We start from the raw sequence: 49,650 nt of genomic DNA, 5'->3' as shown, positions 1-49,650 counted from the left end.
GGCTCAGGTGAAGGGGGCCACGCGTCCGCCGCCTGGGGGCGGGTCCGGCTCGCGCAAGCCGTGTGGGCGTGGGCCCGTGGCCAGGTCGGATGGGTCGCCGCCCCCGCTTGCGGGACCGGGGTCCGGTCCGGGCCGTGCGGGGGCGTGGGCCGGGCTCAGGTGAAGGGGGCCACCGCATCCGCCGTGGGTAGCCCGGGGCCGTCCCGTGGTGTCCGCCCGTGCTCAGGCCAGGTGGGCCATCACCTCCGTCGTATGGGGGAGCGGGTCCTCCTCGGGCAGGCCGTGCGGCCAGCCGGGGCGGTACACCGTGTCGAGGTAGCGCTCGCCGAGGTCCGGGGCGATCGCGACCGCGGTGAGGCCGTGGCGGCCGTGCGCGGACAGCCACTGGTGGGCGCCGCTGACGACCGTGCCCGTGGAGCCGCCGAACAGGAAACCCCGGGCGGCCAGCCGGCGGCAGACCTGGAGGGTGTCCGGTTCCTCGACGAGGACCACGTCGTCGATGTACGACTTGTCGAGCAGCTGCGGCGGCACGCTCGTGCCGAGACCCGGGATCAGACGGACTCCGGGCGGCCCGCCGAAGGTGACCGAGCCGACGCTGTCGACGGCGACGATCCGTACCGGGCGCCGCCACTGCCAGAACCAGCGGGCGCAGCCCATCAGCGTCCCGGTGGTGCCGGCCCCGACGAACAGCACGTCCAGGTCCGGGAAGCGGCGCGCGATGTCCGGCGCCGTGGTGCGGTAGTGCGCCCGCCAGTTCCCCTGGTTGCTGTACTGGTTGAGCCACACGTACCGCTCGTCCGAGGCGCACAGCGCCCGCACGTAGTTGAGCCGGGCCCCCAGGTACCCGTCGTGCAGGTCCGGCTCCCTGACCACGTGCACGCGGGTGCCGAGGGCCTCCATCAGCCGGATCGTGACCAGGTTGCACCGCGAGTCGGTCACGCACAGGAACCGGTAGCCCCGGCTCGCGGCGATCACGCTCAGGGCCACCCCCAGGTTCCCCGACGACGACTCGACCAGGACCGACCCGGGCCGCAGGGTGCCGTCGCGCTCGGCGGCGTTCACCATCTCGCGGGCCGCCTTCAGCTTGATCGACCCGGCGAAGTTGAAGCCCTCGCACTTCAGGTACAGCGGAAGCTCCAGCGCCGCCCGCAGGTCGACGTAGAGGTCTGACTCGTTGAACTCCGAAGGATCGGATATGACGGGCATGACGCCCCCCTCCTCATGCGCCACTGATCGATCAGCCGTACCGGCGCAGCTCGTTGAAGAACCCGTCGACGACGTGCAGTTCGCCGCGCCGGGCCAGTTCGTCGTGGACGTACCGGCCGACGGCGAGGTCGAGCACCCCCAGGCCGAAGGGGGAGAACACCACCGTCCGGTCCGTCGGGACGGTCACCCGTCCGCTCAGCACGTCGTCCAGCGTGCCGTCGATGAAGTCCCTGCTCCCCGTGAGTCGTTCGGCCAGGTGCGGGGAGGTCTCGGCCTTGAGGCAGTGCTCGACGTCGTCGACGAAGTTGGCCGACGCGAGCAGGATCTCCGGGGCGAGATCGCGCAGGGACACATGCAGGACCAGGGGGTGATGGCCGAACCACGACGGGTCGTGGACGTGCGGTGTGCCGGCGACCGTGGCGAAGACGACCAGGTCGCTGGAGCGGATGAGGGATGCGGCGGTGTCGTGCACCACGGCCTTCCCCGGTGCCCCGGACCGCTCCAGGTACCCGCGGAACCCGGCGGCGCTCTCGGCGGACAGGTCGTGCACGCCCGTCTCCTCGAACTCCCAGCCGGTGGCGAGGAGATGGGTGTGGATGTAGCGGGCGATCAGCCCGGTGCCGATGAACCCGACCCGGGCCGGACGGACCCGGCCCGCACTGAGCTTCCCGGCCGCCAGCGCCGCCGACGACGCGGTGCGCGTCGCGCTGATGACCGAACTCTCCAGACAGGCGAACGGATAGCCGGTCTCCGGGTCGTTGAGGATCAGCACCGCCGACGCGCGCGGCAGCCCGGAACGGATGTTCTCCGGGAAACTGGAGACCCACTTCAGACCGTCCACCCTCAGCGGTCCGCCCAGCGAGGCGGGCAGTGCGATGATCCGGGACGACGGGCGGTCCGGGAACCTCAGGAAGTACGACGGCGGGTTCACCGAGTCGCCCGCGCCGTGCAGCCGGAACACGGCCTCGACGAGGTCCGCGATCTCGGATTCCCGTCCGTGCAGGGCCTGTTGGACCTGGGCGCCGGTGACCAGCGCGAAGGAGGGGGCGTCCAGGGTGCTCATGTGCCGCTCACCTCGCCGTCGCCGCGTCGCACCGGGTCGCCGAGCGCGGCCAGCACCTCGCGCGGTCCCTCGAAGGGCTCGCGGCTGTGCGCCGTACGGATGTTGTCGACGAGCAGGAGGTCGCCGTCCTGCCACGGCTCGCGCACGGTGTGGGCGTCGTACACCTCGTTGATCGTGCGGACGACGTCCGCCTCGACCGGACTCCCGTCCCCGTAAAGGGTGTTGAAGGGCAGCCCGTCGGCGCCGTACAGGTCCACCAGGTATTCGTGCACTTCGGGCTCCATGGTCCACTCGTTGAGGAACGCGATCTGGTTGAACCAGCAGGGCAGGCCGGAGGACGGGTGCCGCAGCACCGCCTCGCGCCGCTGCCGGGTGTGCAGGGAGCCGTCGCCCTGCCAGGCGAACTCGATGGCGTGTCGGCGGCAGTAACGCTCGACTGCGTCACGGTCACCGGTGCCGAAGGCCTCCTCGACCGACGCGCCGATCTCCTCGTGGTAGGCCCGGGTCAGCAGCCAGCCCTCCCGTTCGAAGCGGGAGACCAGGTCGCGGGGCAGGGCTCGCAGCACCGCCGACGCGTCGGCGAGCGCGGTCGCGCCCCCGGACCCGGGCGCCTCCAGACACGCGAACAGCAGCAGGCTCGGGAACTCCAGGCCGTAGCTGACCTCGTGGTGCATGCACATCTGCTGGTTCGGCGGCCATTTGGTGGACGAGTACACGCCGTCCGCGTAGCGCCGCCGGGGCGCGAAGGGCTCGCGGTCGGCCATCAGGCCGTCGGTCAGCCGCCGGAAGACCGCCTCGCTCGTCCCGGGGTCGGCGAGGCCCAGGCCGCGCACCAGGACACAGCCGTGTTCGAGGACGAGGGCGCGCAGCGGGTCGCGGTGCTCGGCGGCCCAACTCGCCGGTTCGTCCGCTGATTTGGCGTGCAGGACCGGCGGGGATCCCGGGGCCGGATCCAGGTACGGAAGCAGACTCGTGGATGACATCTCGGGTTCCTTTCAGCTGTGCCGGTCGAGCAGGTCCGCCAGGTCCGCGAGGACCGGGTGACGGACGACGTCCTGGAGGGTGATCGCCCGGTCCAGGGCGATCGCGAGACGCACGGCGGACAGCGAGCTGCCGCCGCGGTCGAAGAAGTGGTCGAGCCGGCCGATCCGGTCGGCGGGCACGCCGAGCACCTCGGCCCAGGCGTCCGCCATTCGCCGCTCGCCGTCCGTCACGGGCCCGCCCGCCGTACCGGCGTCGAGGTCCTCGGCGAGCGCGGTGAGCGTCCGGCGGTCGGTCTTGCCGTTGGCGGTCAGCGGCAGGTGCTCCCGCCAGTGCACGACGGCGGGGACCATGTACGACGGCAGCGACACGGCCAGCCGTTCCCGTACCGTCTCCGCGGGCACCGGCTCGGGCCCGGCGCAGAACGCGGCGAGCTGGCTGCCCCGGACGATCACGACGGCCCCGTCGCGCACCCCGTCCACCCGCAGCAGCGCGTTCTCGATCTCGCCGATCTCCACGCGGAACCCGCGGATCTTGACCTGGGTGTCCCGGCGGCCGAGGAACTCCAGTTTGCCGTCGGCCCGCCAGCGCCCCACGTCACCGCTGCGGTACAGCCGCTCGCCGGGCCGGTACGGGTCCTCGGTGAAGGCGGCCGCGGTGCGCTCGGGGTCGTTGACGTAGCCGCGCCCCACGCACACCCCGGAGAAGACGATCTCGCCCGGCGCGCCCAGCGGCACCGGGACCAGGTCCTCGTCGACGACGTACACCCGCACATTGCGCACCGGCCGGCCGAGCGGGACCCGGTCACCGTCCGGCACCCGGTCCATGACCTCGTGGTTGGTGTCGTCGGACGTCTCGGTCAGGCCGTAGGCGTTGGCCAGAAGGATGCCGGGCGCGGTGGCGAACCAGCGCTGCACCAGCTCCCGCTTCACCGCCTCGCCGGTCACCGACACACAGCGCAGGTCCGCCAGTTCGCGCGGCCGCTGCCCCAACTCCGCGAGCACGGCCTCCAGATACGACGGCACGACCTGGAGCACGTCGACCCGCCCCCGGACCACCGTGTCCACGAACCGGGGCACGTCCAGGACGGTCTCCTGGCCGATGATCAGCGTCCGTCCGCCGACGACCGGCCCGGCGAGCAGCTGCCACAGGGAGATGTCGAAGCACTGCGGCGCGGTCTGCGCGACCACGTCGTCCTCGCCGATCCCCAGGTCCTCCACCTTGGCGAGCACATGGTTGAGGAACCCGGCGTGCTCGCACATCGCGCCCTTGGGCTCGCCGGTCGAGCCGGACGTGAAGTAGATGTAGGCCAGTTGATCCGCCGCGACCGGGATCCCGAGGTCGGCGTCAGGGTGGCCCTCGGCGTACGCGGTGTCCACGAACAGCGTCCCGGCCGCCGTACCGGAGAGCGATGCGGTGCTGCCCGTCTCGGTGACGACGAGCGCGCAGCCCGCCCTGGACAGCGTCCTCGCGACCCGTTCGGGCGGGAAGTGCGGCTCGACGGGCAGATACACCCCGCCCGCCTTGAGCACGCCCAGCACGGCCGCCATCCAGTCCAGGTTCCGCTCCATGACGACGGCGACGACACCCTCGGCCTCGAGACCGCGGGCCAGCAGCGCCCGGCCGACCCGGTTGGCACGGGAGTTGAGCTCGGCGTACGTCCACCGCCGCCCGCCCTGTACGGCGGCCACGGCGTCCGGGTGCTTCTCGACCCGCTCCTCGAACAGCTCGTGCACCCGCCGGTCCGGCAGTTCGCGCACCGGGCCCGCCAACTCCTCCAGCTGGAAGCGGAGTTCGCCCTCGGACAGCAGGCTCGCGCGGTCCGGGTGGGTGAGCGCGGTGAGGTGGTAGCCGGCGACGCGGGCGGCGGCGTCGGCGTCGAGAGCGCCGGCGCGGTAACGCAGCCGCAGCTCCCCGTCGGTGACGGTGACGCGCAGGTCGTCGCCGGGAGCGCCGTCCGCCTCGCCCGACAGGGCGGCCAGCACCCTGGTGTGGGCCGCCAGCAGCGCGGCGGGATCGGTCGGCGTGCCCTGGGGCAGCCGGACCGCGTACTCCGTGACGTCCGGTATCGGACCGGATGCCGTCGGGTGCGGAACTGTGTGCATGACTTTCTTCCCCCTGTTTTGCTTGCTCAGGTCGTGCCTGTTCAGGCGGTTCGGACAGATCAGGCGCCGCGCAGCGCCACCGCCGGATTCCCGCCCCAGTGCGCCCCCGCCGGCATCTCCTCGCCCTTCATCAGGAAGGCGTCGGTGCCGAGCACGGCGCTGTCGCCCATCGAGACGCCGTAGTGGACCAGTGCGCCCGCTCCGAGGGTGCAGCCGTCGCCGATGACGATGTGGTCGGACTTGAAGGTGCCGTCCTCCTGGGAGTGGGCCTGCACCTTGGAGTGGTGGCCGAGCGTGGTGTCGTCGCCGATCGCGACCAGGGTCCGCTCGGTGAGGTAGCAGCCGTCGTCGAAGACCCGCCGGCCGATCCGCACGCCCAGCAGTCGCCAGATCAGGCTCTTGAACGGGGTGCCGTCGAACACGGCGAGGTGCTCGTCCGGCACCTTCCACAGCCGCTCGTGCCACCAGAAGTACGGGTCGTAGATGGAGCACAGCCGCGGTCGCAGCGGCCGGAACCGGGTGATCACGCGTTCCACCAGCGCCCAGTAGCCGACGGTCACGGCGAGGCCGGCCATCAGGTAGCCGCCGATGAGCGCTCCGCCGAGGGCGCCCCGGCCGCCGTGGAGGCCGACGGCGGCGAAGCCGAGCAGCGTCAGCAGGAACCAGTGCAGCCAGCGCAGGAACAGGAACAGGGCCATCGTGCGGGCGTTGGAGCGGTTCTTGGCCGACAGCCGGCGGCGCAGCTCGTCGCCCTCGCGCAGGTGGTCGAAGCGGGTGTCGCGCTCCACCGTGCGCGGGATCTCGAAGGGCGGCGAGCCCAGCAGGCCCACCCCTTCGCGGAGTTCGCCGTCGAGGGGTACCAACACCTTGGTCGCGAGCAGGCAGTTGTCGCCGGTACGGCCGCCGACCGGGTAGGCGATGTGGTTGCCGAGGAAGTTGTGCCCGCCGATCGCGACCCGCGAGACGCGGAACGAGGTGCTGGAGTACTCGGCGTTGAGGATCGACAGACCGTCGGCGACCATCGTGCCGCTGCCGACGGTGGCCAGGTACGGCGTCTCGTGCGCGACCTCGGTGCCGAAGTTGGAGCCGGTCTGCTCGACCTGCGAGAGGTCGTAGCCGATGGACCGCAGGTAGGGGACGATGTACGAGCTGTCGCCGCACAGCCACTTGAAGAACCGGATGTTGGTCATGCGGGCGATCGCGCGCTGCACCGAGTAGTGGAAGCCGTAGAGCGGATAGACCCGGTCGGCCTTGAGGGTCAGGTTCAGCAGCCGTGGCAGCACGGTCACGGTGACCAGGCCGAGGAGCAGGAAACCGGCGAAGAGGGCGACGGACAGGGCGAGCGCCTCGGCGTAGAAGGACCCCGACGCCAGTTCCCCGGCGTTCGGCTCCAGCAGTGGGTCGAGCGCCGGTACGACGTCCATCAGCAGGAACGTGCCGCCGATGCCGAGCGGGACGTACACCAGCAGCGTCTGGAGCAGTGTCACCAGGGCGTAGCCGGCCCGGCGCCAGGTGGTGCGGTGGGCGGCCGGGACCCGGACGTGGTCCACCGTGGTGGGACGGGCCGGGGAGCCGTGCCAGCGTTCGCCCGCGGGGACCGCCGCGCCGCCGTACAGCGCGGAGGAGTGGCCCAGCTGGCCGCCGTCACCGATCGAGGTGCCGATGTCGAGGACGGTCTTCTCGCCGACGAAGACGTCCCGGCCGAGGGTGACGGGGCCGGTGCGGATCCGGCCCGCGTGCGCCCGGTAGCCGAGGAACAGGGCGTCCTTGCGGATGACCGTGCCCGCGCCGACGGTCAGCAGGTCGGTGGCCACCGGCACCGAGTGGGACAGGATCGTCACGCCCGGGCCGATGCGGGCGCCGAGGGCCCGCAGGTAGAGGACGTACAGCGGGTTGCCCGTGAACAGGACCATCGGGTTGGCGCGCAGGAGTGTCCTGACGAGCCAGAAGCGGACGTAGGCGAGGCCCCACACCGGGAACTCCGTCTCCTTCCACCGGCCGACCAGCACCCACTTCGCGACCACGGGCAGCGTGCACAGCGCGAGGAACAGGGCGCCGCCGAAGACCAGTGAGCGCAGGTAGACCGAGAGCGGGCCGTCGCCGCCGGATATCCAGGAGTACCCCTCGGCCATGGCCAGACCGGCACCGAAGCAGTACGCGGCGAAGACGAGGAACTGCAGGATCCCGCACAGGACGTAGCGGGCGGTGCTGCCCGGCGGCGGGGGTGGCTCGGCCGGCCGTGCGGGGACCGGCTCGGCGGCCGGGGCCTCGGCGAGGGCCGTCGCCAGCGTGCGGATCGTCGGGTGGCCGTAGACGTCCCTCATCGACACCTGCGGCAGATCGTCCCGCTTGCGCACCCGGGCGCAGAACTGCGCCATGACCAGGGAGTTCGCGCCCAGGTCGTCGAAGAAGTGGCTGTCGAGGGGGACTTGATCCGTCTTCACGACCCCGGCCAGCACCTCGGCGAGGACCTGGGCGGTGCCGACCACCGGGGCGACTGTCGTGATCTCGCCAGGATTTACCACCACTTGAGCTCCTAGATCATTACTTTTGGCCTTATGGGCTATTCCGTGTGCTTGCTAAGTCGGGCCGGGCGCTCCACCGGTTCCGGGGGCCGCGGCGGTGTTACGGCCTCGCGACACCGCCGGGCCGCTCCTGCGACGACCGTTTCCAGCGGGCCACGCCCGACGTGCCGCCACGAGAGGGCGAACAGGAGCGCACCGGTGGTCATGACGGCGTAGAGGAGTCCGGGGGAGCCGGAGAGCGCGCCGGTGGCGAGCAGGAGCACATGGGCGGCGTACAGGGTCAGCGGCATGCTCCCGGCCGCCGCGAGCGGCGTGAGGGTCCGCGTGAGAAGGGCGCTCCTGGTCAGCAGCAGGGCACCGCCGAGGATCGCCGCCGCCGAGCCCAGGGTGAGGAGCAGGTCGAAGGGTGTGGTCGAGTGGGGCGCCCGCGAGAGCATCGCCCACCAGGTCGCGCCGTCGGGGCTGTCCCACAGGGCCTCGGCGCGGGAGGCGCCGGGGAACTCCGCGCGCCACAGGTACCGGAGCCCGTCGTAGCGGAACAGGACCAGGGACGACACCAGCCACACCCCGGCCACCAGCGCGAGGCCGCCGCCGAGGAGCCGGGGCGCCGCCTTCCGCGACGTCAGGTCCAGGCGGCCGACGGCGAGTCCGGCGCACAGATAGGCGGTCCAGGCGAGCACCGGGTAGTCGCCGTGCACCAGCAGGTCCGAGACCAGGCCGAGCGGATCGGTGACCACGTCCTGGAGGGTCGGGTCGCCGTCGAACGCGGGCTCGGGCAGGACGCCCCGCAGCGCGTGCACGGCGAACGGCGCACTCACGGCCAGGGTCAGGGACAGGCCCGCCAGGGTCCGGGGGCCGAGGCCCAGCAGCGGAATCGCGATCAGGAACAACAGGGCGTAGAACGCCAGGATCACGTCCACGTCCAGGTCCGCCGCGCGCGAGGCGTAGCCGAGCAGCAGTCCGATCAGCGCGATGACGGCGGCCCGCGCCGCCACCGCGGCGGCCGCGGGCCGCCCGGTCGCCGGCCGTCGCCCGCCGGTCGTGAAGGCCAGTCCGATCCCGGCCGTCACGGCGAACGTCGCCGAGGAACGCCCGCCCGCGAACATCCAGGCGGGCGTGGGCGATCCGGCCTCGTCGAACGCGCCGAACACGTGAACGGAGAACATTCCGAGCAGGGCCAGGCCGCGTGCCACATCGACCCCCACGATGCGCGGCACGCCATGCTTCGGCGTGTACGGAACAGACATGAGAATTCTCCCGAGTGGGATACGGCGGAATAGCACCCGCTGTTCACCGCGCAGCGGAAAATCATGAGGAAGAACCCCCGTGGTTCCGGTGTTCCGGAAGAAAGAGAAGTGTCATGAGACACGGAATGAAAGAGGAGAAGGAGCGGTTCGGTATGCGCCTGGAGTGACCACGCGGTGGGGACGGTGTGGCCAGGCTCGGGCCTAGGTCAGGGCCCTGAGAATGCAATCCGAATTTTTTCGACGGGCTCATGAACGGGTCAAGCGCGTTTCAGTCAATGGCGGTTTCTTGCTGGTCGGCCGTTCGTCGGCGGTATGACCTGTTCCAGCCTTCAGGTGGCGCCACCGGGGAACTCACTCAATGGCCGGTGCATATGTCGTCCGGCATTCCGGTTCACCGGTCCGCGAAATCCGGCCACCGGGTTCATGACAGAAAAGGGGTTCATTTCCTTGACGATTTCCGCGGGGTTGCCCGGGGTTTTCCGCGCCATGACGGAACCGAACGCGAGCGGGCGTTCCCCGCACGGGCGTGCCCAGGACCCGGGCCGGGGGATGAGTGCACGCTCCCCTGGCGGATACCTTTAGGTCGTGCAGGCAGCAAGCGAATCCCCTCAACAGCCCTCCGGCCGGCTCCACCGGGCCCGTGCCCTCTACCGGAACGTGTCGAAGCGCAGGACCGCCTGGCTGCTGGTCAAGGACACCGTCAACTCGTGCATCGAGTACCGCATCCTGGGGCTGGCCGCCGAGGCCGCCTTCTTCTCGCTGCTGTCCGTACCGCCCCTGCTGCTCAGCCTCATCGGACTGCTCGGCTACGTCGACGACTGGACCGGCACCGACAGCATCAGCAGCCTGGAGGCCAACCTCCTGGACGCCGCGCGCACGGTCCTGTCCGACAAGGGGGTACGGCAGATCGCCCAGCCGATCCTCGACGACGTGATGAAGGGCGGCCGCCCCGACGTCATCTCCGTCGGCTTCCTGTTCGCCCTGTGGTCCGGCTCGCGCGCGGTCAACGTCTTCATCGACACCATCACCGTGATGTACGGCCTCGACGGGGTCCGCGGCATCGTCAAGACGCGGCTCGTGGCGTTCGCGCTGTTCGTCGCGGCCCTGCTGATCGGCTCGGTGGCGCTGCCGCTGATGGTGGCGGGTCCGGACGCGGTGGTGCGGATCGTGCCCTGGTCGACGACGGTGGTGCAGGTCCTGTACTGGCCCGTGGTGATCGTCCTGTCCATCGCCTTCCTGACGACGCTGTACCACGTGTCGGTACCGGTGCGTTCACCGTGGATCGAGGACGTCCCGGGCGCGCTGGTCGCCCTGGCCATGTGGGTGCTGGGCAGCTTCCTGCTCCGCATCTACCTGCAGAGCACGATCGAGGGCGCGACGATCTACGGCTCGCTCGCCGCGGCCGTGGCGGTGCTGCTGTGGATCGGCGTCTCGGCCTTCGCGGTCCTGGTGGGCGCCGCGATGAACGCCGCCATCGACCGCGTCTGGCCCGCCGCGGCCACCGCTGCCGCGCGTGCGGCGAACGAGCGCGTGCGGGAGGCGCAGGTCGCCGAGTACGTGGCCCGCGCGGCCGCACTCCGCGACTCCGACACCGACCCCGACGACCCCGACATGCCGTCCGAGTTCCCGGAGCGGTGGTCCCGCTTCCTGCCCCCGGAGGACGTGACGTCCCGCTTCCGGGCGCACGCGAAGACGACCCATCCCCCGCAGAAGCCCGACGGTTCCTGACGGGGGACGGGTCCCGGCAGCGGGCCGCTCACGCCTTCCAGGTGCCCGCTGCCGCCGCCTCCCGCGCGAACTCCGTGAAGTCCCGCGCCTCCCGTCCGAGCACCTGCCGCACCCCGTCCGACAGATACGCGTTGCGCCCGTCCAGCAGCTGCGTGAACGCCTCCACCAGCGCCTCCACCTCCCGCGCCGGCACCCCGAACCCGAGCAGGTTCTCCCCGTACCGCTGAGGCGACACCGCCCGGTACGTCAGTCCGCGCCCCGTCGCTCTCGCGATCTCCGCGACCGCCTCGCCGAAGGTGAGCGGACGGGGCCCCGACACGCTGATCGTCTCCCCGGCGTACCGGTCGCCCGCCACCAGCGCGGCCACCACCACGTCCCCGATGTCCCGCACGTCCACGAACGGCTCCCGCACCTCACCCGCCGGGAACACCAGCTCCCCGCTCAGCCGCAGCTCCTCCACCAGCGGCCCCTCACTGAAGTTCTGCGCGAACCACGAGGCCCGTACGACCGTCCAGTCGGCCCCCGAGGCGTGCAGCGCCTCCTCCGCGTCCCGCGCCCGCTCCTGCCCGCGCGACGACAGCAGCACCAGCCGACGTACGCCGGCCCCCACCGCCTCCCGCGCCACCGCACCGACCGCCTCCGCGGCCCCGGGGGCGCCGATGTCCGAGGGGTACACCAGATACGCCGCGTCCGCGCCCCGCAGCACCCCGGCCCACGTCGACGCGTCCTGCCAGTCGAACCCCCGCGCCCGCGAGGCCGCCCGCACCGTCAGCCCCGCGGCCTCGGCGGACCGCGCCACCCGGCTGCCCGTACGACCCGAGGCACCGGTCACCACCACCGTCATGTTCCGCGCGTTCTGTGTCATGCCGTCGAGTCAACTCCCGTGCCCGGCAAGGGACCATCGCCGAACGGCTCATTCCCATGCGTACGCGTCTACGCTGGCCGCATGGACGCTCTGGCAGGCCTGCTGGAAGGACCGCGGGCGCGTGGCGCCTTCATGATCCGTGCGTGTTTCGACCCGCCGTGGGCGGTGCGGGTCGAGGACCGGGCGCCGCTGACGGTCATGCTGATGGTCCGCGGGGAAGCCGTCGTCATGCCCGACACGGGCGAGCGGATCAGGCTGCGCCCCGGCGACCTCGCCATCGCCCGCGGCCCCGACCCCTACACCTGCGCCGACGACCCCGCTACGGCCCCGCAGGCGCTGATCCTGCCGGGCGCGGAGTGCAGCTACCCCGACGGGCGGGCCCTCAACGGCTCCATGGACCTCGGGGTGCGCACCTGGGGCGACCGGCTCGACGGGGAGGCCGTCCTCCTCATCGGGACGTACCTGATGGACGGGGAGATCAGCAACCGCCTCCTGGACGCGCTGCCGCCCCTGCTGTCGCTGACCACCGACGTGTGGGAGTGCCCGCTGACCCCCCTCCTCATGGAGGAGATCGTCCGCGACGAGCCGGGCCAGGAGGTGGTCCTGGACCGGATGCTGGACCTGCTGGTCATCGCCGCGCTGCGGGCCTGGTTCTCCCGGCCCGAGGCGGAGGCGCCCGCCTGGTACGCGGCGCTGGCGGACCCGGTCGTCGGGCGGGTGCTGCGCCTGATGCAGGACGATCCCGCCCATCCGTGGACGGTGGCCTCGCTCGCCGCCAAGGCGGGCGTCTCCCGTGCGGCGCTCGCCCGGCGGTTCACCGACCTCGTGGGGGAGCCGGTGATGACCTATCTGACCGGATGGCGGCTGGCGCTGGCGGCCGACCGTCTGCGCGAGGGCAGTGCCACGCTGGAGGCGATCGCCCGGCAGGTGGGGTACGGGAGCGCGTTCGCCCTGTCCAGCGCCTTCAAGAGGGCGTACGGGGTCAGTCCGCAGGAGTTCCGGCTGCGGGCAGGCCCGCCGTAGCCTGGGTACGTGTACACGGAACGGCCGTCCCGCCTCCCCGGCGCCGTCGTCTGGACCGGCGACGGCACTGGACGGGTCCTGCCCGACGGGTGCATGGACCTGCTCTGGAACGAGGGGCGACTCCTCGTCGCCGGACCCGACACACGCGCGTACGTCACCTCGGGCGCCCCCAGCACCTGGACCGGCCTGCGCTTCCACCCCGGATCCGCGCCCGCCTTCCTGGGCGTGCCCGCGCACGAACTACGTGACCGGCGCGTCGAGTTGGCCGACCTCTGGCCCGCTTCGGAGGTACGGCGGCTGCGGGACCGTGTCGCCGCCGCGCAGGGCCCCGCCGCGGCCCTCGAAGAGATCGCGGTGGAGCGCACGGCCCCGCCCGACCCCGTGCTCCGTGCCCTCGTCGCGTCCCTCGGCGCCGGGCGGTCCGTTGCCGTGACCGCCGGCGAACTCGGCCTCGGAGCACGTCAGTTGCACCGCCGTTCGCTCGTGGCGTTCGGGTACGGGCCGAAGACGCTGGCCCGGATCCTGCGGCTGCGGCGGGCACTCGCGCTGGCCCGGGCCGGGGTGCCGTTCGCGGAGACGGCCGCGCGGAGCGGGTTCGCCGACCAGGCCCATCTCGCGCGGGACGTCAAGGAGTTGGCGGGCGTGCCGCTAGGACGACTGCTCGCCGCCGGTTAGCGGGGCGTACAGGTCGACGCTGTTGCCGTCGGGGTCGTGCAGGGAGGCGTACCGCTGGCCCCAGTCGGCGTTCCACGGCTTGAGCTCACCGTGGAAGCCCTCACCCACCAACTCCTCGTACACCGCGTCGACCTCGGCGGGACCGGCGCAGCGCAGGGCGAGCCCGGTGCGGCTGCCGCCGGCGGGCGCCCGCCATCCGGGATGGAAGGAACGGACCGTCTCCTCCGTGTCGAGCATCAGCCGCACCCCGCCCGGCAGTTCGGCCTCGGCATGCGGCTGGCTCTCCGACCCTTCGGGAAACGGAAACCCCAGCCGCCGGTAGAAGGCGACGGAGGCGGCCATGTCGGAGGCGACCAGACCGATGGCGTCGAATCGTGGAGTCATGCCGCCACGGTAGGCGGCGCCCGGCCGCCCGGTCTTGAAGAAATCGGACACGTCGGCCGAAGGTCACCGGGCCCTGCGGTCAGGGAGAGCAGGGGAGTGGTCGGGAGCCCGAGTCGGTGAGGTGCGGGGAGGCGCCCCAGTCGATGAGGAAGGGGACGAGGCCGGAGGGATGCTGGGTGTCGCCGTCCGGGAGGTGCCACTCCAGCAGGGTGCCGTCAGGTCTGCGGTGGCGCATCGGGCGGATCTCGCCGGGGCCGTGACCACGGCCCCGGGCCACCGCCGCGTCCCGGCCGGGCGGGCTGATCGCCCAGTGTGACCGTGCGGGCCGCGGCGAGCGTGCCGACGCCGAAGGGGCGCGGGCCTGTGGGCTACGTCGAAGGGGCGCCGCCGGTGGGCTCCGGCCGCGCCGGCCCGGGCCGGGGCCTCTGACCGGTCTCGGCCTTGGCCCGCCCCGGCCCCAGTCCAGGCTCAGCCACCCGGTCAGCTCCGCGCGCTCCCCGGATCAGCCCCGCTGGGCCCCGGCCGCAGACCAGTCTCTGACCACCCCCGGCTCAGCCCCCGCTCGGACCAGTCCCCGACGAGGCCCCGGCACAGCTCCCCCCGACCCCCGGCCTACCCTCATCCCCATGGCCCCCCGACTCCTCCTCCACACCCGCACCACCGCCTACCGCCACGACTCCATCCCGGCCGCCGTCGACGCCGTCCGCGCGCTCGGTGACTTCGAGGTCGACGCGAGTGAGGACCCCGCAGCGCTGGAGCAGCCCCTCGGCCGGTACGCCGTCGTCGTCTTCCTCTCCACGAGCGGGGAGATCCTCACCCCGGCGGGACGCGACGGGCTCGCCGCCTACGTGGAGTCGGGCGGCGGGTTCGTCGGTGTGCACGCCGCCGCCTGCACCGAGTACACGTGGCCCCACTATGGGGAGCTGCTGGGCGCCCGGTTCGACAAGCACCCCGCGTACCAGCCCGGCCGCGTCCGCGTCGAGGACCGTGACCACCCCGCCACCCGACACCTGCCCGCCGTATGGGAGTTCACCGACGAGTGGTACGACTTCCGGACCAACCCCCGAGGCTCGGTGCGGGTGTTGGCGTGCGCGGACGAGTCCTCGTACGAAGGCGGCGGCATGGGCGCCGACCATCCGCTGGTGTGGTGCCGGGAGCAGGGCGCCGGCCGGGTCTTCTACACGGCGCTCGGGCACGCCACCGAGGCGTACGCGGACCCGGACTTCCGGGCCCATCTGCTCGGCGGTATCACCTGGGCGGCACGGTGGGAGACCGGCACGGGCTGACGCCGTCCCACCTGTCCCAGGTCGGTTGACCCCGGTGGGCGCGGGGGCGTGCGGCTGCTTGGCCCCGCTGAGACACCGCTGCCAGGACGACTTGCTGTACGCGGTGCGCCGCAGCAGTGCGACGAGGTGCCGCGCCTCCTTCGGAAGCGAGTCCGGCAACGGCCGCCAGCGTGTCATGGCCGTCCCCCAAGTGCTGGCTGCCGCCCCCGGCAGGGGCAGCGGGCCCCTTCCCGCCACATCGTTCGACGCCCGCCCCGGCCAGTCCCCTTCGCCCACGCACGACCGAAGGTGAACGCACCCGGCGGTGGGTGGCCCCCGCAGCCGATCGGGGGTCAGCCGCGCGGCGGGGCCGTGCTGGCCCGCTCCACCATCCGCGTCGACAGCTCGGTGCGGGTGCTCTCCGGGCGGTCGCCCTCCATCATCCGGACCAGCAGACGCAGGGCCGTCGCCGCCATCTCCGACAGGGGCTGCCGGACCGTGGTGAGCGCCGGGGTGGTCCAGCGGGCCTCGGGGAGGTCGTCGAAGCCGACGACGCTGATGTCGTCGGGGATGCTCAGGCCCCGTTCGGCCAGCGCCTCGTACACGCCGAGGGCCATGTGGTCGGAGCAGACGAAGACCGCGGTGGGCGGCTCGGGCAGATCGAGGAGTTCCAGGGTGCGGCGGTGGGCCGCGCTCTCGTCGAAGCCGGCGTGCCGGACGTACTCGGGCCGCTGCCGTATCCCCGCCGCCGCGAGCGCGGAACGATAGCCCGCCACGCGCGCGCTGCTGCACATCTTGCGCTGGTGACCGGCGACGACCGCGATGCGTTCATGGCCCAGCGCGAGGAGATGCTCGGTCGCCGTCACCCCGCCCTGCCAGTTCGCCGCGCCCACCGAGACCACGCCCGGCGGTGGTTCGAGGACCGGGTCGATCAGTACGTACGGGATGCGGTGCTGGTCCAGCCAGCCGTACTGCGACGCCGTCAGCTCGGCCAGGTTGAACAGCACCCCGGAGGAGCCGCGCGCGGTGAGCTTGTCCATCCAGCCGCGGTCCGGGCGCCCGGACCGGTTGCGGGTCAGCCCGGCCGAGACGACCACCTCCAGGCCCGCGTCGTGGGCGGCCGCCTCCACCCCGTGCAGCACCGCGCCCGACCAGGAGGTCTCCAGGGAGTGCACGACCAGGTCGACAAGACCCGACGACTTCGCCGCGTCGAACCTCGGTCTGCGGACATAGCCGAGGCGGTCCAGGGCCTCGGTGACCCTGCGGCGGGTCTCGGGGGCCACGTCCTCCCGGCCGTTGACCACCTTGGAGGCGGTCGGCACCGACACACCCGCCTCCCGGGCCACGACCGCCAGCGTGGGACCGGCCGCCACGCTCGCACTCCCCGTGCGGACCATCGGGAACCACCTCTCCGGCCCGCCCGAGGGCCTTGAAAGTTTCGACCAGCGCGGAAACAGTAAGCGCTTCCTACCCTAGGTTCGCCCGGTGGAGTCGGGAAGAGGTCGGGCTCAGCGGGTCTTCAACTCCCCCTCGCTTTCGAAACGTCGAACACTACCCACAGCTGAGACGGAACCCCGCGAAGTCGGCCGTGAAGCCCGCGTCGACCAGGTCCACGGCATGGATTCCGGCCATCGCGCCCGTGAACCGGAGCCTGGACCCGTGGTCGTCGGACAGCCGGGTGAAGTCCAGCTCCGGACCGACGGGCATCCGGTCGCCGTCGCTGCCGAGGCGCCAGAAACGAGCCACTCCGTCCCCCACGGTCACTCCCAATGTGAAGGCGCTTTCTGTGCTGCCGGCCTCGACCACGGCCACCTGCCGGGTGCTGCCCTCGTCCCGCTCGACCAGGCTGAGCACGGTCCGCCCACCGCCCCGCCACTGCTGACCCCGCTGCTCCTCGCCCTCGGGCTCCGCCCATGTCAGGTCCAGGGCCAGATAGGACTCGGTGTTGTACCAGAGCACCAGACCGGCGGCCTGCGTGAACGTGTCCGGCCGGGCCTCCACGGTGACCTGGGCCTCCGCACGGTGCTCGGTGATCCGCTGCGCCAGCAGGCTGTGCGCCCACCGCGACTCGGGCCCGTGCCGCCCGCGCAGCCGGATCCAGCCGGGCCGGGCGCCGGTGTCCGCCCAGGACGGGTCGGGCGCGGCCCGCAGGGAGCTCCAGGGCCAGGCCGACGGGGCGTCGGTGGGGGTGGGTTGTTCGTGCGGGTGCGGAAGTGTCGGTACGGCGCTCTCGGCGGCGGGGTGTGAAGCCGACGGTGCGCAGGCGTCGGTTTCCAGGTGGGCGGTCTCAATCCTGGGCTGCGGGGGTGTCGGTCTGCCTGCCTCGCCCCCTGGTTCCGCAGGTGTCGATGCGCCCCCCTCGTCCTCCGCGCGGGCATGCGCGGGCACCCCTGCCCCTGCCCCTGCCCATTCCCCTACTCCTTCCCCTACCCCTTCCCCTTCCCCTGCCCCCGGTTCCGGAAGTGTCGGTACGTCGACCTCGACCGCCGGATGCGAACCCCCGTGCCGCAACCTCGGCCAGCCCTGCGCGTCCCATACCACCGCCTGGATCGCGGTCTCCCGGCCCAGCGGGCAGCGCGGCCCGTCCGGCGTGTCCAGTGGGCGGGCCGTGAGGTGACTCAGCACCCAGCTCCCGTCCGGGAGTTGGACCAGCTCGCCGTGCCCCGCCTTCTGCAGCGGCAGCGACGGATCGTCCCGGGACGTCAGCAGCGGCCGGTCGTCCAGCTCGTAGGGGCCGGTGATCTCCCTGCTGCGGGCGACCAGGACCCCGTGCTCGAAACCGGTACCGCCCTCGGCGAGGACTAGGTAGTACCAGCCGTCCTTGTGGACCAGCTTCGGCCCCTCGATGAGCCGTTCGTGCTGGAGCAGCAGGTGGGTGTCTCCGACGGGCGACAGCGTCTTCCGGTCCAGTTCGGTCAGTACGATCCCGGCGAAGCGCCGGCCGCCGGGGCGGTGGTCGTTCTGGAGGTTGAGCAGCCACAGCCGGCCCTCCTCGTCGTGGAAGAGCGCGGGGTCGAAGCCATGGCTCGCGATCCGCCGCGGCGCCGTCCACTCACCGGACGCCTCTGTCGCCGTACAGACATAGGTGTCCGTGTCGAAGTACGGCGTGCCGACGGAGCGGACGATCGAGTAGACCACCCAGAACCGCTCGCCGTCCCAGCTCAGGGAGGGGGCCCAGATGCCGCCCGAGTCGGGCACGCCGGCGAGGGAGTCGCCCGGGACGGCGCCCTTGACGTGGCCGGCGTACTCCCAGTGCGCGAGGTCGCGGGAGCGGTGCAGCGGGATCGTCGGGAACCACTCGAAGGAGCTGGTCGCCACGTAGTACCAGTCGCCGACGCGGACCATCGACGGGTCGGGGGCGAAGCCGCGGATCACCGGGTTGCGCAGCAGGGTCACTTGAGGGCTCCGAGGGTGACACCGGTACGCCAGTAGCGGCGCATCGCGACCATCATGATCGCCATCGGGACGATGGACAGCAGGGCGCCGGTGAGGACCAGGCTGGTGAGGTCGACGCCGGACTCCAGACGCTTGCCGGACCAGTTGTAGAGGCCGATGTTGAGCGTCCAGTTGTTCTCGCCGCGCAGCACGGTCAGCGGCAGGAAGAAGGCGTTCCAGGTGTTGACGAAGGCCAGCAGGAACACCGTCGCACCACCCGTCGTCATCATCCGCAGCACGATGCTGAAGAAGATTCTCAGCTCCCCGGCCCCGTCGATCCGGGCCGCCTCAAGCAGCTCGAAGGGGATGGTCGCCTCGGTGTACACCTTGGCGAGGTACACGCTGAACGGGTTGATCAGACAGGGGATCAGCATCGCCCAGGGTGTGTCGACCAGGCCGATCTCCGAGAACAGCAGGTACAGCGGCAGGGTGAGCAGTGCGATCGGGATCAGGAAGGAACCGACCACGCACGCGAACACCAGGTTCCGGCCGGGGAAGTCGAAGCGCGCGAGTCCGTAACCGGTGGCGAGCGCCAGCAGCGTGCCCCCCAGTGAGCCGACACCGGCGTACAGGAACGAGTTGGCCGTCCAGCGCAGGAAGATGCCGTGCTCGTAGGTGAACAGCTGACGCAGGTTCTCCCACAGGTGCCAGCCGGAGAACCACAGCCCGTTGGACTGGTAGAGGCCGGTGCGGTCCTTGGTGGCGGCGACGATCAGCCACCACACCGGGAAGAGGCTGTAGACACTCGCCAGCGACAGCCCGACGAGCAGAAAGCGCTGCCCGCCACGCGAACGGGCAGCCGGATCAGGGGCGTTGAGCCGCCGGACCGGCGCGCTCCTCGTGGGTTCCTCGACGAGGGTCATCAGTCGGCCTCCTTCGAGGTGAACCGGTAGAAGAGGAAGGAGGCGACGCCGAGGATCAGGGCGAGCAGCACCGAAAGGGCCGCCGCGTAGTGGTAGTTGCCCGCGTTGAACGCCTGGTTGTAGATGATCATGATCGGGGTGAAGGAGTCACTGACCGTCTGCGGGGTGACGTTCCGGAACAGCGCGGGTTCGTTGAAGATCTGGAGCATCTGGATGATGGAGAGCATCCCCGTCAGCACCAACGCCCCCCGCACGAACGGGATCTTGATGCTGAGCGCGACCCGCAGCTCGGATGCCCCGTCCAGCCGCGCGGCCTCGAACAGATCGCGCGGCACGCCCTGGAGCGCCGAGTAGATGATGACCATGTTGTAGCCGATGCCGTGCCAGGTCAGCAGGTTGCCGATGGACGGCCACACCATCGAGGGCGCGAAGAAGTTCCAGGAGAACCCGAAGACCTCGCCGAGCGGGGTGAGCGGGCCGACGTCCGGGCTGTACAGGTTCAGCCACACGATGGCCGCGACCACGCCCGGGATCATGTACGGCACCAGCAGCAGAATCCGGAACCGTCCGGCCGTCCTGGAACCGAGCGCGTCCAGGAACAGTGCCAGCACCAGGCTGACCAGCAGCATGACCGGGATCTGCACACAGGCGAACAGCACGACCCGCAGCACGGATCCCATGAACGCCGAGTCCGTGAGCCCCTGTCGGTAGTTGTCGAGACCGGAGAACTCGTCGGTGGTGCCACCGAGCCCCAGCCCGGAGGACTGCGAGCGGTACAGCGACTGGTAGACGGCGTACCCGATCGGCAACAGGTACAGGAAGACGAAGCCGAGCTGGAAGGGCACCGTGAAGGCGGCACCCTTCCAGCGCAGTGAGCGAATCATCAGCAGCAGCCCTCAGCCTCTAGCCCTTGACGCTGATGCCGCGGGACTTCAGGTCGTTGACCGTCCACTCCTGCATGTGCGCCAGCAGCTCGGTCACCGTCTGCTCCTTGCTGACCACCTTGGCCCAGCCGGCCTGCATCTCGGTGAACATCGCGGTCCAGTCGGGCCCGAAGGTCCAGTCGGTGGTGACGGTCTTCAGGCTGTCCTTCACGACCTGCTGGCCCGCCTGGTAGTTGGAGCCGAGCAGCTTCTGGGAGACCGCCTCGGGCACGTACGGGTCGCTGTCGGCCAGTGCCGGCATCACGCCGTTGCCGGTGGTCGGACTCGCCATGGTCTTCACCGCGCCGGTGTTCGTGGACATCCACAGCGCGGCCTCGGCGGCCTGCTCCTGGTTCTTGCAGCCCTTGGTCACCAGGGTCACGCTGCCGGTCAGGTTGGTGCCGGCCGGGGTCTTGGCGGCCTCACCGGTGAACGTCGGCCAGGGGGAGAGACCCCAGTTCCCGAAGGACTTGGTGAAGTTCTGCACCATGCCGGCCATCTGCCAGGTCGAGATCTGCCGGGTGGCGGTGCCGCCGTTGTCGTAGTTGCGCTGCACGGCCGCGTAGTCGGCGAAGGACAGCTTGCTGTTGAGGTCGTTGTCGATGATCTCCTGGATCACCTTGGCGGCCTTCAGCGTGCCCGCGTCCTGGAAGTCCACCTTCCAGGAGTTGCCGTCGATGGAGTACCAGTGTGCCCCGGCCTGCATGGCGAGCACTTCGAGCGTGCTCGGGTCCTCACCGGCGTAGTTGGTGATCTTTATGCCGTGCTTCTTCAGCACCTTGCCCGCGGCGATGAACTCGTCCCAGGTCGTCGGCGCCTTGATGCCGTACTTCTTGAAGAGGTCGGTGCGGTAGATGGTGAAGTTCGGCGCCGAGCTGGTCGGCACGCCGTACATCTTCCCCTGCACCTGCGCACTCGCCCACGACCCGGTGTTGAACCTGCCCTTTTCACCCTCGACGTACTTCGTGATGTCGGCGAGCGCCCCCTGCGCGACCCAACTGGTGACGTACTCGGCGGTGTTCTGCACCAGACACGGTTCGTTGCCCGCCTTCACCGCGTTGGTGAGCTGCTTCTGCATGGTGAGCTGGTCGGTGACCTTCGTGTACTTCAGCTGGATGTCCTTGTGCGAGGCGTTGAACGCCTTGACGACGGCGTCCTGGCCGTTGGCCCAGCCCCAGAAGGGGAGGGTGACCGGCCCGGACGACTGCGAGTCGCCGGAGTCGCCCGACCCGCCGCACGCGGTGAGCAGACCTGACAGCGCGAGTCCCGCAACGGCGGCGCGGGCGAACCTTCTCCGGGGGCTGCTGAAGTTCATCTGACCGTGTTCCTTCGCGAAGTAGGGCGTCTCGGAGAGGAGAGAGGGGGATCGGCGGCTCGGTGCCGGCCGGAAACGGCGGCCGGACGTCTCATCGGCTCGCGGTTGCGGGGGGTCGGCCCAGCAGAAGCTGTAGTAACCGGTTGCTGGGACGGTAGGCCGACGCCCCGTGGGTTAGCAAGAGGTAGACGGCAATTTGTTACGCCGGTTTGTCCGAGGAGTTAGGTCTGGGTGCGAGCCGTACGAGGACCCGAAGGCTGACGTACTTCCAGCTCAGAGCCCCTGCCCCCCGAAGGGCACCCGGCCGCGAGCCACAGCGCGCGAACTGTCGGCGCAGGACGGAAACCGGTTACGAAACGATCTGCTTCTTCACTGTCCAGCGGGTTGCGCGGGCGGCCGTACCGAGTTCCGTACGACGACATGGGTGCCCAGCACCAGATGGTCCCCGTCGGCCCCCCGGCGCCGCGCTCCACCGCCCTCACGCCGGTCCGCGACCGCACGCAGGGCGACCCGCCCCATCTCCTCGTACGGCACATGGACGGTGGTGAGCTGCGGGGTGAGCTGGGAAGCGAGCGGGATGTCGTCGTACCCCACGATCGACACGTCCTCGGGCACCCGCAGCCCGGCCGCCCGCAGGGCCTGCATGGCCCCGGCGGCGACGACGTCGGTCCCGGCGAGGACGGCGGTGAACTCGAGCCCGTCCCGCAGGCTGTCCTCGACGGCCTCGTAGCCGTGCTCGTAGTCGTAGGCCCCGTGCCGCACCATGCCGTCCTCGAACGGCACGCCGTACGCCTCGAAGGCACGCCGAGCGCCTCTCAACCGTCCCTGCGCCGTGGTGAGTTCGGAGTGCCCGGGCAACACGAGGACCCTTCGGTGCCCAGCCGAGAGCAGATGGCTGGCCATGGCGTAGGCGCCGCCCTCGTTGTCGTAGTCGACGGTCGTGGCCGGCACGTCGCCCTCCAGCGGCGGCCGCCCCACGAGCACGAGATGGGACCCGGCCGCGTCCAGGGAACGGGCGAACCGGGCCATGCGCAGCTGGTACTCGTCGTAGTCGTAGGCACCGCCGAGCAGCACCACGGCCGCGACCCCCTGCTGCCGCATGAGGTTGACGAGGGCCAGCTCCCGCTCGGGATCGTCCCCGGTGGTCCCCACCAGCGACAACCATCCCCGCAGCGTGGCGGCACCCTCAACTCCCTTGGCCACGTGGGCGAACGCGGCCCCGGTGATGTTGTTGATGAGGATGGCGACGGTGGGTGTGCCGCCCCCGGCGAGCGACCGGGCGTGGGCGTTGGTGACGTAGTCCAGGTCGCGCACGACCTTCATCACCTTGCGGCGCAGGTCCTCGGAGACCGGGTAGTTCCCGGACAACACCCGCGAAACGCTGGCCACGGACACCCCGGCCCGCTCGGCCACGTCCCGAATGGTGGCCCGTCCGACGTCCCCGGACGCCTTGCGCTGACTCACCCTTGCGGCTCCTTCACGGTCATGGCCGGGGGCCCCGCCCCAGTCGGGGTCCGGAAACCGTATCCCATTGTTACTACAGCACGATTCCGACGGCGTAGGTAGCAACGGGCGGCATGTGCCCACCAACGGCCGGTGCACCCCGGACTCCGACTGAGGCGCCCCCGGAGGCGACCGAACCCATGTGGTGCGAGCACGTGAGGTACACCCGGGCCAGGTAGACCAGCCCCTCCTCAAGCCACCCGCCCCATATCCGCGAACCGCACCTCATGCACCAACCCCACCCCCGCCCCCACCCGCTCCAGTTCCTCCACCACGATCCGCCCCAGCCGCTCCAGTTCGTTCCCGAGCGACCCCGCGATGTGCGGGGTGAGGAACACGTTGGGCAGCCGGTACAGCGGCGACTCCGCGGGCAGTGGTTCGGGCTCGGTGACGTCGAGCACCGCGCGCAGCCGCCCCGAGACCAGCTCCTCGGCCAGCGCGTCGGGATCGACCAGTGCCCCGCGGGACGTGTTGATGAGCACGCCTCCGTCCCGGATGAGTCCGAGCCGGTTCCCGTCCAGCATCCGGTAGGTCTCCGGGATGTCGGGCGCGTGCAGGGTGACGATGTCGCTGCGCCGCAACAGGTCCTCCAGCGACACGAGTTCGGCCCCGAATGAGCCGGCCTCGGCGGGGCTGACGTACGGATCGTGCAGCAGCACCGTGAAGTCGAACGGCCGTAGCAGTTCCAGCAGCCGCCGCCCCACCCGGGACGCCCCGATGACTCCGATCCGCCGTCCCACGTTCCCGGTGGCCGCGGTCTCCGCGGGCGGGGGATACGCGTGGGTGAGCCGGAACCGTTCGCGGTGATCGAACGCGTCCTTCCCCCACAGCAGGATCATCGCGAGGGTGTACTCGGCGACGGGCAGCGCGTTGCCGGTGACCGCGCTGGAGACGGCGATGCCGCGTTCCCACACGGCGTCGCCGACGAGTGAGCGGACGGAGCCCGCGGCGTGCAGGACGGTGCGCAGGCGGGGGGCCACGTCGAGGACGCCGGCGTCGAGGTGGGGGCAGCCCCAGCCGGTGATCAGCACGTCCGCCGTGCTCAGGGCGTCGGCCGCCCGGGGGTCGGTGAAGTCCTGGACGACGAGTGCGGGGTCGAGGTCGGCGGCCTCGCTCAGCCTGGTCATCAGGGGTGGGGGGAAGAGCAGGGGGAGGTGTACGGGATCCATCGCGAACACGGCCCTGGGTGGCTGAGGGCTGGGCATGTCACTCCTGACACACTGAGTGGAAACAGTTTCTGAAAACGTCTTCTACGGCAGATCTACCGTAGGTCTGGCGTCGAGGCGTGGTCAATCGCTGAAGAGGGCCGGATGACAACCGGTTGCCCCACGCATTCAGTGTCGGCGAGGTTACACAGTCTTTTCGAAAGTTCGTCAAGCCTCTTGACGCCGTTTCCGGCCAGGGCAGAAGCTCTGCCCCAACGCAGCAACCGGTTGTCTCACGGTCGCCGCGTTCCCATGAACGGACAGAGCAGGAGGTGGTGCGTCGTGCGCCCACATGCCGGTGCCGCGCTGAGCCGCCGCCGTTTTCTCTCCCTTTCCGCAGGCGGTGCCGTGGCGGGGTCGGCAGCGCTGAGCGGCTGTGCGATGCGGGTGTCGAGCGCGGTCGGCGGCTCCGGCGAGACCGTCACGGTGATGGCCAAGGCCGACGACATCTCACCGGAGCTGATCAAGCAGGCCCAGAAGGACATCGGCGTCAGGATCAACACGGTGCTGTACAGCACCAGCAAGCTGATCGCGATGACGACCAACGGCAATCCGCCCGACCTCGTGCGCGGCGTGGGTGCCGTGGACGCCCCGTACTACGCGGCCCGGGGCGTCATGGAGGACCTGGACCCGTACTTCGCGAGGAGCAGCGTCCTGCGGCCGGACGATCTGGACCCGGTCAACGACCTGTGGCGCTACGACGGCCGTACCCAGGGCAGGGGCCCGCGCTACGGCATGGCGAAGGACTTCTCCCAGGACTCGATGTTCTGGTACAACACCGCGCTGTTCGACCAGGCCGACGTCGACTACCCGCCCGAGCTGGACCCGGTCACCTACGAGGAGTGGCTGGACAAGGCCAAGCGGCTCACCCGCCGCAAGAACGGCCAGACGACCGTGTTCGGCGGCAGCTACAACGGTGTGCTCACCCCCAACCTCCTGGCGAGCCTCACCGTGGCCGCCGGCGGGAACCTCTTCACCGACGACTACTCCCGGGTCGACTTCACCACCCCCGAGGCCCGCAAGGCGCTCGGCTGGTACATCGACTACTGCCGGACCAAGGTCGGGCCGAGCATCGTCCAGCCCGACCCCAACAACTGGGACGGACCCACCTTCCAGGCGAACCGGCTCGCCATGTCGAACTCGGGGTACTGGCTCGGCGGTCTGATCAACGCGGACAAGAAGCTGGCGCCGCTGTCCCGGCTCGCCCCCGCCCCGTACTTCGAGGGCGGCCGGCGGGTCAGTCCGTGCCAGGCCGGCACCGGCTTCTGGATCCCCAGCAAGTCCCGCAACAAGGACGCCGCCTGGCGGGTCTTCGAGTGGTTCTTCGGCGAGGCACCGGCCAAGGCGCGCGCCTCCGGCGGCTGGGGCATCCCGACCCTGAAGTCTCTGCGCCCGCTGATGCCCGCTCAGGAGGAGTACCAGAAGCGGGTGTTGCGGGTGCAGGAGGCGGAGCTGCGGCACTACTCGGTGATCGCCTTCACGCCGTACGCCACCGCGGACTCGCTCCTCGCCCTCTTCAACCAGATCGCCCCGGCCGCCATGACCGGCGGCATGTCCGTCGACACCCTCGCGGGGCGTCTGAACTCGGCCATGAACGAGCAGCTCAAGCGCGGTAAGGAGCAGGTTGGATGACGGTCGGTCAGATACCCTCGGTCGCGTCCCGAGGCGACACCGCCTCAGTGGCCGACCCGGCGACACCGCGGCCTCGTACGTCCATCGCCACCCGCAGGCACCGCGCGTTCTACATGTTCGCCTCGCCCTGGATCGTCGGCTTCGCGCTGCTGACCATCGCTCCGATGGCGTACGCGCTGTGGCTGAGCTTCACCACCTTCGACGGCATCTCGCCGCGCTGGCACTACGTGGGCCTCGGCAACTACCGCGAGCTGTTCTCCGACGCGCAGACCTGGCAGTCGCTGGGCCGCACGGGCCTGTTCGCGATCACCTCGGTGCCGCTGTCGATCATCGCCGGGCTGGGGCTCGCCGTCCTGGTCAACCGGCCGCTCAAGGCGCGCGGGCTGTTCCGCACCCTGCTGTATCTGCCGGCGGTGGTGCCCCCGGTGGGCGCGGGCATCGCGTTCAAGCAGCTCTTCGACCAGAACTCCGGGGCCGCGAACGGGGTGTTGAACCTCTTCGGTATCGACGCCCTCGGCTGGCTCGCCGATCCCTACGCCCGCTACGTCCTGATCATGACGGTCCTCTGGACGGCCGGAAACATCATGATCATCTCGCTGGCGGGACTCCAGGACATCCCCCGCGAACTCCTCGAAGCGGCCCGGATCGACGGGGCGAGCGCCTGGCGGAGCTTCCGCAGCATCACGGTGCCGCTGCTGTCGCCGGTGCTGCTCTTCCAGACCGTGACCGGCGTCATCGCCTCGGTGCAGACCATCATGCCGCTGCTGCTGGCCCCCGACCCGACCCCGGCCGGCATCACCGCGCTCCCGCAGTCCACCTACCTCTACATGATGCACGTGTTCGCGGAGTACTTCGCGTTCGGCCGCTACGGCTACGCCTCCGCGCTGCTGTGGGTGCTGTTCGTCCTGATCCTCGTCGCGACCGCGGTGATCTTCAAGGCCACGTCAGGCGTGGTGTTCTACAACGTCGACCCGGAGGCGAAGAAGTGACCGCCACCACCGCCACCACCCGCCGCACCCCGAAGCCCGGCCCCCGCCTACGCGTCAACCGCCTCGTCCTCTACACGGTCCTCGTCGCGATCACCGGCCTGTTCCTGGGCCCCTTCGGCTGGCTGGTCATCGCCGGCCTCAAAACGCCGGCCGAGCTGGCGGCCTCACCCGTGCACTGGCTCCCCGACCACATCCAGTGGCACAACATCGCCGACGCCTTCCGCCTCATCGACTTCCTCGGCTACGCCCGCAACTCCCTGATCATCGCCCTCATCTACGCCACCCTCGTGACCCTGAGCTCCGCCTGGGTCGGCTTCGGCTTCGCCCGCCTCGAAGCCCCGGGCAAGAAGACCCTGTTCGGCATCCTGCTGGGCTCGATGATGCTGCCCCAGATGATCACCCTGCTGCCGACGTACCTGATCTTCGCCAAGCTCGGCATGGTCGACACGTACTGGCCCTGGGTGCTGTGGGGTATGGCCTCCGCCCCCTACCTGGTCTTCCTCTTCCGGCAGTTCTTCGCGGGCCTGCCCCGCGAGCTGGAGGAGGCGGCGATCGTCGACGGCTGCGGCTACGCGGCCATCTTCTGGCGGATCTTCCTCCCGCAGTCCTGGCCGGTTCTCTCCGCGAGCTTCGTGATCGCCTTCACCTGGACCTGGGGCGACTACATCGCCCCGCAGCTCCTGCTGTCCACGGACCGCACCACCCTCGCGGTCGCCGTCATGTCGACCTACGTCACCTCGGCCGGCACCCCGGTCACCAACCTCCAGGCCGCCGCCTCGGTGATGTACGTCGTCCCGATCCTGCTGATCTTCCTGGTCGCCCAGCGCGGTTTCGTCGCCGGCACGTCGACGACCGGACTCAAGTAGCCGTCCCCGTACCCCTGTTCGCAAGGAGCCCTGAATGAACACGCCGTTGTCCCGCCGTACGGCTCTCCAGGCGGCCGGTGCCACCGTGCTCGCCGCCGGTCTGACCAACCTGACGGCCACGGCGGCCCGGGCCGACGACAGTGCCGCCGACACCGGACCGAAGCTGGTGACCTACCCCCGCCCCGCCGCGATGCCCACCAACACCAGCTTCAGGGTGCGGGTCCGCACCGCCCCCGACGGCGACTGGCAGACCCTCGACATCTGGCGGCCCCAGCTGGGCGAGATCAACCCCACCACCGGGTCCAGCAAGACGTACAACTCCTCGCTGGCGTACTTCGACTTCCAGGGCTCCGTCGAGGTCGAGGTCACCTACCTCAAGGGCGGCACCACCAAGGTCCGGGTGAGACCGGACTCGTACGGCATCAAGCCCGAGGTGCTCGGTGACACCCTGCGCTTCACGCTCGACCAGCCGCGCAACCTCGTCGTGCAGATCAACGACGACATCTTCGACTGCCTCCACCTGTTCGCCCGCGCCGTCGAGAAGAAGAAGCCCGCACAGGACGACCCGGACGTCCTCTACTACGGCCCCGGCGTCCACACCACCGCCGACGGCACGCTGCTCGTCCCCTCAGGCAAGACCGTGTACCTCGACGGCGGCGCCGTCCTCAAGGCGACCGTGATCTTCCGGAACGTGGAGCACGCCGGGATAGCCGGCCGGGGCGTGCTCGCCGGTACGGCGGGCGGCGGGGCCCTGGTGGAGAGTTCACGGAACATCTCCATCGGCGCCGTCACCGTGCTCAACCCGAACGGCTACGCCGTCCAGCTGGGCGAGGCCACCGGCGTCACCATCAAGGGTCTCGGCTCCTTCAGCAACAAGGGCTGGGGCGACGGCATCGACGTCTTCTGCTCCAGCGATGTCGTCATCGACGGCGTCTTCATGCGCAACTCCGACGACTGCATCGCCATCTACACCCACCGTTGGGACTACTACGGCGACACCACCGACGTCACCGTCCGCAACTCCACCCTGTGGGCGGACGTCGCCCACCCCATCAACGTCGGTACGCACGGCAACACCGACAACCCCGAGGTCCTGAAGAACCTCCGCTTCAAGAACATCGACATCCTCGACCACCGCGAACCCCAGATGAACTACCAGGGCTGCATCGCCCTCAACCCCGGCGACTCCAACCTGATCAAGAACGTCCGCATCGAGGACATCCGGATCGAGGACTTCCGCTGGGGCCAGGTCATCTACATGAAGGTCATGTACAACACGAAGTACAACACCTCGGTGGGCCGCGGCATCCAGAACGTCTACGTCAAGAACCTCAGCTACACGGGCACGAACGCCAAGCCGTCCCTCTTCCTCGGCTACGACGCCGACCACGCCATCAAGGACGTCACCTTCGAGAACCTGGTGATCAACGGTCTCGTCGTCGCCGACTCGATGAGGAAGCCGAGCTGGTACTACACCACGGACACGATCCAGTGGTTCTCCAACGAGCACGTGACGAACCTCAGGTTCCTCACGACCGCCGAGGCCGAGGCGGCCGCCGCGTCATGAGCACCAGCCCGTCGAGAACCGCACTCGCCCCGAGCCGCCGGGGTTTCCTCGGCGGCACGGCCGCCCTGCTGCTGGCGGCGGGCGCGAGCGGACTGCTCGCACCCGGCACCGCCCGGGCCGCCGAACGCACCCGCGGCTCCCGCGCCTTCACGCACCCCGGCCTCCTGCACACCGCCGACGACCTGGCCCGCATGAAGGCCGCGGTCGCCGCCAAGCAGGCCCCGGTCTACGACGGCTACCTGGCGTTCGCGGCCCACCCGCGCTCCCAGTCGACGTACACCGTCCAGAACACCGGTCAGATCACCTCCTGGGGCCGTGGCCCCGCCAACTTCCAGAACCAGGCCGTCGCCGACTCGGCCGCCGCCTACCAGAACGCCCTCATGTGGGCCGTCACGGGCAACCGCGCCAACGCCGACAAGGCCCGCGACCTCCTCAACGCCTGGTCGGCGTCCCTCACCACGATCACGGGAGCGGACGGCCCGCTCGGCGCCGGACTCCAGGCCTTCAAGTTCGTCAACGCGGCCGAACTCCTGCGCCACACCGGCTACGACGGCTGGACGGACGCGGACATCGCCCGCTGCGAACGGTCCTTCCTGGACGTCTGGTATCCGGCCGTCTCCGGATACATGCTCTACGCCAACGGCAACTGGGACCTGACGGCCCTTCAGACCATCCTGGCCATCGGTGTGTTCTGCGAGGAGCCCACCCTCTTCGAGGACGCGCTGCGCTTCGCCGCGGCCGGCGCGGGCAACGGCTCCATCGCCCACCGCGTCGTCACCGCCGCAGGACAGGGCCAGGAGGCCGGCCGCGACCAGGGCCACGAACAGCTCGCGGTCGGCCTCACCGGGGACATCGCCCAGGTCGCCTGGAACCAGGGCGTCGACCTGTGGGCGTACGACGACCACCGCGTCCTCGCCAACTTCGAGTACGCGGCCCGCTACAACCTCGGCAACGACGTCCCCTTCACCCCGGACCTCGACCGCACCGGCAAGTACATCAAGCAGACCGTCTCCGCCACCGGCCGCGGCACCCTGCCCCCGATCTACGAGATGGCCTACGCCCACTACGCCGGCGTCCGCGGCCTCGACACCCCGTACACCAGGGCGGCCGTCTTCCGCGGCACCGGCGGCGCACGGATCGTCGAGGGCAGCAACGACGACCTGCCCAGCTGGGGAACCTTCGCCTACGCGGGAGCCACGGCACCCGCACCCACCGCTCCGACCGCCCCGGCGGGGCTCACGGCGGCGGGGGAGCGGACCGGGATCACGGTGAGCTGGCTGCCCTGCACCTGGGCCACGGGCTACACCGTCCTGCGCGCCACGCGCCTCCAGGGGCCCTACGAGGAGATCGCCACCGGCCTCGACGAGCCGACGTACACGGATGACCGGGTGCACGCCGGACGGACGTACCACTACACCGTCACCGCCACCAACTCCTTCGGCACCAGCGCCGGTTCGGCGCCCGTGTCCGCCACCGCCGGTCTCCCCGAACCCTGGTCGACCCGGGACATCGGGGACGTGAAGACCCCCGGCTCGGCCGTCTTCGACGGTGAGCGCTTCGTGCTGGAGGCGAGCGGCACCGCCGACACGCACCGGCTCGTCCATCTGCCCCTGCGCGGCGACGGCACGGTCACCGCGCGGATCGTGTGGCCGCTGAGCTCGCAGTACTCCAAGATCGGCGTCGGCCTGAGGGACTCCCTCGACGCGGACGCCGCCCACGCCGCCATGGTCATCCAGGGGCTGCCGCTGCACACCTGGAGCGGGGTGTGGACCGTACGGCCGTCCCGCGGGGCCGCCGTCTCCGCGACCGGCGGCACACCGGTGCCGCCCTCGCAGCAGACGGCGATCACCACGAGCGCCGCCTTCCCGATCTCGAGCCTCGGCACCCTGCCCGAGTCGGCGACCCCCCTCGAAGCCCCCTGTGTCGAGGCAGCGGGAGACGGCTACCGGCTGCGCACGCCCTACTGGGTCCGCGTCACCCGCAAGGGTCGCCGCTGCACCGGCGCGATTTCCCCGGACGGCGTCCGCTGGACCGAAGTGGGTTCCACCGAAGTCGAGTTGGGGCGGACCGTGTACGCGGGCCTCCTCCTCACCTCCTGCCTCGGAGTCGACGCCGACTACGCCGAGACCGGCACCGGAGCCTTCGACAACGTCACCGTGACCTCGGCGTACGGCGAGGTCTGGTCGGTGCCGAAACCGGCCCGGACCGCCGGTGACCTGAGGGCGACCGCAGGCCCGGACGCCGTCGAACTCGCCTGGACCGACCCCGACCTCTCCGCCCGCTACAAGGTCCTGCGGGCGACGGCCCCCGACGGCCCCTACCTCACCCTCGCCACCGGCATCGGCCCGGTCGGGTCCGGCACCCGCCTCCAGTACGCCGACGGCACCGGCACCCCCGGGACGACGTACCACTACGCCGTGGCGAAGACGAACGCGGCCGGGCGCGGCCCCCTCTCGGAGCCCGCCTCCGCCGCGATGCCGACCCCCTCCGTACCCGAACTCACCTCGCCCACCCAGCTGTTCGCGAACAAGGGGGTGGACTTCCGGCACGTCCTGCGGGCCTCCCACGAGCCGGTACGGTTCACCGCCACCGGCCTGCCCGACGGCCTCCGCGTCGACCGGCGCACCGGACTGATCCACGGAACCCCGCGCGGGACCGGCGAGTTCACCGTCACCACCACCGCCGGGAACGCGGCGGGCGACGGCACCGGAACCCTCACCCTCACCGTCGGCACACCCCCGCCGTCCCCCTGGACGTACGGCGACCTCGGTGACGTGGTCCTGGACGATCGCGCCTACGGCACGCTGGGCGTGGCCGCGATCCTCACCCCCGGCAGCACCGCCCACGAGGACGGGACCTTCGTGGTGCGCGGCGCGGGCGTCGACCTGACCGTCAACAACCAGGGAATGACAGGGCAGTTCGTCAGGCGACCCGTCACCGGGGACTGCCAGATCACCGCCCGGCTGGTCTCCCGCACCGGAGCCACCGCCGACCGGGTCGGACTGCTGATGGCGAAGTCGCTGTCGCCGTTCGACCAGGCGGCCGGAGTGATCGTCACCGGCGGCACCACCGCGCAGCTCATGCTGCGCAAGACCGTCGCCGGCGCCTCCGCCTTCACCGGCAACCGCACCGTCCAACTCCCCACACTGCTGCGGCTGAAGCGCACCGGGACCGCCTTCACCGCATCCGTGTCGTCCGACGACGGCGCCACCTGGACCGACCTCGCCTCCGGTGAGATCCCCGGCTTCGGTGACGCCCCCTTCCACGTCGGCCTGGTGGCCTGCTCCCGCAGCCCGCTGGCCCTCGTCACCTCCGAGTTCGACGAGGTGAGCATCACCGCCATGTGATCCCCCTCTGATTCCCCCCACGGAATGGAGACGCACAGCATGAGCCGCACATCCCCCCACGAGCACCTCCGTAAAGCCGAGTTGAGCCGCCGCGGTCTGCTCAGGACCGCCGGCGGTCTCGGTGCCGCGCTCGCCCTGGGAAGCGGCGCGTTCGCCGCCACCACGGCCGACGCGGCGCCGGCGACCTGGACCCACCCCGGCATGCTGCACAACGCCGGCGACATCAACCGGGCCAAGCTCAGGGTCGCGGCGGGCACCGACCCCTGGCTCTCCGGCTGGAACAAGCTGGTCGCCAACTCCCACTCCCAGTCCACCTGGACCAACCGGGCCACCGCCACGATCATCCGCGGCGGTACCGGCGAGAACTACTCCCTGCTCTTCAACGACATCGCCGCCGCCTACCAGAACGCCCTGCGCTGGCAGGTCGGCGGCACCGAGGCCAACGCCGCCTGCGCCGCGAAGATCCTCAACGCCTGGTCGAAGACGCTCACCTCGGTCACCGGCAACGCCGACCGGTTCCTCGCGGCCGGTATCTACGGCTGGCAGTTCGCCAACGCCTGCGAACTCATGCGCGGCTACAGCGGCTTCGACCTCGCCGCCGCCCAGGAGATGCTGGCCAGGGTCTTCTACCCGCTCAACAACAGCTTCCTGACCAACCACAACGACGCCTGCATCACCAACTACTGGGCCAACTGGGACCTGTGCAACACGGCCTCGATCCTCGCCATCGGCATCCTCAACGAGGACAGCGCCAAGTACGACCAGGCCGTCACCTACTTCAAGTCCGGCGCGGGCAACGGCTCCCTGGCCCACGCGGTGCCGTACCTGTACACCGACTCCGCCGGGTACGCGCTGGGCCAGTGGCAGGAGTCGGGGCGCGACCAGGGGCACACCGTCATGGGCATGGGCCAGATGGGCGCGATCTGCGAGATGGCCTGGAACCAGGGCGACGACCTCTACTCGTACGACGGCCGCCGCTTCATGAAGGCCGCCCAGTACGTCGCCAAGTACAACATCGGCCAGGACGTCCCCTTCACCACCTACACCTGGGGCACCGGGCAGAGCTGCGCCACCTCGTCCCAGACCGTGATCTCCTCCGCCTCCCGCGGCCAGGTCCGCCCGGTCTGGGCGATGCTCCACTTCCACTACAACCGGCGCCTGGGCCTCGACGACACGTACATCTCGCAGATGTACTACGACCTCGTCGCCCCCGAGGGCGGAGGCGGTGACTACGGCACCACCAGCGGCGGCTTCGACCAGCTGGGCTTCGGCACCCTGATGTACGCCAAGTAGCCGCCGGATCGCGCGCTGCACCGGAATACCGCGCCGAGATGTGGTGCTCTGTTGTTCACGGTGCAGTAGCGCGGTGAGGAGGCTGGTGGACGTATGACAGCAGTCCAGGCAGATCCCATGACCAGCACGCCGTACGGGGCCGTGCGCGGCCGGTACGAGGACGGCGTCGCGGTGTTCCGGGGCATCCCCTACGCGGCCCCGCCCTTCGGCCCCCACCGCTTCCGGCCACCCGTGCCGCCCGAGCCCTGGGACGGAGTACGGGACGCGGTCGAGTTCGGCCCGACGGCGCCGAAACCGCCGTACTCCGAGGCCTTCGCGCAGTACCTGTCCGACCCGTTCGTGCCCGGCGACGAGTGCCTCAACCTCAACGTGTGGACGCCGGAGCCAGGACCGGGGGCCCGCCTCCCGGTCCTGGTGTGGCTCCACGGCGGCGCCCTGACCAGGGGATCCTCCGCGGTGCCCGTGTACGACGGGCACGCCTTCGCCCGGGACGGCGTGGTGTTCGTCTCGGTCAACTACCGGCTCGGCGTCGAGGGCTACGGCCTCTTCCCGGACGCCCCCGCCAACCCCGGCCTGCGAGACCAGCTCGCCGCCCTGCGGTGGGTGCACGAGGCGATCGAGGCCTTCGGCGGCGACCCCGGCCGCATCACCGTGGCCGGGCAGTCGGCCGGCGCGATCAGCATCGGCGCCCTGCTGGCCGCCCCGCAGGCCCAGGGCCTGTTCCGGCGGGCGGTGCTCCAGAGCGGGCCGCCCGAGGCGGCCGACCGGGACAAGGTACGGCGGATGGTGCGCCGTATGGCCACCCGGCTGAAGATCCCCGCCACCGCCGCGGCCTTCGCCGAGGCCGACCGCGGACTGCTGCTGCGCACCCAGGCCGAGGTGGGCCGCCTGAGCAGCCCGGTTCTCGGCGGCCCGGCCTTCGGGATCGTCGTCGACGGCGACCTCGTGCCCCGCGACCCGCTGGAGGCGCTGGTCGAGGGGCAAGCGGCCCGCGGGGTGGAGCTCATGCTGGGCTGGACCAGCGACGAGTACCGTCTCTGGCTGGTCCCCGGCGGCCTCCTGGAGCGCGTGGACCGGCTCGGCCCGGTCGCCCTCGCCGGCGCCATGGCCCGCTGCCACTGCGGCTCCGAGGTCGTGCGCGGCTACCGCGCCCTGCACCCGGACGCCGGCACGGCCGAGATCGTCGGCCAGATGGTCACCGACCACCTGCTGCGCATCCCCCTGCACCGCCTCGCCGAGGCCCGGCCGGGCTCGTCGTACGTCTACGAGTTCGCCTGGCCCTCGCACCGCCCGGACCTCGGCGCCTGCCACGCCCTCGAACTGGGCTTCGTCTTCGACACCGGCGACGCCCCCGAGTCAGCCAAGCTCGCCGGCGAGGGCGCCCCGCACGAGCTCGCCGACGCCATGCACGGGGCGTGGGTGCGCTTCGCCGCCGACGGCGACCCCGGCTGGCGGTCCTGGGACGCCGGCCACCCCGTGCAGATCTTCGGCAAGGGCGACCCGTACGTCGAGTCCGGCCCCCGGGACCGCGATTTCGCGGTGTGGACGGCGGATCCGACGACCCCCGAGACGGCCCCCGTGTCGGAACCGGTCGAGGGCTGGTCCGGGCGGACCGCGGAGCTCCGCTCGGCGGTACGGCGACTGCGGCGCACCGGGCTGGCCCGGCGGCACTGAGCCCGGCCCCTGGGGCAGGCCGTCTCAGGTGCCGGTCGCCGTGACCGAGTCCCGGACCACCACGTGGGTCCCCAGCAGGAGGTGCTCGGCCGGGTCCTCCGCCGTACGGCCGAGCGCGGTGCGTACGGCGAGGCGGCCCAGTTCCTCGTAGGGGACGTGGACGGTGGTGAGCGCCGGGTGGAGGTCGCGGGCGAAGGGGATGTCGTCGTAGCCGGCCAGGGAGACGTCGCCGGGGACGTCGAGGCCGGACTCGTGGAGGGCGGTCAGGGCACCCGCCGCGACCATGTCCGTGGCCGCGACCACGGCCGTGAAGTCCAGCCCCTCCTTCAGGGCCCGGCGCATCAGCCGATGGCCGGAGTCGCGGGTGAAGTCGCCGTTCAGGACCAGCGCCGGATCGACGTCCAGGCCACGGGCGCGGTGCGCGGCGAGGTAGCCGCGCTCACGGCCCTGCGCGGTGGTGTGGTCCGCCTTGCCACCGAGGAACAGGACCCGCCGGTGGCCCTGGGACAGGACGTGGGCGACCAGCGCGTAGGCCCCGCCCTCGTTGTCGTACTCGATGACCGTGACGGGCGCCCCGGGGCCGAGCGGCGGCCGTCCGCACAGCACCAGCCGGGAGCCCGCCGAGGCCAGCGAGTCGGCCATGCGCCGGGTCCGCTCGCGGTACTCGACGGTGTCGGCGGCGCCGCCCACCAGGATCACGGCGGCGGCACGCTGGGCCCGCATCATCTCCACGAACTCCAGTTCGTGCTCGACGTCGCCCTCCGTGCTGCACACCAGGCACAGATGGCCCAGCCGGGTCGCCTCGCGCTCCACACCGTGCGCCATCAGGGCGAACGACGGGCCCGTGATGTCCTCCAGGACGAACGCGAGCGTGGGCGTGCCGACCCCCGCGATCGCCTTCGCGCGCGCGTCGGCGACGTAGTCCATCTCGCGCACGGCCCGCATCACGCGCGTGCGGGTCGCGGCGCTCACCGGATACACCCCGCCGAGCACCCGCGACACGGTCGACGCCGACACCCCGGCCCGCGCCGCCACATCGCGGATCGTGCTCCGACTCGCGTCCTCGCTCTTCCTGGTCATCCTTGTCCCTCCCCCTCGTGAACAGCGGCAACACGATGGAAACCGGTTCCCGAGCGGAGGCTAGCAGGGGGAAGAGGAGAGGTTAAGGCTTTTCGGGGGCGCGGGGAACTGCGCGAGCAACCACGACGAAGCTCAAGCCGCAGGACCACAGAAGCCCCACGGCGAGAAGGCGCACGGCCCCGCTAGCGCAGCGTCCCCGCGATCCCGGAGATCGCCTCGGGGCCCACCCGGCAGCACCCTCCGATCAGCCGCGCCCCGCCGGCCTGCCAGCCGCGCACCCGCTCCGGGGCGAAGGACGACTCGCCCTCCCACGCGCGCGTGCCGGCGTTCCAGCTCTCCCCGCTGTTGGGGTAGACGACGACCGGCTTGCCGGTGACCCGCGCGGCGGTCTCGACCGCGCCGTTCACGTCCTCGGGGACACAGCAGTTGACGCCGACCGCGACGACCTCGTCCGCGTCGGCGGCGAGCGCGAACGCCTCCTCCAGGGGCTGGCCGGCACGGGTTCGGTCGCCGGCGACGGAGTAGGAGAGCCAGGCGGGTACACCGAGGCCCCGTACGGCGCGCAGCAGCGCCTGCGCCTCGTCGCTGTCGGGGATCGTCTCCAGGGCCAGGACGTCGGGGCCGGCCGCCGCCAGCACCTCGAGCCGGGGCCGGTGGAAGGCCTCCAGCTCGGCGACGCTCAGGCCGTACCGGCCCCGGTACTCCGAACCGTCCGCGAGCATCGCGCCGTACGGCCCGACCGAGGCCGCCACGTACAGCGGCCGCCGGATTCCCTTCGCCGCGGCCTGCCGTGTCGCCTCCCGCGCCAGCCCGACGCTCAGGGCGAGCAGTTCGGCGGCCCGTCCGCGCTCGATCCCGCGCTTGGCGAACCCTTCGAACGTGGCCTGGTAGCTGGACGTGATCGCCACGTCCGCGCCCGCCTCGTAGTACGCGAGATGCGCCTCGGTGATCGCCTCGGGCCGCTCCGCGAGCAGCCGCGCCGACCACAGTTCGTCACTCAGGTCGTGTCCGGCGGACTCCAGCTGGTTGGACATGCCGCCGTCGAGCACGACGGGCCCGGCGGCGAGAGCCTCGGCGAAGGGGCGGGAGGGGGCGTCGGGGACTTCGGGGGTGTCGCTGGTCATGCCCCGACGCTAACCGAAGGGGGCGGAAGAAGGCCGGGCCCGTCCGGTCCGCGAACACCGGGACCAGCATGTGGGACCACGCCCTCGCGCATGACCGGCCTGGACATCGCCCTCACCCGGAGTGCGCCGCGTGGCGACCGCTCCTTGGGCGCCCGCTCCGCCTCCGCATGGTCGCCGGGACCACCAGGCCGCCCAGCAGCCCCAGCGCCAGTACGTACGGCCACCAGCCCAGCCCCTCGGCCGCCGCCTCACCCGTGGTGTGGGGCGCGGCGGCCTCCGCCTTCGGCGTCGAAGCGGAACGGACACCCGGGGACGCGCTGGCCGAGACGGCGGTCAGCACGACGTCGTTGCCGTCCCCGCCCCGGTAGGTGATCCGGTACGTCCCGTCGGCCAGCCTGAGACGCGTGCCCTCCTTCAAGCCCTCGAAGGTGCCCGCGGTCTTCGAACTGCCCTTGTTGTCCAGCACCGTGACAGTGCGGGGAGAGCCGGTGCCCGCCGCCGCGAGATCGAGGGCGCCGGACAGCCGTACCGGGCCGGACACCTTCAACGGGGCCTTCCCCAGGACCAGTTCGCCCTTCGCGCTCTGCGTGTAGCCGCCCTCGACGGTGAGGCCCGTCACGACCACGCCGTCGTTGGTGACCGCGCCCTTCACCGTGCCCTTGCCGGACAGCGAGGAGACCACCCGCAGGCCCCCCGCGCCGGCGTCCAGCCGTGCGGCCGTCGTAGTGAGCCGAATCCCCTTGCTGTGGGCGAGAGTTGCGCCGCCCCGCAGAGCGAGCGTGCCCTTCTCGACCGTCGTCGTCCCCGTGTACGTCACCGCCCCGCCGGTCAGCGTCGTCGTCGCCCTGCCCGCCTGGGTGAGGGAGCCGCTGCCGCCGATCCGGGGCAGGGTCAGGGACTTGGCCGTGTTGGCGAGGATCAGCGAGCCGTCGTTCACGACCTTGTAGTGGCCGCCCCCGGTGTAGAGCCCGCCGTCGCCGCCGGACCTCCCGCTGCCCAGGCGGAGCACGGCGCCCCTCTCGACGGTGGTGGAGCCGTCGTAGTACTGGACGGCGGCGAAGGTGACGTCGTTGCCCTTGGTCCCCTTGATGACGATGTCGCCCGCGCCGGGCGCGGACAGGGTGTCGTGGAAGCGGCCGCCGCCGATCGGGGCGCCCAGGGTCACCGGCCCGTCGTAGTCGAAGGTCAGCGTCGAACGGGAGCGCGCCGCGAGGAGGTTGATGTAGACCGTCTTCGCCGTGCCCGGCATGAAGATCCTGTGGGTCGTCCCGTCGCCCCACTGGACGTTCGCGCCCTTGATGTTGGTGCCGCGCTTGTTGACGTTCCTGGGGGCGGGCGTCCAGTTGAGGGCGGGGTCGCTGAGCGAGGGGTCGGTGTCGCCGCCCTGGTCCGACCAGCTGTACTGGCCGGTGAGGATCACCTTGCCGCCCGGCCGGGACTGGACGTTGATGTCGCTGCCGTACTCGCGCTGGTAGAAGTCCATGCGCTGGGTGACCGTGCGGCCCAGCGGGGTGTCCACGGTCCAGGTGCCCTGGTTGAGCACCTTGCGGGCGCCCGGCAGCGAGGTCGCGTACTCGGGCCGGCCGGCGTTGGCCTGGGTGCCGTTGTCGATGACCCCGGAGAACGGGCCGGAGGTCAGGTCCCAGGTGCCCCAGAGGAAGCGGGGCTGGGTGATCAGCCCTGAGCCGCTGATGGTGCCCAGGTTGTAGGCGCTCTTCAGGGACAGCCGCAGGGTGCCGTCGACCCGGATGTTGTCCTGGTTCAGCCGGAACGCCGGGGTGCCGTACGGGAAGTGGCCGATCAGGCCGGTCGTGCCGCCGTCGCCGTACTGGAGGGTCGCCCCGCGCTCGACCGTGATCGCGGGCGGGTCCGGGCGGGTCGTGGTGACGTACGGATGGTTGCCGCCCAGCGTCCGCACGGACTGCCGTTGCCGGGAGGCGGGCAGGGTGAAGTCGCTGTCCTTCGTGAGGATCAGCGTCCCGCTCCCGCGCACGGTGAGCGTGCCCCGGCCGCGGAACACGCCGTGGTACGTGGTCGTCCCCGCGGGCACGTCGACGACCGTGTCGCCGGTCAGGGTGACCTCCCGGTCCGCCAGGACATCGGCGGTGACGTCCCGGGGTCCGGCGGCCAGTGCCGGGGGAGCGGTGACCATGAGGGCGGCCGCCGTCAGGGCGCCGGCGACCGCTGCTGTTCTGTGGAAATGGCTGCGCACATGACCGGAGACGGACGAGGCGGGGGCCGATAACAGAAAACCGAAAGCAGAAAGCGCCTTCTTTTGGTCTCGTCCGACCCGTTGACCTCCTGGTTCCCCAGCCGTACCTTTCGGCTGTTCGCAATAACAACAGATGTTCTCAATACCGAACATCGCTCTCAGGACACCCCCACCCGAGAGGCAGTCCGCATGAGCCGCGCCCCCGACGTCCCCCACCGACGACTGCTGCTGAAAGGCGCCCTGGCCGCGGGCGCCCTGGCCGCGACCCCCACGGCCGCCCAGGCCGCCCCGCGCCCGAAGAAGGCCCCGCCCTACGTGAACCCGCTCGTCCGCCAACGCGCCGACCCGCACATCCACCGTCACTCCGACGGCTACTACTACTTCACGGCCACCGTCCCCGAGTACGACCGCATCATCCTGCGCCGCTCCCGCACTCTGGCCGGCCTCGGGAGCGCCGACGAGTCCGTGATCTGGACCAAGCACCCGACCGGTGTCATGGGCGCCCACATCTGGGCGCCGGAGATCCACCGCATCGGCGGCAAGTGGTACATCTACTTCGCCTCCGCGCCCGCCGAGAGCGTGTGGGACATCCGCATCTGGGTCCTGGAGAACGCCAACCCCAACCCCTTCAAGGGCACTTGGGTGGAGAAGGGCCAGATCAGGACCGCCTGGGAGACCTTCTCCCTGGACGCCACCACCTTCACCCACCGGGGCTCCCGCTACCTCGCCTGGGCCCAGCACGAACCCGGCCTGGACAACAACACCGGCCTCTTCCTGTCGAGGATGGCGAACCCGTGGACCCTGACGGGCCCTCAGATCAGGCTCTCCACGCCGGAGTACGACTGGGAGTGCGTCGGCTACAAGGTGAACGAGGGCCCCTCGGTCATCGCCCGCAACGGCCGCCTGTTCATGTCCTACTCGGCCAGCGCCACCGACTGGCACTACTGCATGGGCCTGCTCACGGCCGACGCGGACGCCGACCTCATGAACCCGGCGAGCTGGTCCAAGTCGCCGGCCCCCGTCTTCACCAGCAGCGACACCACCAGGCAGTACGGCCCCGGCCACAACTGCTTCACCGTCGCCGAGGACGGCCGCAGCGACGTCCTCGTCTACCACGCCCGCCAGTACAAGGAGATCGTCGGCGACCCGCTGAACGACCCCAACCGCCACACGCGCGTGCAGAAGCTCGGCTGGCACGCGGACGGCACCCCGGACTTCGGCACACCGGTGGCGGACACCGCCACGGACACGGAGGTTGCGTCATGAGACGTGCTTACGCAGTACTGCTCGCCCTGTGTCTGGCCCTGGCCGGCGCCCTGGTGACGGCCGGACCGGCCCAGGCGGCCCCCCTGACGATCCCCAACGGCGTCCAGTTCACCGACACTGCGGGCAACGCCGTGCACGCCCACGGCGGCGGGGTCATCAAGGTCGGGTCCTACTACTACTGGTTCGGCGAGGACCGCAACGCCGACAACACCTTCCGGTACGTGGACGCCTACCGCTCCACCGACCTGAAGAACTGGGAGTTCAGGAACCACGTCCTGACCCAGTCCAGCGCCGCCGAGCTGGGGACCGCCTACATCGAGCGGCCCAAGGTCGTCTACAACGCGACCACCGGCAAGTTCGTGATGTGGATGCACAAGGAGAACGGCACCGACTACAGCGAGGCCCGCGCCGCCGTCGCCGTGTCGTCCACCGTCGACGGCGCCTACACCTACCAGGGCAGCTTCCGCCCGCTCGGCGACAACATGTCCCGGGACATCACGACGTTCGTCGACACCGACGGCACCGGCTACATGGTCTCGGCGGCCAACGAGAACTACGACCTGCACATCTACAAGCTCACCGCCGACTACACCGGCATCGCGAGCCTCGTCGCCAACCCGTGGGTGGGCGGCCACCGTGAGGCCCCGGCGCTGTTCAAGCGGGGCAGTGTGTACTTCATGCTGACCTCGGGCGCGACCGGCTGGAGCGCCAACCAGCAGCAGTACGCGACGGCGACCTCTCTGGCGGGTCCCTGGACGTCCATGACGAACGTCGGCGACTCCACGGCCTACAACTCGCAGACCGCGTACGTCCTTCCCGTACAGGGGACTTCGGGCACCTCGTACCTGTACATGGGCGACCGATGGGGCAACTCCTTCGGCGGCACCGTCAACGACTCGCGGTACGTGTGGCTGCCGTTGACCTTCCCGACCTCCACCACGATGTCCATGTCCTGGTACCCGCAGATCACGATCGACGCGGCGGCCGGGACGATCAGCGGCACCAGCGCCACCTACAACACCCTGGTCTCCCGCAACAGCGGCAAGTGCGCGGACGTGGCCGGCCAGTCGCTGTGGCAGGGCGTCGCGATAAGCCAGTACACCTGCAACGGCGGCGCCAACCAGAAGTGGTGGTTCAAGGACCTCGGCACCGGCTACTACCAGCTGGTCGGCCGCGGCAGCTCGCTGTGCCTCCAGGAGAACGCCTCCACGGTGACCCAGGAGAACTGCTCCTCGAGTGCCACCACCCAGCAGTGGTCGGTGGTCACGTCGGGCTCGTACGTGAACATCAAGGCCCGGGCCACCGGTGAGTGCCTGGACGTGAACGGCGCGTCCACCGCCAACTCCGCCGCGATCATCACGTACACGTGCAACGGAGCGGCCAACCAGCAGTGGACACGCGGTTCATGACGTCAGGTCAGTAGATCGATGGCGTCGATCGCCGTACCGGCGCTGAGATAGTCGGTCGACCCCGAACCGCTCACCACGTTGATCTTCAGCACGTTGTACTGACCGGTGTCCGTGAGCCAGGCACTGGCCGGGACGCTGTAGGTGAACGTGTAGTTGTTGCCCCGGTAGGACCCGTTGGTCAGGGACCGGGTGCTCGGCTGCGTGGGCGGGGAGGGGATCGCCGACGTCCAGGTGTCGTTGACGACGACCTGCGGCCGCCCGTTGGCGTAGGCCGTCGTCACCCCGATCCGCAGGGTGTGCGCGGCGGCGGCCTGGGCCGCGGTCAGCTTGAAGTACACCAGCAGACCGCTGTTGACGTCCTTCCAGAGGTAGCAGGGGAAACCGGAGGTCTCGGAGCCGCTGCCGATCACCACGTTGCCGGTCCAGGAGGAGGCACGCACGTCGGAGGGGTGGGCGTACGTCATCAAATCGGCGTTCTTGAAGCCGCTCGGGGTGCCCGTCCAGTCGTTGATCCGCCAGATCGCGCTCGCGTTGCTCGGGTCGTTCGAGGACGGGATCGCGATCGAGTTCAGGGTGGTCGTGCCGCCCGCGGTCACCGTCACCGAGGTGGTGTACACGGCGAGTTCGCTCTTGAAGACGGTGAGGGTGTACGTCCCCGGAAGGACCCCGCCGATCGAGAAGTAACCGTCCGAGGAGCGGGCCGAACCCCAGTACTGGGCCGCCGAGTTGGCGAGCCCGACGGTGTACGGGTACGCCGTGTTCCGCCCGGTGATGCCGACGCCCGCGACCTTGCCGCGGCCGCCCGCGGCGACGTAACCGGAGATGCCGAGCGAGTCCGCCCAGGAGGTGGTGAGGGTGCCCGGGTACAGCGAGGAGGAGGGCGCGCCGCCGTCCGTGAGGGCGATGACGTACGGGCCCTGGAGGCCGAAGCGCTCGTTCTCCGTCTGGTTCTGGGCGTAGTGCAGGATCTCGTAGAGGCCGCCGCCGTCCGCGCTCTGGTGGCGCAGCAGGGAGCGGTAGAAGGGGCCGCCGGAGGCCTTCTCGTGGTTGGAGCGGACGATCCACAGGCCGACGCCGTTCGCGCTCCAGCCGATGTAGTCGTAGTCCATGACCCGCCGCTTCGAGTAGTGCTTGGAGCGGGTCTGGCCGTCGGACTTCGCGAAGACGTCCGAGGCCTCGATGGTGGTGGGCGCGTAAGTGTAGGAATCGGGCTCGTCGTTGAGGAACAGGCCGGCCTTCACACGCAGGATGAAGCGGGTGGAGGCGACCGAGGTGTCGGCCCGGTTGGTCCACAGGTAGACGTTGTTCTCGCCGCTGCGGGCCGCGTAGTAGTGGCGGAGTGTGCCGTACGCGACCGAGATCAGGATGGTCGAGCCCGACTGCTTGATGGTGACGGTGGAGGTGCCGAGGCCGGACTCGATGTGCGAGTTCTTGCCGCCGTAGCCCTGGTACTCGGTGCCCTTGTAGACCAGCGAGGTCAGGTCGCCGTTGGTCTTGCTGACCTTGAAGACGAGGCTGGCGCCGGTGTCGACGACGTAGTTCGACCCGTCGTCGGAGTAGCCGAAGCTCGCGGCGGACGCGCTCTGCGCGAGCGGTCCGGCGAGCGCGGCGGTCCCTGCGGCGGCGGCGGTGCCGAGGACGAAGGTGCGGCGTCCGACCGCTCTGTGCACGGTGGATTCGGACATGGGGGTGCCTCCTTCGAGAGGTGTGGGGGTGGTGCGGGTGAGTGTGAGGGTGACAGTTGAATCGATTTCGCGAAAGGGCTTTCACGCGCTGGAGGTTGGCAGTCTTGTGAAATCTGTTCAGGGGCTAGAAAGCGCTTGCCGATGGGGGTACGGTCCAGCCGCCAGGCCTTGTCGTTTGTCTGAGGAGCCTCGAATGAGACGTTTCAACCTCGCCGTGCTCGCGGCGGTCACGCTGAGCGCGGGCCTGACCGCCGTACCGGCGCAGGCGCACTCCGGCCGCCCCCTCGGCATCGAGAACTGCACCACCGCCGGCTGCCACTTCGACGTCCCGCCGGGCACGTACGACGTGAAGGTCCTCCTCGGCGGCGACACCGCGTCGAGCACGGCGATCACCGGCGAGACCCGGCGAGCGCTGCTGCCCGAGACGGCGGCCGCGGCCGGCGAACGGGTCGCCCGCAGCTTCACCGTGAACGTCCGCACCCCGGAGGGCGAGCCGACCGGCCCCGACGGCACGCCGGGCCTGGACCTGGGCCTGGGCGGCTCGGCCCCCGCGCTCGCCGACATCAAGGTCACCCCCGCCCGGCACGCCCGCCAGATCTTCCTGGTCGGCGACTCCACCGTCTGCGACCAGCCCGCCGACCCCTACTCCGGCTGGGGCCAGCAACTGCCCCAGTACCTCCGCAAGGGCGTGTCCGTGGCCAACTACGCCGACTCCGGCGAGAGCACGGTGACCTATCTGTCCGAGCCGCGCCTGTGGGCCACGGTCCAGCCGCTGATCCGCCCCGGCGACCTCGTCCTCGTCCAGCTCGCCCACAACGACAAGACGACCGACGAGGCGACGTACCGGGCGAATCTGGAGACTCTGGTCGCGGGTGTGAGGGAGAAAGGCGGGAACCCTGTCCTCGTGACGCCCATCGTGCGACGCTGGTTCAACTCGGACGGCACGCTGAACAACGGGACGGCCCTGCTGGTCAACGGCCTCGGGGTGGACCATCCCGCGGTGATCCGCTCGGTGGCCGCGGCCGAGGACGTCCCGCTGATCGACCTGACGGCGAAGACGAAGACGCTGGTGGAGTCCTTGGGAGTGGAGGGCTCGAAGGCGATCTACCTCTACAACGAGAAAAGGGACAACACCCACACCTCCGTGCACGGAGCCACCGTGTACGCGGGCCTGGTCCGCGACGAACTGCTCGCACAGGGACTGGTGCCCAAAGGGGCTGTGAGGGTGGGATAGACGCCTGGGGCGTCCCGACCGGAACCGGGGCGCCCCAGGTCTGTGCCGCGAACCGGCGAGCCGAGCCTGCCATGTGAAAAAGAGAGAACCGATGCACCTGCCCCCCGAGGACCGCACCCTCAGCCCGCTGACCGGCTACACGCGCGCCCACTGGGAGGCCGCCGCCGACGCGCTGCTCGCCGCCGTGGAGCCGTACGCCACGGAGGACCGCGCCCTCTACCACCTCCCCGGCGACCGCCAGAGCTGGTCCGGCCGGCTCTCCGACGGCCTTGAGGGATACGCCCGTACGCTCCTGCTGGCGGCCTTCCGCCAGGACGCGACCGCGCTGGAGCGGTACGCCGACGGACTCGCCGCCGGAGTCTCGGGAGCCTGGCCCCGGATCGAGGACCGCAGCCAGCCGCTGGTGGAGGCGGCGTCGATCGCGTTCGCGCTGCGGATCACGAAGCCGCTGCTCTGGGACCGCCTCGACCACGCCGTACGGCAGCGCGCCGCGGCCTGGCTCGCCGACGCCCTCGACGCCGAGGCCTGGCCCTGCAACTGGGAGCTGTTCCCGGTCACCGTCGCCGGCTTCCTGTCATCGGTCGGCCATCGGCCGGAGGCCTCCCGCAAGGCGATCGACCGCGGCCTGGAACGCATCGAGCAGTGGTACGTCGGTGAAGGCTGGTACACCGACGGCGACGGCCGCAAGTTCGACTACTACAACGGCTGGGCCATGCACCTCTACCCGGTGCTGCACGCCTGGCTGGCCGAGGACGACCGGTTGCTGGACCTGTACGGCGGCCGCCTCTCCCGCCATCTCGAGGACTACGCCCGCCTGTTCGGCGCCGACGGCGCCCCGATGCACCAGGGCCGCTCACTGACGTACCGCTTCGCGACGACGGCCCCCCTGTGGCTGGGCGCCCTGACGGGCCACACACCCCTGCCGCCCGGCGAGACCCGCCGCCTGGCCTCCGGCGCCCTCAAGTACTTCCTTGACCGGGGCGCGGTGGACGCACAGGGTCTCCTCACCCTCGGCTGGCACGGCCCGGACTCCGCGGTCCTGCAAGGCTATTCGGGCCCCGCCTCGCCGTACTGGGCGAGCAAGGGCTTCCTCGGCCTGCTCCTGCCGGCCGACCACGAGGTGTGGACGGCGGTGGAGGAGCCGGGCCCGGCGGAGCGCTCCGACGCGGTCACCTCGATCACCGCCCCCAACTGGCTTCTGCAGTCCACGCGTTCCGACGGCCTGGTCCGCCTCCACAACCACGGCAGCGAGGACGTCCGCTACGACCCGTACTACACCCGCCTCGCGTACTCGACGGTGACGGAGCCCTCGTCGTCGTACGACAACAGCCTGATCGTGGGCGGCGATCCGAGCCGCACGGAGATCGAGCCGTTGGGGGTGGGGTCGGGATGGGCGGCCTCGCGGCACACGGCGGCCGGAGGCGCGGTGGTGACGAGTGCCGTGCTCGTACGCGGAGCTGTGGAGGTACGGGCCTTCCTGGTGGCCGGGGCCGAGCCCGGGACGCCGGTGCGGGTGACGGGGTGGGCCGCGCGGGACGGCGTCCGGGCCGAACTGCTGCCCGCCGTGGGCCTCGACGACGAGCTGAACGGGGTGACGGGAGCCGGTGCCACCCTGTTCGTCGCGCTGGCCCGGCTCACCGGTGAGGCGGACGCCGTGCCGTTGCGGGAGGCGGTGACCGTACGGGCCGTGGGGGACGGGGAGTTGACGGTGGTGTGGAGCGGGGGCCCCGAGGTGCGGGTCCGGCTGGAGGGCTCCGGGGTGGACGTCACGGCCGGGGACTGAGCCGTCTCGGGCAGTATGAGGATCATGGGTGGAAGAGACGAACTGGTTGAACTGTTGGGCCGGGCAGGGCTTGAGGTCGTGGGGGACGGACGCGTCGAGGAGGTGCTGCCGCCGCCGTTCGCGTGGCGGCATGTCATCGGGTGGGAGACCGAGCCGACCGTCGCGGTGGCGGACGACCGGCCGGACCTGATCGCCGAACTCAACGCCCAGTGGCACCGGCTGGCGACCGAGGCGGAGATCCTCGGTGGCGACGGGGTGTTCCTCATCCACACCTCCGGCCACGGGAGTTGGGCGCGGGTCCGGCTCACCGACGGCTGGGATCTCGCCGGGGTGCTGGGCCCGCGGCCGGGACAGCCGGAGTTCCTCACGCTGTCCCTGGACGGGGACGCCATGGTGGGCGCCACGACCGAGGAGTACGCGGTATGGCTCGTCGCCGTCGACCGGCTCGGGGCGCGGCGGGAGGCGGCGGCGCTGGCAGCCGCCGGGGAGAGCCCGCAGGACCGGGCCGACGCCTGGGAGTCGCTGTTCCGGGGACCGCAAGCCCGCGGGAAGCTGCTCGACGCGTGGGCGAGCGGGCTCTCGCTGAACCCGGCGGCCCCGAAGGAGCTGCGGAACCAGCTGTGGGAGAGGTCCCGCTACGGGATGTACAGCGCCATGCCGACGGAGGCGGTGGACGCGGCCCTGGCCCATCCGGACTGGAGACTGCGGTCCCTGGCGGCCGAGGTGCAGCCCAACATCACGCCCGAGCAGTGGTCCCGCGTGATCCTCGCGGAGCGGGACGAGCGACAGCGCTGGATCCTCACCATGCTCGCCGCCGACCGCCGGGCCGAACTCCCCGAGAACACCTGCCGGACGCTCGCGGCCGACCCGTCAGCCCGCGTGCGTGCCGAGACCGCCCGTCTCCAGGGCCTGTCCGCCCCCCTGCCGGCCGCCCTGGCCGCCGACCCCGACAGCGGTGTCCGGTACGCGGCCTGCGGGCCGGCCTGGCCGCACCTCGACGCCCCGGCACGGCGCCGGCTGCTCGACGACCCCGAGGGCAAGGTGCGGGCGCGAGCGCTGCTGCTGCACCACCGGGACCACCCGATGCCCCGCTCGGTGTACGAGGCGCAGGACTTCGGGGCCCGCGCGCTGGAGACCTGTCGGCTGGAGCGCGGCCTGGCCGAACACCTGGCGCGGAACGGGGAACCGGAGGAGCGCAGTTCCCTCGCCGGGAACCCCCGTCTGGACCCCGATCTGGTGGCCCTCCTCGGTGAGGACTCCGACGCCGGTGTCCGCTTCGTGGTGTCCGTCCGTGCCGACCTCACCGAGGAGCAACGCCGGGGCATCCGCTACGACTTCGACCCGAAGGGCCGTCACTACCCGCTCGACTGGGTCGTCGCACTCCACGACGACGACGAGGCCATGCGCCGACTGGCGGCCTCCTCCCACCCGCTCGTCCGCAGAAGCGTCGCCCGCGCCCGGCACCTCCCGCCCGACGTCGTCGGGCTCCTCTCCCGGGACGAGGACCGCGTCGTCCAGCTCTTCCTCGCCGAGTCCTGCGACGACGCGCCCGCGGACATGCTCCTGCGGGTGTGGCAGTGGTGGGACGGCAGCCTCACCACCCCCGACCGGCCGCGCGGCCACCCGAACTTCCCCCGCCGGGACCTCGTGCGGTACGCCGACGACCCGAACCCGCGGATGCGCAGGCTCGCCCTCGACGACCCCGAGTCCACGCCCGAACTGGTGGAACGGCTCAGCCGGGACAGGAGCACGGAGGTCCGCCATCGGGCCGCCACCGACCCACGGCTGTCACCGGCCGCCGCGGCACGGCTGCTGGAGGACCCGCACGAGCACATCCGCAGCGCGGCCGCCCAGCACCCGCACCTGCCGGCCGCACTCCTGACGCAGCTGCTGCGTGCCCACGGCACCGCGGAGACCGCCGCCCGCAACCCGGCCCTGCCCGCCGGTGTCATGCGGCGCATGGTCGAGAGGATCACGGCTTGAGCCGGGCGATCCGCAGGCTCGTCGCCGTCGGGGACGCACCCGTCAGCGGTGTCGCGTACGACGGCGTCACCGGGACGTAGGCCCAGGTCAGCGTCCCGTCCTTCTGGACCGCGATGTCACCGGTGATCCGCGCCGACACCACCGTGTCCGCTCCCTGGGGGGTGCCGTTCCAGTCGATGAGGCGGAAGTGGGTGC

Annotated in this window: 36 protein-coding genes and 1 pseudogene (1 of these 37 cut by a window edge); 16 read left to right on the top strand and 21 right to left on the bottom strand. The window is 71.0% G+C overall.

What is annotated here, in order from left to right:
• Positions 1-222: 222 nt before the first annotated feature.
• The 6 genes from sbnA to ACFYZ8_RS22405 are packed head-to-tail and all read right to left on the bottom strand — an operon-like array spanning position 223 to position 9,127.
• Positions 223-1,206, bottom strand: a complete 984-nt coding sequence (gene sbnA / locus ACFYZ8_RS22430) for a 2,3-diaminopropionate biosynthesis protein SbnA (RefSeq protein ID WP_388536984.1) — start codon at positions 1,204-1,206, stop codon at positions 223-225.
• Between the two features lie 31 nt (positions 1,207-1,237).
• A complete protein-coding gene (gene sbnB / locus ACFYZ8_RS22425; protein WP_388536982.1) occupies positions 1,238-2,269 on the bottom strand; it encodes a 2,3-diaminopropionate biosynthesis protein SbnB in 1,032 nt (343 codons plus the stop codon).
• Positions 2,266-3,252: a TauD/TfdA family dioxygenase gene (locus tag ACFYZ8_RS22420; RefSeq protein ID WP_388536981.1), complete on the bottom strand. Its 987-nt coding sequence runs from the start codon at positions 3,250-3,252 to the stop codon at positions 2,266-2,268. The genes sbnB and ACFYZ8_RS22420 overlap by 4 nt, the downstream gene beginning before the upstream one ends.
• 12 nt (positions 3,253-3,264) lie before the next feature.
• On the bottom strand, positions 3,265-5,355 hold the full coding sequence (locus ACFYZ8_RS22415; protein WP_388536979.1) for an amino acid adenylation domain-containing protein: 2,091 nt from the start codon (positions 5,353-5,355) through the stop codon (positions 3,265-3,267).
• Between the two features lie 59 nt (positions 5,356-5,414).
• On the bottom strand, positions 5,415-7,883 hold the full coding sequence (locus ACFYZ8_RS22410; protein WP_388536977.1) for a Pls/PosA family non-ribosomal peptide synthetase: 2,469 nt from the start codon (positions 7,881-7,883) through the stop codon (positions 5,415-5,417).
• Between the two features lie 35 nt (positions 7,884-7,918).
• Complete coding sequence (locus tag ACFYZ8_RS22405) at positions 7,919-9,127, bottom strand: heparan-alpha-glucosaminide N-acetyltransferase domain-containing protein (protein ID WP_388536975.1); 1,209 nt, start codon at positions 9,125-9,127, stop codon at positions 7,919-7,921.
• A gap of 585 nt (positions 9,128-9,712) precedes the next feature.
• On the opposite strand from ACFYZ8_RS22405, the gene ACFYZ8_RS22400 reads away from it, so the two are divergent.
• Entirely contained in the window at positions 9,713-10,855 is a 1,143-nt protein-coding gene (locus tag ACFYZ8_RS22400; RefSeq protein ID WP_388536973.1) for a YihY/virulence factor BrkB family protein, read from the top strand.
• A 28-nt stretch (positions 10,856-10,883) separates the two neighbouring features.
• Here the strand turns inward: ACFYZ8_RS22400 and ACFYZ8_RS22395 are convergent, their stop codons facing one another.
• Positions 10,884-11,720: an NmrA family transcriptional regulator gene (locus tag ACFYZ8_RS22395; RefSeq protein WP_388536971.1), complete on the bottom strand. Its 837-nt coding sequence runs from the start codon at positions 11,718-11,720 to the stop codon at positions 10,884-10,886.
• Positions 11,721-11,801: 81 nt separating this feature from the next.
• Here ACFYZ8_RS22395 and ACFYZ8_RS22390 point away from each other — a divergent pair, with 81 nt between their 5' ends.
• Together ACFYZ8_RS22390 and ACFYZ8_RS22385 are read left to right on the top strand one after the other, a co-directional pair.
• Positions 11,802-12,743, top strand: coding sequence for an AraC family transcriptional regulator (locus ACFYZ8_RS22390; RefSeq protein ID WP_388536970.1), 942 nt, complete (start codon positions 11,802-11,804; stop codon positions 12,741-12,743).
• Between the two features lie 9 nt (positions 12,744-12,752).
• Complete coding sequence (locus ACFYZ8_RS22385) at positions 12,753-13,418, top strand: DUF6597 domain-containing transcriptional factor (protein ID WP_388536968.1); 666 nt, start codon at positions 12,753-12,755, stop codon at positions 13,416-13,418.
• On the opposite strand, the gene ACFYZ8_RS22380 is transcribed toward ACFYZ8_RS22385, so the two are convergent.
• On the bottom strand, positions 13,392-13,802 hold the full coding sequence (locus tag ACFYZ8_RS22380; protein WP_359028772.1) for a VOC family protein: 411 nt from the start codon (positions 13,800-13,802) through the stop codon (positions 13,392-13,394). The two genes, ACFYZ8_RS22385 and ACFYZ8_RS22380, sit on opposite strands and share 27 nt — an antisense overlap.
• A 53-nt stretch (positions 13,803-13,855) precedes the next feature.
• Positions 13,856-14,170, bottom strand: a pseudogene (locus ACFYZ8_RS22375) (VOC family protein); the annotation flags it as partial.
• 258 nt (positions 14,171-14,428) lie between these two features.
• On the opposite strand from ACFYZ8_RS22375, the gene ACFYZ8_RS22370 reads away from it, so the two are divergent.
• Positions 14,429-15,088 carry a ThuA domain-containing protein gene (locus ACFYZ8_RS22370; protein ID WP_388536966.1) on the top strand — a complete coding sequence of 220 codons (660 nt, stop codon included), beginning with the start codon at positions 14,429-14,431 and terminating at the stop codon, positions 15,086-15,088.
• 332 nt (positions 15,089-15,420) lie between these two features.
• On the opposite strand, the gene ACFYZ8_RS22365 is transcribed toward ACFYZ8_RS22370, so the two are convergent.
• The 7 genes from ACFYZ8_RS22365 to ACFYZ8_RS22335 all read right to left on the bottom strand — a co-directional run bounded on the left by ACFYZ8_RS22365 (position 15,421) and on the right by ACFYZ8_RS22335 (position 24,311).
• Positions 15,421-16,464, bottom strand: a complete 1,044-nt coding sequence (locus ACFYZ8_RS22365) for a LacI family DNA-binding transcriptional regulator (protein WP_359028770.1) — start codon at positions 16,462-16,464, stop codon at positions 15,421-15,423.
• Between the two features lie 154 nt (positions 16,465-16,618).
• Positions 16,619-18,463, bottom strand: a complete 1,845-nt coding sequence (locus ACFYZ8_RS22360) for a family 43 glycosylhydrolase (protein ID WP_388536963.1) — start codon at positions 18,461-18,463, stop codon at positions 16,619-16,621.
• Positions 18,460-19,365, bottom strand: coding sequence for a carbohydrate ABC transporter permease (locus tag ACFYZ8_RS22355; RefSeq protein WP_359028768.1), 906 nt, complete (start codon positions 19,363-19,365; stop codon positions 18,460-18,462). The genes ACFYZ8_RS22360 and ACFYZ8_RS22355 overlap by 4 nt, the downstream gene beginning before the upstream one ends.
• Positions 19,365-20,249, bottom strand: a complete 885-nt coding sequence (locus tag ACFYZ8_RS22350) for a sugar ABC transporter permease (protein WP_359028767.1) — start codon at positions 20,247-20,249, stop codon at positions 19,365-19,367. The genes ACFYZ8_RS22355 and ACFYZ8_RS22350 overlap by 1 nt, the downstream gene beginning before the upstream one ends.
• A 19-nt stretch (positions 20,250-20,268) precedes the next feature.
• The gene (locus tag ACFYZ8_RS22345) at positions 20,269-21,603 is read right to left on the bottom strand and encodes an ABC transporter substrate-binding protein (RefSeq protein WP_388536960.1); all 1,335 of its coding nucleotides are present in this window, start codon (positions 21,601-21,603) and stop codon (positions 20,269-20,271) included.
• A 369-nt stretch (positions 21,604-21,972) separates the two neighbouring features.
• Positions 21,973-23,067 (bottom strand): LacI family DNA-binding transcriptional regulator, encoded by a 1,095-nt coding sequence (locus ACFYZ8_RS22340; protein WP_359028765.1) that lies wholly within the window; start codon positions 23,065-23,067, stop codon positions 21,973-21,975.
• Between the two features lie 230 nt (positions 23,068-23,297).
• On the bottom strand, positions 23,298-24,311 hold the full coding sequence (locus ACFYZ8_RS22335; protein ID WP_388536958.1) for a hydroxyacid dehydrogenase: 1,014 nt from the start codon (positions 24,309-24,311) through the stop codon (positions 23,298-23,300).
• Positions 24,312-24,593: 282 nt separating this feature from the next.
• Between ACFYZ8_RS22335 and ACFYZ8_RS22330 the strand changes: the two genes are divergently transcribed.
• The 7 genes from ACFYZ8_RS22330 to ACFYZ8_RS22300 all read left to right on the top strand — a co-directional run bounded on the left by ACFYZ8_RS22330 (position 24,594) and on the right by ACFYZ8_RS22300 (position 35,679).
• A complete protein-coding gene (locus tag ACFYZ8_RS22330; RefSeq protein ID WP_388536956.1) occupies positions 24,594-25,943 on the top strand; it encodes an extracellular solute-binding protein in 1,350 nt (449 codons plus the stop codon).
• Positions 25,940-26,932 (top strand): carbohydrate ABC transporter permease, encoded by a 993-nt coding sequence (locus tag ACFYZ8_RS22325; RefSeq protein WP_388536954.1) that lies wholly within the window; start codon positions 25,940-25,942, stop codon positions 26,930-26,932. Before ACFYZ8_RS22330 ends, ACFYZ8_RS22325 begins: the two co-directional genes overlap by 4 nt.
• Entirely contained in the window at positions 26,929-27,798 is an 870-nt protein-coding gene (locus tag ACFYZ8_RS22320; RefSeq protein ID WP_359028761.1) for a carbohydrate ABC transporter permease, read from the top strand. Before ACFYZ8_RS22325 ends, ACFYZ8_RS22320 begins: the two co-directional genes overlap by 4 nt.
• Positions 27,799-27,832: 34 nt before the next feature.
• Positions 27,833-29,365 (top strand): glycosyl hydrolase family 28 protein, encoded by a 1,533-nt coding sequence (locus tag ACFYZ8_RS22315; protein ID WP_388536951.1) that lies wholly within the window; start codon positions 27,833-27,835, stop codon positions 29,363-29,365.
• A complete protein-coding gene (locus tag ACFYZ8_RS22310; RefSeq protein WP_388536949.1) occupies positions 29,362-32,712 on the top strand; it encodes an alginate lyase family protein in 3,351 nt (1,116 codons plus the stop codon). The genes ACFYZ8_RS22315 and ACFYZ8_RS22310 overlap by 4 nt, the downstream gene beginning before the upstream one ends.
• Before the next feature lie 39 nt (positions 32,713-32,751).
• On the top strand, positions 32,752-34,005 hold the full coding sequence (locus tag ACFYZ8_RS22305) for an alginate lyase family protein (protein ID WP_388536947.1): 1,254 nt from the start codon (positions 32,752-32,754) through the stop codon (positions 34,003-34,005).
• Positions 34,006-34,122: 117 nt separating this feature from the next.
• Complete coding sequence (locus ACFYZ8_RS22300; protein WP_388536945.1) at positions 34,123-35,679, top strand: carboxylesterase/lipase family protein; 1,557 nt, start codon at positions 34,123-34,125, stop codon at positions 35,677-35,679.
• 24 nt (positions 35,680-35,703) lie between these two features.
• On the opposite strand, the gene ACFYZ8_RS22295 is transcribed toward ACFYZ8_RS22300, so the two are convergent.
• The 3 genes from ACFYZ8_RS22295 to ACFYZ8_RS22285 form a co-directional block, all read right to left on the bottom strand.
• A complete protein-coding gene (locus ACFYZ8_RS22295; RefSeq protein ID WP_359028756.1) occupies positions 35,704-36,759 on the bottom strand; it encodes a LacI family DNA-binding transcriptional regulator in 1,056 nt (351 codons plus the stop codon).
• Positions 36,760-36,941: 182 nt separating this feature from the next.
• Positions 36,942-37,883, bottom strand: coding sequence for a homocysteine S-methyltransferase (gene mmuM / locus ACFYZ8_RS22290; RefSeq protein ID WP_359028755.1), 942 nt, complete (start codon positions 37,881-37,883; stop codon positions 36,942-36,944).
• A gap of 112 nt (positions 37,884-37,995) precedes the next feature.
• Complete coding sequence (locus ACFYZ8_RS22285; protein ID WP_388536942.1) at positions 37,996-40,095, bottom strand: autotransporter; 2,100 nt, start codon at positions 40,093-40,095, stop codon at positions 37,996-37,998.
• A 189-nt stretch (positions 40,096-40,284) separates the two neighbouring features.
• Between ACFYZ8_RS22285 and ACFYZ8_RS22280 the strand changes: the two genes are divergently transcribed.
• Both ACFYZ8_RS22280 and ACFYZ8_RS22275 read left to right on the top strand, forming a co-directional pair.
• Positions 40,285-41,361 (top strand): family 43 glycosylhydrolase, encoded by a 1,077-nt coding sequence (locus tag ACFYZ8_RS22280; protein WP_388536940.1) that lies wholly within the window; start codon positions 40,285-40,287, stop codon positions 41,359-41,361.
• A complete protein-coding gene (locus ACFYZ8_RS22275; RefSeq protein ID WP_388536938.1) occupies positions 41,358-42,770 on the top strand; it encodes an RICIN domain-containing protein in 1,413 nt (470 codons plus the stop codon). Before ACFYZ8_RS22280 ends, ACFYZ8_RS22275 begins: the two co-directional genes overlap by 4 nt.
• Before the next feature lie 2 nt (positions 42,771-42,772).
• Here ACFYZ8_RS22275 and ACFYZ8_RS22270 read toward each other — a convergent pair whose 3' ends face one another.
• On the bottom strand, positions 42,773-44,455 hold the full coding sequence (locus tag ACFYZ8_RS22270) for a rhamnogalacturonan lyase B N-terminal domain-containing protein (RefSeq protein WP_388536936.1): 1,683 nt from the start codon (positions 44,453-44,455) through the stop codon (positions 42,773-42,775).
• Positions 44,456-44,648: 193 nt separating this feature from the next.
• Here ACFYZ8_RS22270 and ACFYZ8_RS22265 point away from each other — a divergent pair, with 193 nt between their 5' ends.
• The 3 genes from ACFYZ8_RS22265 to ACFYZ8_RS22255 all read left to right on the top strand — a co-directional run bounded on the left by ACFYZ8_RS22265 (position 44,649) and on the right by ACFYZ8_RS22255 (position 49,455).
• The gene (locus tag ACFYZ8_RS22265) at positions 44,649-45,689 is read left to right on the top strand and encodes a rhamnogalacturonan acetylesterase (protein ID WP_388536934.1); all 1,041 of its coding nucleotides are present in this window, start codon (positions 44,649-44,651) and stop codon (positions 45,687-45,689) included.
• 91 nt (positions 45,690-45,780) lie between these two features.
• The gene (locus tag ACFYZ8_RS22260) at positions 45,781-47,472 is read left to right on the top strand and encodes a DUF2264 domain-containing protein (RefSeq protein WP_388536933.1); all 1,692 of its coding nucleotides are present in this window, start codon (positions 45,781-45,783) and stop codon (positions 47,470-47,472) included.
• Between the two features lie 24 nt (positions 47,473-47,496).
• Positions 47,497-49,455 (top strand): PE-PGRS family protein, encoded by a 1,959-nt coding sequence (locus ACFYZ8_RS22255; RefSeq protein WP_388536931.1) that lies wholly within the window; start codon positions 47,497-47,499, stop codon positions 49,453-49,455.
• Here ACFYZ8_RS22255 and ACFYZ8_RS22250 read toward each other — a convergent pair.
• Positions 49,445-49,650, bottom strand: the end of a protein-coding gene (locus ACFYZ8_RS22250) for a hypothetical protein (RefSeq protein WP_388536929.1). The gene runs 1,225 nt beyond the window's last position; only the last 206 of its 1,431 coding nucleotides appear in the window; its start codon lies off the right edge, out of view — the gene reads right to left on this strand; its stop codon occupies positions 49,445-49,447. The genes ACFYZ8_RS22255 and ACFYZ8_RS22250 overlap by 11 nt on opposite strands.

Origin of the sequence: Streptomyces sp. NPDC001668 (assembly GCF_042893155.1) — a bacterium.
In the GTDB taxonomy this organism is placed as follows: domain Bacteria; phylum Actinomycetota; class Actinomycetes; order Streptomycetales; family Streptomycetaceae; genus Streptomyces.
The sequence above is the reverse complement of the archived record's forward strand: the minus strand, read 5'-3'. Positions and strand labels throughout refer to the sequence as shown.

Excerpts from the sequence above, each read along its gene's own strand:
- ACFYZ8_RS22270 (WP_388536936.1), bottom strand. The coding sequence starts at position 44,455 with ATGTCCGAATCCACCGTGCACAGAGCGGTCGGACGCCGCACCTTCGTC.
- ACFYZ8_RS22415 (WP_388536979.1), bottom strand. The coding sequence starts at position 5,355 with ATGCACACAGTTCCGCACCCGACGGCATCCGGTCCGATACCGGACGTC.
- ACFYZ8_RS22420 (WP_388536981.1), bottom strand. The coding sequence starts at position 3,252 with ATGTCATCCACGAGTCTGCTTCCGTACCTGGATCCGGCCCCGGGATCC.
- ACFYZ8_RS22355 (WP_359028768.1), bottom strand. The coding sequence starts at position 19,365 with ATGACCCTCGTCGAGGAACCCACGAGGAGCGCGCCGGTCCGGCGGCTC.
- ACFYZ8_RS22275 (WP_388536938.1), top strand. The coding sequence starts at position 41,358 with ATGAGACGTGCTTACGCAGTACTGCTCGCCCTGTGTCTGGCCCTGGCC.
- ACFYZ8_RS22405 (WP_388536975.1), bottom strand. The coding sequence starts at position 9,127 with ATGTCTGTTCCGTACACGCCGAAGCATGGCGTGCCGCGCATCGTGGGG.
- ACFYZ8_RS22370 (WP_388536966.1), top strand. The coding sequence starts at position 14,429 with ATGGCCCCCCGACTCCTCCTCCACACCCGCACCACCGCCTACCGCCAC.
- ACFYZ8_RS22300 (WP_388536945.1), top strand. The coding sequence starts at position 34,123 with ATGACCAGCACGCCGTACGGGGCCGTGCGCGGCCGGTACGAGGACGGC.
- ACFYZ8_RS22365 (WP_359028770.1), bottom strand. The coding sequence starts at position 16,464 with ATGGTCCGCACGGGGAGTGCGAGCGTGGCGGCCGGTCCCACGCTGGCG.
- ACFYZ8_RS22295 (WP_359028756.1), bottom strand. The coding sequence starts at position 36,759 with ATGACCAGGAAGAGCGAGGACGCGAGTCGGAGCACGATCCGCGATGTG.
- ACFYZ8_RS22325 (WP_388536954.1), top strand. The coding sequence starts at position 25,940 with ATGACGGTCGGTCAGATACCCTCGGTCGCGTCCCGAGGCGACACCGCC.
- ACFYZ8_RS22305 (WP_388536947.1), top strand. The coding sequence starts at position 32,752 with ATGAGCCGCACATCCCCCCACGAGCACCTCCGTAAAGCCGAGTTGAGC.
- ACFYZ8_RS22260 (WP_388536933.1), top strand. The coding sequence starts at position 45,781 with ATGCACCTGCCCCCCGAGGACCGCACCCTCAGCCCGCTGACCGGCTAC.
- ACFYZ8_RS22350 (WP_359028767.1), bottom strand. The coding sequence starts at position 20,249 with ATGATTCGCTCACTGCGCTGGAAGGGTGCCGCCTTCACGGTGCCCTTC.
- ACFYZ8_RS22390 (WP_388536970.1), top strand. The coding sequence starts at position 11,802 with ATGGACGCTCTGGCAGGCCTGCTGGAAGGACCGCGGGCGCGTGGCGCC.
- ACFYZ8_RS22255 (WP_388536931.1), top strand. The coding sequence starts at position 47,497 with ATGGGTGGAAGAGACGAACTGGTTGAACTGTTGGGCCGGGCAGGGCTT.
- ACFYZ8_RS22280 (WP_388536940.1), top strand. The coding sequence starts at position 40,285 with ATGAGCCGCGCCCCCGACGTCCCCCACCGACGACTGCTGCTGAAAGGC.
- ACFYZ8_RS22345 (WP_388536960.1), bottom strand. The coding sequence starts at position 21,603 with ATGAACTTCAGCAGCCCCCGGAGAAGGTTCGCCCGCGCCGCCGTTGCG.
- ACFYZ8_RS22310 (WP_388536949.1), top strand. The coding sequence starts at position 29,362 with ATGAGCACCAGCCCGTCGAGAACCGCACTCGCCCCGAGCCGCCGGGGT.
- ACFYZ8_RS22380 (WP_359028772.1), bottom strand. The coding sequence starts at position 13,802 with ATGACTCCACGATTCGACGCCATCGGTCTGGTCGCCTCCGACATGGCC.
- ACFYZ8_RS22395 (WP_388536971.1), bottom strand. The coding sequence starts at position 11,720 with ATGACACAGAACGCGCGGAACATGACGGTGGTGGTGACCGGTGCCTCG.
- ACFYZ8_RS22315 (WP_388536951.1), top strand. The coding sequence starts at position 27,833 with ATGAACACGCCGTTGTCCCGCCGTACGGCTCTCCAGGCGGCCGGTGCC.
- sbnA (WP_388536984.1), bottom strand. The coding sequence starts at position 1,206 with ATGCCCGTCATATCCGATCCTTCGGAGTTCAACGAGTCAGACCTCTAC.
- ACFYZ8_RS22335 (WP_388536958.1), bottom strand. The coding sequence starts at position 24,311 with ATGCCCAGCCCTCAGCCACCCAGGGCCGTGTTCGCGATGGATCCCGTA.
- ACFYZ8_RS22265 (WP_388536934.1), top strand. The coding sequence starts at position 44,649 with ATGAGACGTTTCAACCTCGCCGTGCTCGCGGCGGTCACGCTGAGCGCG.
- sbnB (WP_388536982.1), bottom strand. The coding sequence starts at position 2,269 with ATGAGCACCCTGGACGCCCCCTCCTTCGCGCTGGTCACCGGCGCCCAG.
- mmuM (WP_359028755.1), bottom strand. The coding sequence starts at position 37,883 with ATGACCAGCGACACCCCCGAAGTCCCCGACGCCCCCTCCCGCCCCTTC.